We start from the raw sequence: 49974 nt of genomic DNA, 5'->3' as shown, positions 1-49974 counted from the left end.
TGCTATTTTTCATCACCGCAATGTACTTAATCGGCGGTTTTCCGCAAGTCCCAGCACTCTGGCGTTTGCTATTTTTCATCACCGCAATGTACTTAATCGACGGTTTTCCGCAAGTCCCAGCTAATTCGCCTGTCACTTACTCAGCGCCGACATCGAAGCCGAGCAGACCCTTGTCGCCGCCAATGTCGATGGATCAGCAGATCAAGTCATAGATATATCCGACTTAAGTAGCATGATTGAATATGTTTTCATATCTGGTGAGCCATTAGTGTGCACCGAACCGGCGGCCGTTGCGGTAACCGGGATCGCCTCACAATAGACGTGTATCGGTCAGTTATTGACCACCACGAGCTATACCCATCTTCTTTAACCGCGATGCCAATGTGGTCGGATTGATTCCCAATAGTTCCGCGGCTCCCCCTTTGCCATAGAGTTTTCCATCGGTCTTTTTTAACGCCGCCTCAATACTCTCACGCTCCCGTGCGCGCAGTTCCTGAAGCGAAACAAAGCTTTCATGTTCGATTGGCGCGCTGAAGGTTTGGGCTGGCGGGGGTTTGAACCTGCTTGGCGCCTTCCTATCGGAGTCATCCTGTCCGAGGTCAGCGCGGAACGCCCCGTCCCGAGAAACTATACAGGCCCGCTCCACGACATTTTGAAGTTCGCGAATGTTGCCCGGCCAATCATACCCTTGAAGATCATGAACGACCCTTTTTGAAAGCTTTACACTCGGCCGGTTCAGCCTGCCGCAGACTTTATCGATAAAATGCGCCGCAAGCAGGGGAATATCGTCTTGCCTGTCTCGCAAGGAGGGGACTTCAATTGGAAAGACCGACAACCGATAAAATAGGTCTTGTCGAAATCTACCTTCCTGCGTCTCTTTTTTTAGATCTCGGTTTGTTGCGGCGATGATACGAACATCGACAGTCCGTGTGACATCTTCGCCTACCCTCTCGAATTGTCCTTCCTGAAGAACGCGAAGAAGTTTGCTTTGCAACTCCAAAGGGATCTCAGCCAGTTCGTCAAGAAAGAGTGTGCCGCCATGGGCAAGTTGGAAACGGCCGATTCTGTCCTTAACAGCTCCGGTGAATGACCCCCGGACATGCCCAAAAAACTCGCTTTCAAACAGTTCACGTGGAACGGCTGCGCAATTCACTTTAACCATCGGACGGCCGCTCCTGCCGCTTCGCTGGTGAATCCCGCGCGCGACCATTTCCTTTCCGGTTCCCGATTCTCCAAGGATAAGCACACTGGCTTCGGTCGGAGCTACCATCTCGATTTGCGCCACCACATGTTTGAGAGCCTGACTGGTGCCGATCATCTCTCCAAACGAATGTTCGGCCTCGACCTCTTCTCGAAGATATTCATTTTCAAACTCCAGCTGTTCTCGAAGTCGGCTAATTTCCTGAAGTCTCAATTCAAGTTCCCTATTGGCGACATAGAGATTTGCTTCGACCTGAGTTCGAATTTTGACTTCATGTTCAAGTTTGGCATTTATGTCGACAAGTTTCGCCGTGCGGTCTGTGACTCGCTGCTCAAGGGATGTGTTTGCTTCCTCAAGCTCTTTCTGGGCATCGCGAAGCGGCGTGATGTCTCGAGTAGTCGTGAGGACAGATTCAACCGTTCCGTCAGCAGAGAATTCCGGCAGAAGCCGCGCATCAAAAAATCTTAGACCTTTGAGTGTCTGCAATTCTCCCTGAATGAGCAACGGTTGGCCGGAATCAAAGACTTTCTGGATATTGTATTCAATGGCCTGAGCGATTTCGGTCGGATAGCCAAGTTCTTCGTGGGTTTTTCCAATCGCAAATTCAGGAGGAAATCCAGCTAATTCAATTACAGCTTTGTTGACATACACATGCCTGTACTGTCTGTCAAAACGGATAATAATATCAGAGGAGTTTTCCGCAAGGGCGCGATAGCGCTCCTGGCTGTCACGAAGCGCGGCTTCGGCAGACTTTCTCGCTAGACCAGATTCGTCGATTAACTTATCGGTTTGGTGCTGTTTCTCACTTTCACTCACATCACTAATATACTGCTTGAAAGATCATGATTGACATGACAATTTTAGAATATTCCACGATTATTCATGATAAATATACATAATAATGAAATTTCATGATTCATCTCAAGGGCGCTATTCCTTCCGTAAATCATCTAAATGTTTTGCAATCAATGGCTTACGATCAAAAATTATATTCAGTACGACTTGGCATGCGAAATGATATACTCAGCCGAGACAGAAGACGATCCACAGACCTATTAAAATAGACTGTGATGATTGAGAAGGAAACACACACGGTCCCGCGAAACTGAAAGTTCGGGGACAACACAGAAAGGGCTCCCAGAAATGAAGCTCAGAAAAACGCTCTCGCTCACTGTCGCCGGACTCATGGCTATCGCAGGTATAGCTATCGCCGCCGATCACTTCGACTCACCGCTGGCCAATCGTGATGTACGGACAGACGTGACTGATGTCTATGCTTTCCGCAGTCCGACCAATGCCAATAATTTGGTTGTGGCGATGAATGTATCATCGCATGTTCCAGGCGCAGCGCCGGTTCCGCTTTTCTCACAAGCCGCCCGCTACAATATCCATGTCGACAACACTGGCGACTTGTTGGCCGATGCCGTAGTTACGGTTACTTTTACGGGAAATACAACCCAGACATTCAGCGTCGCGGGACTTGGCGCCACGCCAATCACCGGGCAGGTAACCCCTGCGGGTTCTGCTCCGATAATTACGACATCTGGACCCATAAAAATATTTGTTGGCCCCCGCGAAGATCCATTCTTTTTTGACCTCGATGGCTTCAAAGCCTTTGTTGCCGCACCGTATATTCCCGCCGCCGGATACCGCGCTTCGGGCGCAGGCTCGCCGGTCGACTTCTTTGCCGGACGAAATGTTGGTTCGATCGTTATTGAACTCCCCATTGTTGCTCTTACAGGCGCGGCAAACGCCAATACCGGCACAATACGGGCATGGACCAGTATCACCGAACCGCAAACCAACTAAATGATTAACACCGTATCGAAAACATGAATTCGATAATGAAGAAAGAAAGTATAGAAATATGAAATTGAAGATTATTTTACTGACAGCAACCATAGCCATGGCGGGTTTGCCCGGTTGCGATAACGACAACACCACCATGGATCCGGGTGTGACTTACGTTCAAACCGACAGAATGGCCATCCCGGCTATAAATACCGCTCTCATTCCGACGTCTGTTCAGAAAGACGCTTTCAACGTCGCAGCGCCGGTCAATGATGAGGCTAATTTTCGTCCGGTTGCCACCACAACGATAACTAATATCCGCGCCGCGGTTAATGCTGTTTCCGGTTTTCCTGCCGAGGACGCCCCCGGCCTGACGCCAACACAAGTGGCAACCGCTCTGATTCCGGATGTTGTCACAATTAATTTTGCAAACCCGGTTCAGTTTCCCAATGGTCGCCGCTTGACCGATGATGTCATCGATGCTGCAGTGGGTCTTGTTCTTAATCGCGGCAACGCCCTTGGCGGCGCCGGAGTTGGCGATGCCATCAATAGCAACGATGCCACCTTCCTCGGAACATTTCCGTTTCTCGCCCCGGAGAATTAAAATGAAAAGAGCACAACGAATTTTTATGAACCTGCTTGCCGTCGCCGCCCTGTTTACCTCTACCCACGCCGCAGAATCCAATACTGCGGCTGTGGGCAGACTCGATCTGGAGATATCTTTCTTTACTCACAAGCTTGTGACAGATCCGAAGAGCTTTATGATGGCCAAGGAACTCGGGGCGGCTTATAATTCTAAAGCCCGCCTTACTGGTTCACTTGCTGATTATCGTCTCGCCGAAGGGGCCTTTCGGCAATCCCTCAAGATTCAGCCGGAGCATAACAGCGATGCCGTTTTTGGTCTTGCAACCACTTTAAGCTCCCAGCATAAATTTAAGGAAGCCAAAGGTGTCCTCGTGACTGTTCTCAGCGAAGCCGCTGTTAATCCTACCATCACCGCGGTTTTGGGAGACGTTGCATACGAACTTGGCGATTACATGACAGCCGAAGAGAGCTACGCAAAGTTCGCGGTAGAAAAACCCGGCATGGCCGCCTGGAGCCGTCTGGCAAAGGTGCACCTACTTCATGGCCGATGGGACGAAGCCGACGCGCTCTGGAATAAATGCGTCAAACTTCCGGTCGGATCAAATCCCGAGCCATCGGCGTGGGCGTCGGTCATGTACGGTGATCTCTATCTTCGTAAAGGAGAGGTACCCCAAGCTCGCGCACATTTCCTGAAATCGCTTGAAATTCTCCCCGGATATCCAATCGCCCTTGAACACTTAGCTGAGACATACGAAATTGAAGGGGATGATAAGAGTGCGGCCCCTCTTTTGGACTCAGCTTTGTCGCAAATCATCCATCATGACCTTATTTTTCGCCGCGCCGATATCAGCGAGAGAATGGGGGACAAAGTCCATGCCGCTCGGCTTCGAGATAGCGCCCATGCCCTTCTCAGCAGTGAAATTGCTGCTGGCGATGTCGGCCACCGCCGAGTTCTAGCAGAATACTTGCTTAAGTTTTCGGACAGAAAGCACGAAGCTTGGATGCTTGCAAAAGCCGAAGCCGCAGACAGGGGCGACATTGAAACAGATATGTTGATGGCTCGTGCTCTTTTCGTCAATGGCAACATTGGTGAGGCTGTTAAGTATGCCGACCGCGCACTGCGTTTCGGAAGCTACGAACCCCATCTGTACAAATATGCCGTTCAGATTTACGAGAGCGCCAATCTGCCCAGCAAGGCCGATGAGTGCAGGGCGATGCTTGCCAAACTCAATCCAACTCAGTTTGGCGAATCGTTCGCCGCTAAATCCGCTTCCAAATAAGAGACTTAAAAGAAATCACGACAGCAATAGTCGTGTTTAGAGATAATACCCTGCCGCGAGAAGCACACACTCGCGGCAGGTTTTTTATTTATGCCGATGCTTCTGCTAATTTTGTCAAGGATGATTTAAGCCGTTCATGTCGATTGCAGAGAAGCACAAACTCTCTTTCGGATAATCCGCCTTTGGCCCGAATAATTTTGGCCAGAAGCTTTTTATCTGCAGGACTCCAGTTGCCAAGTTCTGGAATCGAAGAGATAAGCGGCGCAATTCGTTCGAACCCAACTTTTTCATCTGCGCTCCAGCGCGATATATTTCGTAAAGCAAGCAGTTGGGCGAGTATTTTTACGGACTCAGAAATCATTCGTTGTCGATTCCCCTCGTAATGTTCTGAAATGTGGCGAGTGACGGCTTTGCCGAGGTTTGACACAAGAAGTTCTTGGTACGATGACATCTGCTGGGGATCGATCGAAAAAAACATGTCGCTGATAGCGAGTCTCTTCAGCATTCGGATCGGTGAACGGTAGCCTTTTCCTTCTATAATCCTCTTATATTCTTTCTCTGCCAAAAGTCTAACATTTGGCTGAACTGATCGGAATCCAAGTTTGTAATAAAACCAGAAAGAACCTGATTCGAGCGCCTCATCGTTATTGTCGCCAATCTGATAGCTTCGCACGAAAAGCGTTTGTGCGCCAAAATGATGATGAAAGAGCCGAAAAAACTGCTCGATTATAAATGCCGATTCGCCACTCCGGAATGCCGGAAAGACATTGATAGCTATCTCTGCGCGATCAAAAAGCGTTGCGCACACGCCGTAACCGATGGGAATATTATTGCGAATGAGCATTGCCCCAAAGTTGCTTTCGAGGGGCAGGCGAATACCCGGATTGCTTCCATATATCACAATTCGCAAACCCCGCCCCGGATCGTTTATGTAGACTTCGTTGGGATTCGCGCCGGTCAATGAAAAGAGCTCCCGGATTCGAACACCAAGCGCCTCTTTGATGTCGTCAACATATTGCTGACCGACTTTGGCTGAAACCAATGTGAGATCTGTCGGCGCTTTATCAAGTTCTGCTCGTAAATCTGCAGACCGTCCCTTCAGTCCCTCTTTCTGATAGTGCGTCCCCGGCCCTGCAACGCGTTTCAATGTTCGCGAAGCGGGAGAATTGGTCAATGTCCATAGGATTCCCAAATCAAGCTGGTCAAACAAATAGCGTTGCATCTCACGGCTCAGCTTGGAATTTTCAAATAATAGAAGAAGCGCACCCAGCTCATTCTGGCTCGTCTTGCCTTGCGCTGATTGAAGCCACTTTCGCGTATCAAGCTCCTTGTCATTGTCGAATGTGTCGAGTTCCGGCCAAGCTACTAACTGAGGTAGCACAGTCACCAATGGGTCAGCCCCTTCCTTGTCATACCGTTTCCAGTCTATTGTCAACGCTTCTCCATATCGACGGCACAGAAAACGTGTCAACTCATAGCTGAACAGACCTTCGACTGTTGTGCCCTCAATCCCCGAATCGACAAGCTTTTTCGCCTTGCGGTCGCGGGTTGCCGCTTGATACAGCTCTACGCGCGCACCGAAATGCTTGAGTTGCTTCTCACTTTCTTTTAAAAGAGTTGAATTACCAGCGTAGACCCTGAGGAAGCAGAGCAAGTCATGGTAATGCTGAATTTCTTCAGGGTCGGTAATAGTTGAAGCCCTAAGCCGTTTCAGCAACTCTAACTTCTGTTTGTCCGTGCCCTTAGTAAAGAGAGTTTTTATGGCATCCAGTGCGGCAAGAGAAACGGACACCGATTTGCTTTCCTTTGTTCTTTTATCTGCCATAGATTTTGCTGGTCTTTTATTTATTGGAGGAAATATTGCCTAAAATAATTCGGCGCTGACAATTTACATCTCGCCAAGATACGCTTTGCGAACAGCTTCGTTCTGCTCTATCTCAGCGGCGGGGCCATGGAGGGTTATCTCTCCGGTCTCCATTACATAACCATAATTGGCGACTTTAAGGGCCAGGTGGGCGTTTTGCTCAACCAATAAAATCGTCATGCCGAGCTCTTTGTTTATTTCGACGATCTTCTCAAAAATTAATTTCACCAGCAGTGGCGCAATCCCAAGCGAGGGTTCATCCAGCAGAAGCATTTTGGGACGCGCCATTAGAGCGCGGCCAATGGCAAGCATTTGCTGTTCACCACCTGAAAGGGTGCCTCCAGCCTGCTTGAGACGTTCGCTCAATCGAGGGAAAATAGTAAAGACATAATCCAAATCTTTTTTGATTTCGACTTTATCACGGCGAAGGTATGCGCCCATATTGAGATTTTCTTTGACTGTTAAATTGGCAAAGATCATGCGTCCTTCGGGCGAATGCGAAATCCCCGCGGCGACTATTTCATGGGGCGGTCTGTTTCCAATTTCTTTCTCAGTAAAAGTAATCGACCCGCTCTTAGTTTTTACAAGCCCGGAAATTGCGCGTAGGGTGGTGGTCTTTCCTGCGCCGTTGGCTCCGATGAGGGTGACAATCTGGCCTTTGGAAACAGCAAGCGAGACCCCGCGCAACGCCGATATAGCGCCGTAGCAGACTTCGAGGTTGCTAAGTACAAGCATTCTAAAACGCCTCAGACTGTTTCGCCAAGGTAGGCCTCGATTACTTTTGGGTCTCGTTGTATCTGCGCCGGAGTGCCTTCAGCTATTTTCGCCCCATAATCCAACACGGTAATCCGCTCACAAATACCCATGACAACTTTCATATCATGCTCGATTAGAAGAATAGCGACTTTGAATTTCTCTTTGACTTCTTTTATGAGGGACATCAGCGCGACCTTCTCGGAGGGATTCATTCCCGCCGCGGGTTCATCGAGCAAAAGAAGGCGCGGTTTGGTCGCGAGCGCGCGTACAATCTCAAGCCGCCGCTGGTCCCCGTAAGGCAGCGAGACCGCGAGTTCTTCAGAGAGGTGGACAAGATTAAAAATATCCAAAGTCTCCATGATCGTCTGCCGCACCCGTTTTTCTTCCGAAGCAAAGAGGCCGACATGGAGCGCAGCCCGTCCAAAGCCATATTCCAAACTCTTGATAAGCGCCATCTGGACGCTTTGGTAGACTGTCAGTGAGGAACAGAGGCGGATATTTTGAAAGGTGCGTGCGATACCTTTACGGCAAATCCGATGCGGTTTTTCACCGACAATAGAAGAGCCGTCAAGGACAATTTCGCCGCTTGTCGGACGATAGACACCGGTTATCATGTTAAAAACAGTCGTTTTGCCGGCGCCGTTTGGGCCGATAAGGCCGACAAGACCATCGGACGGTATCGCCAACTCGAGGCTTGATACGGCCGTCAGTCCGCCGAAACGCATCGAACAGTTTGAAATGGTAAGTATGTCGGATTTCATTTCAGGACTTTGCTCGCTGAGCTTCAGCGCGAAGTTTGCGCTTTTCTATTAACGCTGTTAGCCACTTTATTTCGCCGAAAAGCCCCTGCGGGCGAAGTATCATCAGAAAAACCAGAGCAAGCGAATAAATAACCATGCGGTATTCCGCAATGGGTCTGAGCGCTTCAGGCAATACTGTGAGAATAATCGCAGAGATCATAACCCCGATATTATGTCCCATCCCGCCGACAATCACCATGACTACAATCTCGATCGATTTCACAAAACTAAACTGTGATGGATTTATATATGTCACAAAATGCGCGTACAGTCCGCCGGCAACCCCGGCAAAGAAAGCGCCAGTCACGAAGGCGATTACTTTGTAGCGCGTGGTATTTATGCCCATCGCTTCGGCGGCTATTTCATCGTCGCGCACCGCAAGAAAACCTTTGCCGTAGGTTGAGTGGATGAGATTTGAAATCACAAAGATGACTACAGCCACCACAGCGAAGACCCAAAAGAAACTTGTCAGTTTCGCAATCCCCGTAAAACCCCGCGCTCCACCGAGAAAATCAATGTTTTGAATGACTACCCGAATGATCTCGCCAAACCCGAGTGTGACAATCGCCAAATAGTCGCCCCGCAGTCGAAGACTCGGAATCCCCACAAGCAGGCCAAAAAACGCGGCCGTCAATCCTCCGCATGCAAGGGCGATCGGAAAAATAAACATCGCTGACGTGTCGCCTCCTGCCGCTGCTCCCATCTGCGAAGTCACTACCGCCGTTGTATAGGCGCCGATTGCCATGAATCCCGCATGTCCCAATGAAAATTGCCCGGTAAAGCCATTGACCAGATTCAGCGAAACGGCCAGGATGATATTGACACCCGCATATATAATTATCTGGAAATAATAACCATTAAAAGATGATTCAAATTGTGACAGAATCAGCGCCAGGAGAAGGGTAATCCCGAGGATGATCGCCGAGCTTTTCCCTTTTGACATCAGACTTTCTCCGACTCGTTCCGACCAAGGAGACCGGCTGGTTTGAAAAGAAGGATGAGGATGAGAATGCCGAATGCAATGGCATCACGGTAGGTTGAAGAAATGTACCCGGTGACCATCGTTTCGGTCAGACCGATAATAAGTCCGCCCAAAGCCGCGCCGACCAGATTGCCGATGCCGCCCAGTACCGCGGCAACAAAGGCTTTAAGCCCCGGGAATATTCCCATAAGCGGATTGATACTTGGGTAAACCGAAGCGTACAAAATGGCCGCCGCCGCGGCAAGCGATGACCCGAGGATAAAAGTAAAGGTGACAACCCGATTGATATTTATTCCCATCAGCCGCGCGGCTTGAAGGTTATACGACAACGCCCGCATCGCTGTTCCGATGCGGGTACGCAAGACAATGAAGCGAAGCAGAAGCATCAATCCAATGGCGGTGCCGATGACAACAATGGGGGTGCTGCCGATAACGATATTGTTTGAATCAATGAGCGTGGTCTTGGGAATAAGATCTGGAAAAGGTTTTGGGTCAGGGCCAAATACAAGCTGGCCGCCGTATTCCAGAAAAAATGAAACACCAATCGCTGTGATGAGAACGGTTATCGTGGGCCGGCCTCGAAGGGGTTTGTAGGCAAGCTTTTCAATGATGACACCGAGAAGCGAGCAGATTATCATTGCCGCAACCAATGTCAGCGGTCCCGCAAAGAGGAGATTTCCACCACAGATCTCGACAATATGCGGCCCGAGATAGTATCCGGTGAAAGCCCCAATCATGAAAATATCGCTGTGCGCAAAATTGATAAAGCGCAGGATGCCATAGACCATGGTGTACCCAAGGGCTATCAGAGCATAAATGCTGCCGAGCGAGATGCCATTGACTATCTGTTGCAGCAGTTCACTCATGAAGACCTATGAAGTAATATGGCCGAAAGTTAAATCTGGGATACATCAGAGTATAGATCCTGCTGGCGGTGTCAACTGGTTAGGACGCAAAAGAACCGGCGGCCTCGAAGCCGCCGGTTCCGTATAGTCTTTCTCCGGCCAAAAACATGACCGTATTATTTCAGTTTCAAGCGCCAATGATTTTGTAAAGGCTTACGGTTGTACCGATTCGTAGAAACGAAGCTGGCCATCGTTTATCGCGATAATCACCAGTGATTTCTTGGCGTTTCTATCGCTGTCGATAGTCGTGCGGCCAGCAACTCCGGGGTAATCGGTGGTTGTTGCCAAAGCATCGCGAATTTTGGTGCTTTCATCACTGCCCGCCCGCTTAATCGCATCGAAAAGTATATTTGCGGCATCGTATCCAAGCACCGCCATTGCATCGGGAGTTTCATTTTGATACCGGCCTCTGAATTTGGCGACAAACTCCTGAACAACTTTGCTGGTGTCATCCTGGGCATAATGATTGCCGAAATAGGTGTTGTTCATGGCCTCGCCGCCGATCTCAACCAGCTCATTGGAATCCCATCCATCGCCGCCGAGGAAGGGCATCGTCATGTTCAACCCGCGAGCTTGTTTGACTATCAAAGCCGCCTCCTGGTAGTAGCCGGGCACAAAAATAAGATCAGGCGTCGAGCTCTTGAGCGATGTCAATTGCGCATTGAAATCAGCGTCACCCTCACTGTATGCCTGGGTAGCAATAATTGTCCCGCCGAGTTCTTTAAATTTGTCGGCGAAGAATTGGGCAAGCCCGATGCTGTAATCATTTTTCACATCTTCGAGAATCGCCACTTTTCCTGCGTTCAGTGAATTATAGGCAAACTTGGCAAGGACCTCTCCCTGAAAGGAGTCGATATAGCAGACACGGAAAATATAATCCCCTTTTTTGGTGACTTCGGGATTGGTCGAACCGGGGGTAATCATCGGTATTTTATTCGCCTGTGCGATTGGTGCGGCGGCCAGAGTCCGCGATGAGGCAATCTCACCAATTAACGCCTTTACATGGTCGCGGGTGATAAGTTTGGTTGTAGCAAGCGCGGCTTCTTCGGGTTTCGACTGAGTGTCTTCAGTTAGGAGTCGAATCTTTTTGCCCAGCACACCGCCAGCCTGATTTACTTCATCGACAGCAATTTCAACCCCTTTTTGAGTGGACAGCCCAAATGTGGCCGTTGTTCCCGTTAAAGAGAGATAAGCGCCGATCAGGATTTCATCCTGCGCGGTCGTCTGGCCCTCGGTCTGAGCGTCGGATTTGTCATCCTTGTTGCATCCGGCAAGAGCCAGTCCTAAAATTACCAATGAGACAGTTAAAAAACGTACGTTCATGAATCCATTCCCGATCGTTAACGGTTAATCTGTAAAACGTGAAGATAGCTATCACTTTTGCCCTCTGTCAAGAAGGCATTTCTTCTCCTTTGACAAGTATCTCCCTCCTCTGGTATACTGAGCCCTTAAATATGAAGGCTCCCTTGTTTCTGGATATGATATGGCCAAAGAACGAATCCTTGTCATAGAAGACGAAGCTGACATTCGTGAGCTTATCAGGTTTAATCTTGAACGCGAAGGCTATGCAGTGTCTGTCGCACCCTCTGGCGAAGCGGGACTTGAGGCCGCCCGAGCCAACCCGCCTCAAATTATCCTGCTTGATCTTATGCTTCCTGGAATCGATGGTCTGGAAGTCTGCAAAATCCTTAAAAATGACCAAACAACAAAACAGGCCGCAATTGTGATGCTTTCAGCCAAAGGGGAGGAGGCCGATATCGTCTCCGGTCTGGAATTGGGGGCCGATGACTATATCACCAAACCATTCAGCCCCAGGGTCGTCCTCGCCCGCCTGAAAGCAGTGCTCAGACGAAAATCAACCGTTCTGGCTGGTATCGATGACATTCTTACATTTGACGATCTGACCATTGCACCGGGGCGGCGCGAGGTCATCGCAAATGCCGAACTTGTAAGCCTTACAAACACTGAATTCAGGCTTCTCCATGCGCTGGCTACCCGCCCCGGGTGGGTCTTCACCCGCTACCAGATTGTCAACGCCGTGCGGGGATCCGATGTTATTGTAACCGACCGCTCGGTCGATGTTCAAATTGTCGGGCTGAGAAAGAAGCTCGGTAAATCCGGAAAGCATATCGAAACTGTTCGCGGCGTCGGATACCGTTTTAGGGAATAGCCTATGTCTCGTCGCCGTTTTTTTTGGCAGCTTTATCCCTCGTACCTCGTAATCACCCTCGTATGTCTAATTATAATAGGGCTCTATGCTATTGGATCGCTCCGGACTTTTTATATCGAGCAAACGACTGAAGGGCTTGAAAGACAAGCGATGCTCGCCCGCCAGCAGTTGAATGACCATTTCGGCCTTGAAGATAGCGCCTATGTGGATAGCGTGTGCAAGGCGATTGGAGAAATATCACAGTCACGTCTGACGGTCATTCTTTCTGATGGAGTGGTCATCGGGGATTCCCATGAGAACCCCGCCGCAATGGATAATCACGCGACCCGCCCTGAGGTAATTCAAGCCCTCACGGGCAAAGTCGGCACAATCCGGCGGCATAGCGTGACAGTCGGCAAGCCTCTGCTGTATGTGGCCATTCCGGTAAAAAACAGTGACGGCAAGGTCATTGCAGTTGTGCGAAGCGCCATCCCGACCACAGCCATTGATAAGACATTGAGGGAAATGTATATCCAGCTTGGCTTTGGATGTATTTTGCTGGCGCTTATTGTCGGGGCGGCAAGTCTCTATGTCGCGCGTCGAATTAGCCGTCCGATTGAACTTATCAAACGCGGCGCAGAGAGGTTTTCAAGCGGCGAACTGAACCTTCGCCTTCCTGTTCCAGACTCCGAGGAAATCGGCGGGCTGGCCGAAGTTCTCAATACGATGTCATCGCAATTGAATGAACGAATGGGCGTGATGACACAGCAGAGAAATGAACAGGATGCCATCCTTTCAAGCATGGTCGAAGGGGTGCTCGCCATTGACAGCGATGACCGGCTTATCAATCTCAATCGAACCGCCGGACAACTTATTGGCGTTGACCCAGCCAATGCGCTCGGGCGAAGTATACAGGAAATAATCAGAAACAGCCAGTTGCTGAATTTAGTGTCTCGCGCACGAGGGGGGACTCTTCCAGTTGAAGACGAGATCGCTATCAGCGATGGATTTCGACCCGAGCGAATACTCCAGGCGCATGGCACAATACTTCGGAATGCTCAGGGCCGGGGTATCGGTGTGCTTATTGTGCTCAACGATGTCACGCGTATTAGGAAACTGGAAAATGTACGGCGCGAGTTTGTGGCCAATGTCTCGCATGAACTCCGTACTCCATTAACATCGATTAAAGGCTATGTTGAGACGATGATAGACGGAGAACTCGAAAATCATGCTGAGCAGCAGCGCTTTCTCGATATCATTCTGCGTCAGGTCGACAGACTAAATGCCATCATCGAAGACTTGCTGAGTTTATCTCGAATTGAGCAATTGACAGAAAAATCAGGTATCCAGCTTGAATCGAATAAAATACTCGAAATTATTAGTCAGGCGGTAGATCAGACCACAGAGTCTGCCGACACGAAAAATATTTCTGTTAAAGTCTCATGCGACCCGACTTTAAAAGGAAAGGTCAATCCCTCACTGCTGGAACAGGCCATTGTCAATCTGATGGATAACGCGATCAAATTCTGCAATGAAGGAAGCACGGTCAACATTGATTCAGTACAAAACGATAATACTATTTTGATTACCGTCTCAGATAACGGTCCCGGGATCTCCGCTGAGCACCTGCCTCGAATCTTCGAGCGCTTTTATCGGGTCGATAAGGGTCGTGGACGCGAGAGCGGCGGGACAGGTTTAGGACTCGCTATTGTGAAGCATATCGCACTCGCGCATGGCGGCACGGTCGAGGTGGAAAGCCAAATTGGCGTGGGCAGCAGCTTCATAATAAAACTGCCCAAAGTTGCCGACGATTTTAATTAACCGACTGTCATTCAATAAGATGCTAAAGATGAGAGTCAAGCACAGAATAGAAAAACAGTGCTATTCTTTCCGAGCTTTATTGCAATTCCCTAACGAGATTCTAACATTAGAACCATTACTTGTACACAGGAGTATGGGATTAATGAATAGTCATTTAGGCCGCTGTGCGGCAATAATATCAGGAGCAGAATAATGAAAAGAACTCTCGCCTTTGTTTCTATCTTTTTCATAGCCGCACTGTTCGGCTGTGCCAAATCAAAACAAACAGTCACAGTGAAGGGATCCGACACGCTGGTTCGTCTCGGCCAACGCTGGGCTGAAGAGTATATGAAGAAAAACCGGGACGCAGTAATTCAGGTCGCAGGCGGCGGCACCGGAACCGGATTTGCCGCGCTCCTCAACGGTACGACTGATATCTGTCAGGCATCACGCGACATAAAATCCCAGGAAACCGCACAGGCTACCGCTAAAAACATCAATCCCTATCGAGTGGCTGTAGCGCTCGACGGCATTGCTGTATTTGTCCATGAAAGCAATCCCATTTCCACTTTCAGTCTGCCTCAGTTGAAGTCTATATACACAGGGCAAATAACAAACTGGAAAGCTTTAGGCGGCCCGGACGCCACCATTATCGTCTATGGACGAGAAAATAACTCCGGCACATATTCATTTTTTAAAGAGCATGTATTAGACGAGGAAGATTTTGCCGAGCAGACACAGACGTTGCCTGGGACATCGGCCGTTGTCAATGCCGTTGCCCACGACGTCAATGGCATCGGTTATGGCGGCATCGCATGGGCGACAGGCGTCAAACATGCCATGGTAAGGTATTCTGATTCAAGTGAAGCAATCAGTCCCAACCCGGAAACAATTTCAGCGGGGGTTTATCCCATTTCACGCGAACTCTATTGGTTTTTCGACGGCACACCCACAGGTTTGATCAAGGACTTTGCGAACTTTGCCCTATCTCCGGAGGGGCAGAAAATTGCTCTTGAGACGGAGTACGTTCCGTTGAAAGAGGACGATGCGTTGAATAATGTGATTCAATAGCGACACGCGCATTGAATCGAACAGGTGAGGGACACAAAGCAATTCATGGAACCATTACGATTTAAACCCAAGTCGAAAATACGCGAATTCATCGGCGAAAAGATTATTTCACTCTCCGCTTTTTCAGCCCTTGGGGCGATCCTGCTCATCTTCGTTTTTATTTTCAAGGAATCAATCCCGATTTTTATCGATGAGATCACACAGGAAGAAGCCTCCATTGATAAACTGCTTTTCAAACAAGAATTTGTCAAAGGCCAGGAGGCAAAATGGTCGTGGCAACCAAATTCAGATCATCCCAAATATTCGCTTCTTCCACTTTTTCTCGGAACAATTAAGGCCGCCTTCATCGCCATGCTCTTTGCAGTTCCATTCGCTGTTGGAGCGGCGATATATTCATCGGAATTTGCATCGAAACGGATGCGGGAGATAATCAAACCGGTCGTGGAGATTCTCGCGGGCATCCCATCGGTTGTGCTTGGATTTTTTGCCCTGCTCATTATGGCCTCCGCCCTGCAAACACTTTTCGGATTCACGTATCGATTGAACGCCGTCAATGCCGGTATCGCCCTCGGTGTTGCCGTCATTCCCATAATTTTTACGGTAGCCGAGGATGCCATGACGGCGGTTCCTCGCTCGCTTCGTGAGGCCGCCCTGGCGCTGGGAGCAAATCCATGGCAGGTCTCATTTACTATGGTATTGCCTGCGGCTCTGCCCGGAATTGCGGCAGGGATAGTACTCGGATTTGGCCGCGCAGTGGGTGAGACGATGATTGTGCTTATGGCCTCAGGCAACGCCGCAATTATGTCGGCGAGTCTTACCGATTCAATACGCACGATGTCGGTAACCATTGCCTCAGAACTTGGCGAAGTGGTTTTCGGCAGTCCGCACTACAATGTGCTTTTTCTAATTGGAACGCTCTTATTTATCTTCACTTTCATAATAAATCTTAGCGGTGAGGTCGTTTTGGCGAAGCTAAAAGATCGCCTTCAGGGAAAGATGGCATGATCGCAGAGGATGCCAGCAAAACAGATATGCACAACGTTGTTTCGAGACCGACTATGACTGCAGATTCAGAAAAGAGATATGTAAGGAAAATCAAGGACAGCGGCGTCCTTCCACGCGGTCTCACCTTTACCGCGGTTGTTTTAATTGTTCTCATGCTCTTTACTATTCTCGGAGTCATATTTTTTGGCGGGGTTTCCACAGTTAGCATCGATTTTCTCACCAGTCCACCCGAGAACGGAATGGAGGAAGGCGGCATTTTCCCGGCCATATTTGGCACAGTCGCGCTGGTTATCCTCATGGTTCTTGCTGTGGTTCCGATCGGGGTGCTGACGGCTGTTTACCTTCAGGAGTTTACGAGTTCGACATCGGTATGGACGCGAATTATCCGCCTGTCAATTAATAACCTTGCAGGTGTACCCTCAATAGTTTTCGGTCTCTTCGGCCTCGGCTTCTTTATCAGTTTTGTTGGCGGAGGATTGGACTCCCTGTTTTATAACTCAAGTCAGCCAGTATGGGGTCAGCCAGCGATTATTTGGGCGGCCTTGACTCTATCGCTTTTGACCTTGCCGGTTGTGATTGTCGCAACCGAGGAGGCGCTTCGCACGATACCACGGGAACTGAAAGAAGCCAGTTACGCGCTCGGCGCAACCAGACTCCAGACTATTATTCGCGTGATAATTCCGCAAGCCATGCCCGGGATATTGACCGGGGCAATCCTGGCCGTGAGCCGCGGCGCGGGAGAAGTGGCCCCAATAATGTTCACTGGCGCGGCCTACTATCTTCCTTATCTGCCCACAAGCCTAAACGATCAGTTCATGGAGATGGGTTACCATATCTTTGTCATGGCCACCCAATCACCCAATGTCGAAAAAACCAAACCGATTCTGTTCGGCACTGTTCTTGTCTTGCTGGTTCTGACTTTCCTGCTTAACTTCACTGCTGTGTTTATCAGGTCACGAATGCGACGCCGCCGGGCCAGCAATTAAAAAAGTGTCTATTTCACGCCAGAGATATTATGCCCGCTAACGCAACGACCACTACAACAAGACCGATAAAGCTCTCCGCGCTGAAACTGAACTTTTTCTATGGCAGCCATCAGGCTTTGATCGATGTCTCGCTTGATATCCGCATTAACCGCGTCACCGCCCTGATCGGGCCGTCGGGCTGTGGCAAGTCGACTTTTCTCCGCACATTTAACAGAATGAACGAAACCATTCCCGGAACACGATTGACCGGCACGGTACTGCTCGATGGTATCGACATTTATCGAAGTTACAAGGATGTCTCCAGTGTTCGCACCCGGGTGGGGATGGTTTTTCAGAAATCAAATCCGTTTCCCAAATCCATTTTTGAGAATGTCGCCTATGGCCTAAGGGTGAACGGCATAGATGATAAATATGAAATAACGGAAGCTGTTGAGCAGACGCTGAAGAAAGCATTCCTCTGGGATGAGGTCAAAGACAAGCTTGCTCAAAGCGCCTATATGCTCTCCGGAGGGCAGCAGCAGAGACTCTGTATCGCCCGAGCGCTTGCTATCAGACCTGAGGTTATTCTCATGGATGAGCCGGCTTCGGCTCTGGATCCGATTTCAACGTCAAAAATTGAAGACTTGATTGCGGAACTGAGGAATAATTATACTATAGTTATTGTGACCCATAACATGCAGCAGGCCGCGCGTGTCTCCGATACGACCGCCTTCTTTTACGAAGGCAAAATGATCGAGAGCGGGCCGACGAAGCAGATATTTACGAAGCCGATAGAAAAAAGAACGGAGGATTACATCACCGGCCGATTTGGATGAAATTGCCGTTGACCTCATTATGACTATGTACTTTCAGCGAGAAATTGAGCTCCTCAAAAAGAAGATTCTCACACTCGGCGCGCTTGTCGAGGAGAACCTTCGACGCGCGGTCAAATCGATTCAAACACGGGACACCGTCCTTGCCCAACAGGCTATTGAGAACGATACCGCTATCGATGATATGGAAGTGGAAGTTGAAGAAGATTGTCTGAAAATCCTGGCTCTCCACCAGCCTGTGGCGATAGACCTTCGCTTTATCATTGCCGTCCTGAAAATTAACAGCGATTTGGAGCGCATCGGCGATTTGGCGGTGAATTTAGCCGAACGCTCGGTTTTTCTTTCCACTCGAGAACCGCTCAAGCTCCCCTTTGATCTGAGCCGGATGGCCGAGCTTGCCCAGTCGATGCTTCGTAACAGTCTCGATGCCCTCGTCAATCTTGACCGGCATTTAGCTCAAGAAGTCTGCAAAACTGATGATGAAATCGATGCAATGCACCGGCTTTCGTACGGACTCATAGAGGAAGCAATAAAAACAAACCCCAAACAAATGGATTTGTTGATTAGCTCTTTGGCCCTATCCAGAAACCTCGAACGGGTGGCTGACCATACGACAAATATCGCCGAAGATGTTCTCTATATGATACAAGGGGAAATTGTGCGGCATCGGCTCGGGTAAAGCAGCTCAGGCCCGCTTCTTGTTGTCACGCAGTTTGTTATCGACAGAGTCCAAGCGGCTGATTGCTTATGAATAAGAAATCGATAAGTGCAGTCAGATCGGAGATATCGACAGATCCACTTCCATCGTCCATAATATCGGCCTCGTCTGTGCACACTGGCGGCACAAGAGTGATAAAAAGATAATCGATAAGCAGACTTAAATCGCCAATGTCGACCTGATCAAATGCGTCTCCATCGACATTGCCGACCGAATTAGCGCAGCAGCGCCCGAGGCGGCGGTGGAAGTTGAGTCCGCCATCTTCTTCTCCGGTAATTATATCGTCGTCCCCATCCCGGTCCAAATCGACAAAGAGCGCAGTCAGCCGTGTGCCATCATCAGAACCGGCCACTGTGTCTGGCTGGAAGACGAGCGTCATTGAATCAGGGAATTGACCGACAGGCGATGAATTCTTAAACCACTGCAAACCGGAAATTCGCGCGCCGAGGACCAAATCCATTTTGCCGTCTTGGTCGTAATCATACGGCTGAGGAAGGGTCAGTTCGCGCAAAGTCCGTTTAATTAAACCTTTAGTGACAAGTGTGAATGTTGGATTTGACCGAGATCCGGTATTCTGGTAAAGCAGGACATTAGCAAATCCGTTAAAGTCCCATTCACCGATAACCAAATCGAGCAGATTATCATTATTCAAATCAACCGCCCGCACACTTGCGACCTGGTCAACTTTGATCCCAGAAAGCTGAGCGGTGACAAGGGACGCTGTGAAACTCTGCTTTGTGCCTACATTCCGCCAAAACTGGATTTTACCCTCGAGATTGCCAATCAGCAAGTCAAGGTCTTCGTCGCCATCGATATCGACAAGCTCAGGAGCGAGATTAAATCCGGCGTTGATTCCTTGAAATTGGTTGGATCTTAGCTCAAAAATCGGCGCAAATACGGAACCAGTATTCTCAAAGTAATTCAATTGACCCTGAAGCCCCCCGATGAGAAGGTCCATATCGCCATCGTTATCCAAATCCTCCATTGCCGGCATGGCGTCGCTTCCCAAATCAATCGTAGACAGGAAATTTGTACTCTCAAGCATCAATACCGGAAGGATCGGACTGCCCGAATTTCGAAAAAACAGAAGGTTGTCGATATCTGAGCCATTGGCCGCCCCAACCAGAATATCCAGATCATTGTCGTTATCGAAATCAGCAAACGCAGAGTGGTTATGACCGACAGTCGAGGTCGGAAGCAATGTCTCTGTCAGCAGGCGAAGCTCAGATAAACTTGGCGAGCCATGGTTGATGAACTCATACAAACTGCCGTTGTTGATATCTCCCCAAAAGAGATCCTCGTCGTCGTCTGAATCCAAATCAGCGAAGTTAATTGTGCTGAATCCATGCAGTGCCTCAGCCGGGGAGCGTGAGCCGCCCGCGCCCGGAAAGGCATACACACTGTCATAGTTGTCGGTGATAAATACGAAGCTTGGGAAAAATTTGTCCCCATCGTTGCGATAAAATTCGAGATTTCCGCCAATGTCCCCAAAGAAAAAATCAATATCGTCATCGCCGTCCAAATCGGCGAAGGCAGGTGTGTTATTTGAGCCGGTTACAAAATCCCCAAATGTCGAATCTTTGAGCATAAATATCAGCGAGTCTCCCACTGACTCATTGCGGTAAAAGATGGCTGTCCCGAAACGGGAGTCGCAGAACAGATCCAAGTCAGTGTCGCCGTCGATATCACAAAAGCGATGCCAACTGCCTATATCTATCCCGGCAAAGCGCTGGCTCACGACGATAAAATTTGGATCCGTCAGAGTCCCTTGATTTTTGAACCACGCAAGCTTCCCCTGAGCGTCGCCATAAAAAAGATCGAACAAGCCATCGTTATCAAAATCTATCAGTGTCGGTTTCGGATTATTTATCCCTCCCAGAAAGGGATAAAGCACGGGTTGCCCAGAAACAACCATGGGAAATGGATCGACCTCACGGCGGTATTCTGCGGCGCTCGCCGAAAGCGAAGCGAAAAAGAAAAGGGTAAGAGTTAGAAAAGTATATTTCATTTGTGTAGCGGTTTGCATTCGGTCTGTAGTGATAATCTACTATGCTTTATCGGAATGTCAATTCACCTTCTCCATACCCGCCGACGCGAAAAGTAGAAATCGACTTTTGGCAATCCTGTCTATGAGCTATCCCTATGTGTATAACGGTCTAAGCATGGGTTGGTGTTCCCTCGTCAGTATGAGAAGAATCTTGCTAATCGTTCTACAATAGAGTTGATTTATACCCGCAACATGAGGATGAGTCGGATATGAATGCAAGTATATACGGGAAGCGCGGCGTCTCTATCATTACCGTCACGTCACTTGTTGTCGTTTTGTTGTCAAGCTGTGGCTCAGGCGACGAAAAGACGGTGAATGGAAACAACAATCCACCTAAACCCCTTGTAGATGTCGAGGTCGCCTTTCCCGCCCTTACCTTTGAGCTTCCAGTAGATTTACAACATACGCCAGACACAACAAATAGGCTTTTCGTTGTTGAGCAGGCAGGCAAGATACGTGTTTTTGCCAATGACTCTTTGACTGACACTGCATCTCTTTTTCTGGATATCACCGACCGGGTCAAAAAAATCGGCTGGGAGGAAGGACTATTGGGGCTCGCCTTCGATCCTGATTTTCAGACCAATGGATATTTTTATGTCAATTATACTGCCGCAAATCCGGACCGAACTGTTATAAGTCGATTTCTGGTAAGCCCAAGCCAGAGTAACCAAGCCAACAATGGGACTGAAACCATCATCCTTACCTTTGAACAGCCCTTTGAAAATCACAACGGCGGAGGACTTGCCTTTGGCCCCGACGGATTTCTCTATATTGGCACCGGCGATGGCGGCTCTAAAGGCGATCCGAACAATAACGGCCAAAACCGAAAAGCATTGCTTGGAAAGTTCCTGCGCATTAATGTCAACGCAACATCTCCGGGGAAAAACTACAGCATACCTGTTGACAATCCATTCGTCGGCAATGACTCAGGCTGGCGCGAAGAGATTTTTGCGTATGGCATGCGCAATCCGTGGCGCTTCAGTTTCGATAGCAGTGGCAATCTCTGGGCTGGCGATGTCGGACAGGGGAAATATGAAGAAATTGATATTATCAAGAATGGCGGCAACTACGGCTGGAGAATTATGGAAGGGATGCATTGCTATAATCCATCGTCGGGATGCAACCAAAGCGGTCTCATGCTTCCGGTGATAGAATATCCCCAGCCAATTGGAGCATCGGTGACCGGCGGGTATGTCTATGGGGGCGCGCGTGTGCCCGGACTTCAGGGGAAATATATCTATGCTGATTTCATGACCGGTAGAATATGGTCAGCCGACACTGATGGAACTACCGCGTCAAATATACGCGAGTTGATAAAAACCGACTTGGGGATTTCTTCGTTTGGGACAGACATAAACAATGAATTGTACATGACCGCCTTCGATGGGAAAATTCATCGTTTTAAACAGATCGGCGTGGTAGAGTGAGGGGATAGTATCGTCTTGACAGAAACAGGTAGTGGGTCAGTTTGAAATTATCGATTGATTGACCGTTGACAATTCTCGTTTTATGTGTACAATTCTGGTATGCAAAAGCGGTTAAGCAAAAAGAAGAAGCTCGATCTGAACGAACTGGCTTCCTCTATCACAGAGCAAGCCACTTCAGACCAGCCCGAAGAAGTTGAACCAGTCGATCCCGATAAGAATCCGGCGGCTGTTGCTTTGGGAAGGCTCGGCGGTCTAAAGGGTGGCAAGGTCAGAGCTAAGAACATGACTAAAGAGCAAAGAAGCCAAGCCGCACGCAAAGCCGCACAAGCAAGATGGAAAAAAAGGTAGTGGGTCAGTTTGAAATTGGGGGGATCATTTGGCCTTTATCAAACGATGAGATTTTGGGTGACGCTTTAATGAGCCGACAAATGGCAGCCATTCTATCGTCACCAATATTGCAGAGAAAGTCCAATTTTCTATCTTTTGGCGGGCTTACGTAACGGCTTTCGAACTTTTGGAAATTACACTTCTTGTGGTCATTGATGTTTATTGCTGTCTCGACTGTGAAATTGCTTACGGAACCAAGAGGGAATATATACAGAGCATTCCTATATAGTACGTTTGCTTGCAACCTCGTTACTTTCGAGGTTGGCAGGTAATAGTAACATTGTGCATCCTCTTTGCGCCCCCTCATTACCAGTAGGAACTTGTCACGACTTGAACCATCTTCGAAGCCGTGAGACTCACAATGAAAAAGAGCCCCATGGACAAATAGGGCTCTGATATTTTGTTGGAGACTTTCAATCGAAAAATCAACCACTTATAGTCCAGTTGCGAAGTCCCGGTCTTCCTGCTCCATAATCATTACGTCAAAAGCTTGTTGGCAGTCCTCAGATTGCTCGCTAAAGAACAGTCTATAATCAATCGGGTCTGCTCCTTCTAAAAGATTTTCTTTTGATTCCGTCCACGTTTTATGCTTATGTGTTATATTTACCAAATCGGTGCCCAGATTATTGCCATATTCATCAATTATTTTGTCAATCGACTCCATCTCTGTCTGGGAAAGGTAATCCAATTCCGGCTCTACAATCGCAACAAAAACAGGGTATTGATGTCCCGACTGCCTTTCTACCCGTAACAGGGCATTTGTCACAATCCCACTCCGAATATTTTTAAGGATGTCGTAAGAGAGCGACGGGACAGGGCCATACTCCATTGCAACATAAGAGTCCCCAAGAATCGGTTTGCCATGTGCCCGGAGATGGTCACGATCGGCCAAGTATAATAGCTTGGCGGCCTTCAGCGCGTCCAATCGCGACGTTTTTTTCGCCAATATCAGCATGACGGCGTAGAACTTATCCTCATCGAACGTGAATCTAATCTTGCTATCCTTGTCGTTCATAGTAATTTCTCGCTCATCTCGAAAACGACAACCAGTTCAATGTGGGCTTTCGACCAACTACCTTTCAGTCCAAAGGGTGGCAAAGCAACCAACGAACATTCTCCTGTGGAAGATACCACCGAGTTGACCTTGACTATAACTTTATACAATTATCGGAAGAGTTCAGCATAAACTGAAGGTACAAAAGGACATAAATACAGCCTCCCACCACCACACGGAGTTACTTGTCTGGCATGAATATAGCCTATCTAAAACAATTGTCAACCCCTTTCTTGTCATTTGTCTTGACATACTTCAGAACTATTAGTTTTATTGCCCCATGCAAAAGCGGTCACGCAAAAAGAAAAAGCTCGACCGGTGAAGCTCGTTACAGTCCGCCCTGCTTGTATCGGTTGCCGTCGCCGTTCGATTGTCGGAAAGCCTTCTCGACGTGACATATCCACTTCGTTAGTTGAGCGACAGAATTTGACTATGCGTATGAGTATGCGCCGATTTACCCGTCTGACTAATGGCTTTTCAAAGAAGGTAGAAAACCTTGAACATGCGGTTGCCCTTCACTTCATGTATTATAACTTCTGTCGGTTACATCAGACTTTGCGTATGTCACCTGCAATGGCCGCTGGCGTGACTAATCACCTGTGGGAAATATCTGATATAGTGAAATTGTTAGAGGAAAAAGAATCAAACTGACCCACTACCCGCGCATCCGGCTTCTTTGCCGAGGATGTCATCGATACTTTTGAAGGTTTGCTCAAACACTCGCGCTCCTTAGTGTACATCGTCAGACGATTTTTTTTGGCTTTGTGATGTGTAAGTTAAGGCAAACAGCGGGTTATGGCAACGTGTTTTGTTTTATGTTTATTTTGTAGGGGCAACCCCCCGTGGTTGCCCGATTATATTTGATTGATTAGAGGGCAGGCACAGGGACCTGCCCCTACGGGATTATCACATTTTCTTTGCCGTCGCGCTCCGAGCCTACTCACTCGCCAGTTCAACAAATTGCGGAATATCAGCCAGTGAGCGGTTGACGGCATCGGTCCAAAACGAGTCAGATGTCAAATCAACCCCAAGGTGTTTCTGGGCAACCTCCTCAGTCGTCATACTGCCTGTATCTGCAAGAAGGGCTTGATATTTTTCGGCAAACGTCCGCCCGCCCTTCTTCGCCCGGTCATAGACTCCGCCGGCAAACAAAAAGCCGAACGTATACGGGAAATTGTAGAAAGGCACATCGCTGATATAAAAATGAAGTTTGGAACACCAGAAATACGGATGATAACCGCTCGGATCCAATAAATCGCCGTAGGCTTTCTTCTGCGCCGCAATCATAAGCTCACAGAGTCGGTCGCGGCCAACAATCCCCGCTGAACGCTCTTCATAGAATGACCGCTCAAAAAGATAGCGCGACTGCAGGTTGCAAAAGAAAACATAGGCCTGCTGAATTTTCTGATCCAGAAGCATGAGTTTTTCGTCTTTGTTTTCCGACGCTTCAAGCGCGGCATCGGTTACTAGCATTTCCGAGAAAATGGATGCTGTTTCCGCAAGTGTCATCGGATACTGTGTCGCAAAATACTGGTGGTTGTTCAGGACATAACTGTGATAGGCATGACCAAGCTCATGCGCCAAAGTCAGCAGGTTTTCGTAGTTGCCGGCATAGGTCATAAAGATGCGGCTCTCTTTACGCGGCCCGAGTCCTGTGCAGTACCCTCCGCCCGCTTTATTGGGGCGATCTTCGGCTTCAATCCACCGCCGCTCTATCGCCGTACGGCAATAGTCCGAGAAATGAGGCGAAAATCCGCCCACATTGTTAATGATAAACTTGCTGGCATCGTCATACGAATAGGACTTATTCGCCGCGCCACATGGAGCAAACTCATCCCACCAACTGAATTTGTCTATTTTCAGAAGCTTCTTCTTGGCCTCGATATATGGCTTGAGCCGTGCCGACTCGCGGCTTATCACGCGCCACATGGCATCGAGTGACTTCTCTTCCAATCGCGCCAGTGTGAGCGGCTCGTAGACGACAGATTTCCATTTGCGAGACTTATACATTGACAGCCGAAATCCGGCCAGTGAATTGAGAGTCATGGCCGCAAGGTCGGCCCGCGATTCCCAAGCCTCGGTTGTCTTGTCAAAAGCCTGTTTGCGGATATCTCGTTTCGGATCCGACATTTTCGAGGCTAATTGGCCGATCGACAAAGTGGAAACTGAATCGTCCTCGACAAACTCGGCTTTCAGTTCTCCGGCCATTTTGTCATAGAGTCTATTCCAGGCATGATAGCCATTCACAGACAGTTCAAGCACCAATGATTCTTGTTCAAGCGGTAGTTTTTGTTTGGCCAAATGTCTGACTTCATCGAGAAAAAATTTGACCGATTTCAGTTTTTCAGACGACACAAATTTCTCCCAGTCGGCGTCGTTTTGCGCAAGCGCAAACTGCTCGAACCCGCTTTTGAGCTTCAGGACATCTGAGACATAAGTATCTGATTCACTGTGCTGGGCCTGGGCTTCGTTGTCTGTAACATTTTCCGAGACGAGACAGTGGGAGAATGAGACAATAAGCTCTGTGTTCTCATACAAAGACTGCAATGAGAGAACAAACTCAGTCCAGGCCACGCTATTGGCAGGATCGAGTGTTTTCGGGAGCGAAGCAAGAGAAGTTGCGGCTCGCATCAGTTCATTTTTGACATCTCCCCTAAATTGCTTAAATTCGGTGGATGCGCTACCACCCTGAAAAATTGAATCGAGGTCCCATTTTGGGGCCGCCGGAGTCTGTGTTGCGGTTGTCATTATCTATGGCTCCTTTTGTATATTGCCCGATTATCAAGTCTGTTATGATAATAATAAGCTGGCCGACAATCAAGAGTCTAATGACACCGCGGGCATCGTGAATGTTTTAGGAGAAGCAGAGGTGTACATATGACTAATAAGACGCCAGATAAAGGGAATGGCGAGGCCTATGAACTACCGATAGACGGTACGCTCGACTTGCACCAATTCTCACCAAAAGAGACCAAAGAAGTGGTATTGGCTTACATCAATGTCTGCCTTGAGAAGAGAATATTTGCACTGAGGATAGTTCACGGCAAAGGAATCGGTGTCCAGCGCGAAATTGTGAAGAGCGTCTTAGAGTCCCATCCTGCGGTGATACGCTTTTGGCATGAATCCGGCACAGGCGGCGGCTGGGGCGCGACGGTGGTGGATTTACGAAAAGAGTAAACGAAAGAGTAAAGGAGAAATTTGAGGAGAGCCTCTCAGTTGTAGGCCAGTCCGCCCGGTCACAGCGGGCAGACCCTGGCAATCTCATGCTCAGTCTTCCTATTGTCATTCCAGTCCCCCACGCCTGCCCGCTGTGGCGGGGCGGAGAATCCATCTTCATCTTCGTGCAGGTCGTCCTCAATTGGCGGATTCGAAAATTTCTGGCCTGCACAAACATTGCCGTGGCTGGTGTACGTCCCCGTGCACCAGCACATTCTGGAAAGCTGTTCCGTCCCACGCCGGCCATTACTCCCAAAATGTCCCTCTAACCCCGATATTTTCCATCTACTTAGAAATATTATTTCCCCTCGACTTTAGCTTGTTTTTACGCACAAAAGACTCTATTTTCTGCTATTAATTATCTGGTAAATAAGCAAGAAGGAAGCCCCATACATGGCTATTGAACGGCAAAAAATAGAGACTATATTTCTCGAAGAGGAAATGAAATCCTCTTACCTTGACTACTCCATGTCGGTCATCACCAACCGAGCGCTCCCGGATATTCGCGATGGCCTAAAACCATCCAACAGGCGCATTCTGGTTGCCATGCACGACCTCAACCTCCAACCCGGACGGCCGCACCGTAAATGCGCCAAGATCGCCGGAGACACATCGGGTAACTATCACCCCCACGGCGAGCAGGTTGTCTACCCAACCCTTGTACGTATGGCGCAGGATTTTAACATGCGCTATCCGCTTATTGACGGGCAGGGCAACTTCGGATCTATCGACGGCGACGATGCCGCCGCAATGCGGTACACTGAAGCCCGTCTCACACCCATCGCAGTTGAAATGCTTGCTGATATCGACAAAGAGACTGTCGATTTTATGGCCAATTACGACGGCACGCTTCAGGAGCCAAGAGTACTTCCCGCCAAATTCCCTGACCTACTCTGCAATGGAACCACTGGTATCGCGGTCGGAATGGCGACATCAATTCCGCCTCATAATCTGAGCGAAATTACAAAAGCGATCATAAAAGTTATCGATGAGCCAGAAACATCCAATGCCGACCTCATTAAGCTTGTCCCCGGACCGGATTTTCCCACCGGCGGTATTATCAATGGCCGCGAAGGGATAAAGTCCGCTTATGAAACCGGCCGCGGACATATTCCGGTCAGAGCCAAAGTTGTCGTTGAGCATATGCGAAACGGCAAAGAGGCTATTATCGTCAACGAACTCCCCTACCAGGTCAACAAGGCCAATCTCATCGAGAAAATCGCCGACCTTGTGCGCGATAAAAGAATCGAAGGCATCTCCGATCTTCGCGATGAATCCGACCGCGATGGAATGCGTATGGTTATCGAACTCAAACGCGATGCCCAGGCCGATATTATCCTGAACCAGCTCTACACCCACACGACAATGCAGATTACCTTCTCGGTTATTATGCTCGGGCTCGATCACGGTGTGCCCAAAATGCTCACCTTGAGACAGCTTATCGATGCCTTTATAAATCACCGCCATGAAGTCATCGTCCGTCGGACAAAATTTGATCTCCGCAAGGCCGAAGAGCGCGCCCATATTCTCGAAGGCTATCGTATCGCGCTGGATAATATCGATGCCGTGATCGCCCTCATCCGCGCCTCAAAAGATACCCCGGCCGCGCGTGGCGGACTCATGAAGCAGTTCAAACTCTCCGAGATTCAGGCCAATGCCATTCTCGACATGCGCCTCCAGCGCCTGACCGGGCTCGAACGGCAAAAAATTGAAGATGAATATCTTGAAGTCATCCAGAAGATCAGCGAATACAAAGCGATTCTTGATTCCAAAGAACTTCGCATGAAAATTGTCAAAGACGAAACACGCGATATCGAAAAACGATTTGGCGATGCCCGCCGAACCGAAATTCAGGACGCCGCCGAGGAACTCTCCATCGAAGACCTTATCGCCGAAGAGGAGATGGTCATCACCATTTCGCATTTGGGTTATGTCAAACGCCTCTCGGTTACCATGTACCGCCAGCAACAGCGTGGCGGCAAAGGCGTGATCGGAATCGAAACCAAAGAAGAGGATTTCGCCGAGCACCTCTTTGTGGCCAGCACCCATGACTACATTCTGTTTTTCTCAAATAGAGGGCGTTGTTACTGGGTCAAAGTACATGAGATTCCCACCGGCGGAAAATTGGCTAAAGGGAAACCGATCATCAATCTCTGCCAGATGGACAAAGCAGAATATATGACCGCCTTCTGCAAAGTGCGCGAATTCTCCGCTGAGAAATTTATCGTCCTTGCGACCAAGAGCGGCACAATCAAAAAGACTGCCCTTGATGCCTTCTCCAATCCACGCAAAGCTGGTGTCAACGCCATCGACATCGCTGATAAGGCCGATGAGCTTATCGAAGCCTCAATCTCTGATGGAACCTACGAAATTGTGCTTGCCACTCGCAAAGGAATGGCCATTCGATTCTCTGAATCCAAAGTCCGCCCAATGGGACGCACCGCGTACGGCGTCAAAGGAATCGAACTCAAAGATGAAGACTACGTCATCGGTATGGTGGTAGTCAAACGCGACTCGACTCTGCTTGTGGTCACCGAGAACGGCTACGGCAAACGGACTTCGATCGAAGATTACCGCATCACCAATCGAGGCGGTAAGGGGATTATCAATGTCAAAACCTCCGACCGCAACGGCGAGGTAGTGGCGATAAAGGAAGTGCTTGATTCGGACGAATTAATACTTATCACCAAACAGGGGATAGCCAACCGCCAGCCGGTCTCATCGATAAATGTGATTGGCCGCAACACACAAGGTGTGCGCCTGATCACGCTTGGTAAAGGCGACTTGGTGACCGATGTGGCGAGAGTCGTGAAGGAAGAGTAGAGGGGAGCAATCAAGCAGACATCCCCACCGCGTCATTGCGAGTTCCGCTTTCCTAAGCGGGACGTGGCAATCTCAGTTGATCTTCCAGCAGGTCTTGCACACATCGAAGATGTGGGTGCTAAGGCTTCCGAAGTCCGCCTCAGGTGGATGACCTGACGGCCACACTGTGCGCGACCGGGACGTCCCGCACGAAGATGAAAACTGGATTATCATGGCTGGTGTACGTCCCGCCACGCCTGCTGTGGCGGGGTGGACTTGAAAGCCCCGTGCACCAGCTTACCCTCCGGCACGTCGTCGTGAGTCCGCCGCGGCGGATTAGACACGACGCGGCAATCTCAGTTTCACTTTCTTTAGTTATTTCGAAAATCCATCGCTTTGTCATTCCCGCGAAAGCGGGAAACCAGTATTATATTATTTCATCGAACAGATCCCTCCAATGAGGATTGTTCTCCTCTATGAGTCTTAATTTCCACTTTCTGTTCCATTTTTTAATCTGTTTTTCTCGATTTAATGCCGAGGTGACATCGTCTGTCTGCTCAAAGTAGACCAACGTATGGATGCCATGCCTCTTTGTGAAGCCATCTACAAAATTACTTCTGTGTTCAGTTACTCGCTTAAGCAAATTGTTGGTCATACCGACGTAGAGGGTGCCATTCCGACGGCTGGCAAGAATATAGATAAAGTACGTTAAAGCTGGCTGCCTTTGGTTTCAAGGAAAAGAAACCCTGGTTTCCCGCTTTTGCGGGAATGACATTGCGAATGAGACGATGCAACGAGTGACTTCCAAGACGCCCGCCAAAGGCTCACGGCAATCTCAGTCCCCCCCCATCATCACAACCGCCACTTAACCCCTATCATCGGGACGATCCCGGCATCGTAGACGACCCCCGAGGCCGAGCTTATCATCGAGTTGGCGCGGTTAGTGATATTTGAGACCGACATGAAAAGTGTCCCGCCTCCAAATTCATATTCGCCCGACAGATTCAAAAAGGCATGGGTAGCAAAGCGCGAAGAGTTCTCATATTGCGATAGCGCCGAAAAATAATCTGGATTATAATTCGCTAATTCATCCGAATAGGCATAGCGCACTGGGGTATACGAATAACCGGAGCGAATCTGAAGCTCGCTTCCTACGGTAAATTTGCGGCTCAATTTATAATTTAATTCGGTCATAAACCGGTGCGGGGCGTTTTGCTCATGCGATATCGTCGCATACAGGTCTGATTTCTCGGCATGGCTGTAGGCGTACGAGCCATAGAGCGAGACTTTGGGCGAGAGAAATTTGTCGCGCTCATAGGCAACCGAACCGCCATAGAAAGTCGCTTTGCCAACCGACTGCATTTTCAAGAACGAGCTGTTAGGCGAGCCATCGGTATTGAATCCATTCTCAAAATCCGGCGAGATGACTGGTAAGTCAGAGAAGGCTTTATGAAAGAAGCCTATTTTGAGCGAACTTGATGCAAAACCTATCGAAGCCTGTTGTGAATAGGACGGACTCAATTCAGAGAGAAAAGCACGCACAATCGGCTGATACGGCTCAAGAATATTCCCGGCCGGGTTCTCCGCAAATGTCCCGAAACTTGCCTCGACACTCTTGTTCTCTCCCACAGGCAGATGAACCGAAGCCCGAAATACCGGCGCGTTCTTTTCCCTCAAAGCCGAGAAATGCTCAAGGCGAATTCCAGTCTCAATATGAGCATTAAAGCTCTCTCCGAGATAGCGTTTGACAGAAACATAGAGGGCATTGTTGAATTCCGTGTCGACAAAATCACTAGTATTATACAGGTGATTCAGAGCGTGCTGGTAGATGTAGGGGTTGTCACTATTTGCAAACGGCGGTAGGAAATTCCAGTTCTGCTGGGAAAGGGACATTGTGCGCTTAGAAACATATTCGAACTGATTTCCGACCGTGAAGCAATACCTGTTATTGTCAGAAACGACTTCAAGGTTGCCAAGATAGCGGCGCTGGGAATCCTTGAGATCGAGTCTGACACCCGAAGTGACAGCTTGGTTATCGAGCGCGGCAAAGTAATTCTTTTCTGACTGGCGGATGGCAAACGATCCGCGGATGAGGTATGTACTGACCAGAGCGCGATATCGAAGCCCGGCATAGTAGTCCTGCGAATTTTGCGATGTATTTGTCGCCGGCGCGCCGATAATGGCATCGCCAGTGTTGTACCGTAAATAATCTTTGCTGAAAAACTGATCCAGCACAAGGTTGGAATTTGGCGATAATTTTAGCCCCGCGGTGAGGAATACATCTTTGAAATTTGTTGGCGGGATGGTTCTTCGTTCCGAATCGATGTCTAATTGTCTGATTAGCTCATCGAGCACCGAATGACGCGCCGCGCCCACCACAAAGGCCTTCTGTGTGCCGATCGATGCCGTGCCTGTTGCTTCGACCGTGCTGAGGTTAAGAGTCGTCTTGCGGTGTGACACGAACGGAGCCATGCTCTCTATTGCGACAGTCGACGGCTGGTTGTGGGAGATATTGCTCCCTGTAGTCGAAAGATTGACATTCTGAACAACCGTGCTCGGAATCAGACTGAACATACCGTAATGATCGGGGTCGGCTCCAATCGATGTCCCGTTGAGCAGATAGTGCGGATTGGTGCCATTGACTCGAATCTGCGATGAGTGCATGGATCCATTGCGAATAACATCTGGGGATTTTATAGCCGCCGTTAGATTGGTGGGCATAAGCGAATGCCGGGCGCGGATTGCGATTAAATCTGACCCAAAGGATTGTTCTGATACTTGTTTGTTCTTATCAGGATAGACATTTATCTGGCCAATTTCGACAACTTCGGTTTTAAGGGCATAATTCATTTTTATAAGTTCGCCCAGACTGCTGCTGTTTTTGTCAACTGAAACCGGGCACGACAACGCCGCAAAGCCAACGGCACTGCATCTGAGAGAAAGGGTTCTTGACATATTAGACGAAAAGAGAATCCTGTACCGGCCATCGACATCGGCATTGGTCCCGCCAACAATAGAATCGCCTCTAAACAGAACTACTGTCGCGCCGATAATTGGCTGGGCGTCTGAATCGGTAATGACACCGCTAATGATGTAGTTAGATTCGGGAGCCGAATTCTCAGCATACGTGGCCGACAATCCGACAAAAAAAAGCAGTTGAAAAAAAGTAAGCGCTAATTTCATTGTTTATCTCCGTATCTGTCATGCTCAAACGGCATGCCGAAGAACGAAAGGCCGCGGACATTCGAAATGTTGAACTGAGACAACCGTTTAGAGAGACAATCTTCGATTTGTGCTCACGCTCTCGAATAATGACTATGCAAAAGCAGAGGCATGAATACGAAAGGGAACGTCAGTCAGACACGAAGCGAATATAGGCGGTTGCCCATACGTGCAATGATTCGTATATTCTACACACCGGAACAGCCGATAGTAGTAGTTCAGGCCGATTAAAAGGCAGGATGCCCATTAAAAAAGTGGATTGATAGTGGATGGATACAGGTAATAAATCATGAAAGTTATATCACTCATTGCCAGTAGTACTGAAATTGTCTGCGCCCTTGGTTTCGAAAGCCACCTCGTCGGACGGTCGCACGAGTGCGATTATCCCGAGTCGGTGAGTAAACTTCCAATATGTACCGAGCCGAAATTTCAACTCGACGGCACAAGCTACCAGATCGACGAACGCGTCAAAGCTATTCTTCAAGAAGGACTTTCGGTCTACCGGGTCGATGCTGGCAAACTTCAGGAACTCAAACCGGATATTATCATCACCCAAGCCCATTGCGACGTCTGTGCGGTGAGTCTGGCCGATGTCGAGGCCGCAGTCTCGCAGATTGTCGGGACATTTCCAAAGGTCGTCTCGCTTGAACCAAACAGCCTTGAGGATATCTTTGCCGATATCCGTAAAGTAGCTCTTGCCCTTGATTGCAAAACCACCGGTGAGATGCTGGTTGGCGGGATGGAAGGGAAGATGAAGAATATAAGCGTCAAAACCCAAAGCATAACCCGTCGTCCGGCTGTCGCCTGCATCGAATGGATTGAGCCGCTGATGGCGGCTGGAAACTGGATGCCCACCCTTGTTGAGATGGCTGGCGGGGAAAATCTATTCGGCGAGGCTGGCAAACATTCGCCGGTTATGACCTGGGAGCAACTCTATCAGAGAAACCCAGAGATACTATTTATTTCGCCATGCGGATTTGATATTGCCCGGACACTCCAAGAGATGCCCAAGATGACATCGCTTATGGGCTGGTCAGATGTCAACGCGGTTAAAAACGGACGGGTATACATTGGAGACGGCAATCAGTATTTTAATCGCCCCGGCCCGAGGGTAGCCGAATCACTTGAGATTCTCGCTGAGTGCTTTTTCCCTGACGGGTTTTATTTTGGCTTTGAGGGCAAAGGCTGGATCAAGTTCACAGGATAGGGCGGCTCTTACAATTTTGTACATGCTTTTCATACAGAATTAGATTCGCTTCCTGATTTTACCCTAATTCCAACTTGTTTTAAAACATCCATCGCGTACTTTCCGACCCATGCTCTACATCGGGGAATTAGCCGCGCTTGCCACAGCCTTTTGCTGGTCGTTCACTGCAATCTTTTTTACCGAAGCCGGGCGGTTGATTGGCTCATTTCGGGTCAACAATATCTGCCTGGCCATCGCTGTTGCTCTTTATGCTTTGATACTTTTGATAACGGCCGGATTTCCTCTTCCGCAAAATATCAATGTCTCCCAGATGAGTTGGCTTGGCATTTCCGGAATAATCGGTTTTGTTATTGGCGACAGCGCGGGTCTAAAAGCAATGGTGATTCTTGGTCCGCGCACCAAAACCTTAATCTTTTCAACCAGCCCCGTCATAGCGACAATAATTGCCTGGCTATTTCTCGATGAAAGGCTTACGGCCATTGAACTATTCGGAATTGGGGTAACGCTGACTGGTGTTCTCTGGGTCATATTGGAGAAGAAAGAGAGGATAATTACCCACTTCGCATTGGCCGATAACCACCCCGATTCCGGCACAACATTAAAGGGGATTCTTCTGGCGCTGGTAGCGGCAGCATGTCAGGCGACGGGAATGGTTTTGTCCAAACAGGGGATGTTGTATTCAGGCGGGATAGTTGAACCTCTGCCGGCCTCAATGGTTCGTCTAATTTTCGCCACGGCGGTCATTTGGCTCTTCGCCGTTTTCAAAGGGGAAGCAGCAGCGACTCTGCAAAGTCTCAAAAACCCTAAAGCGATGTTACACACAGTCGGCGGAGTCATATTCGGTCCCTTTCTCGGAGTCTGGATGTCGCTGGTTGCGCTCAAACATATTTCTGCCGGAATTGCCGCTACCCTGAGCGCGATGACCCCGATTCTCATCATACCAGTGGTAATATTTTATTACAAAGAGAAGGTTAGTCCTCGGGAGATTATCGGAGCAGTTGTTGCGGTTTTGGGTGTCGCGCTGTTATTTACCGGCGATGCGCTATTTAGACTATTCTAAACTTCCCCAATTTCTCGCAACTTATTTTCCAGACAGAGAAGCGCGTCTTGTCGGTCAGGCACTAAGGCGCGATTCTGGCTACTATGATATTATCCGGTTTTTTGGGACGAATGCGATCAAGCCTGATTCCATTGAAATAAAATTTAGAAATGAACTGTTCACCTTCGGTGATTCGCGCATAAAACAGTTCTCTTATGAAGTCGAAAGAAAAATGATCGACGAGGGACGGCTCTACGATGGCCCAAAAGTAGCAAAACTTCATGCTGTAGAGAAAGTAAACGATAACTATACCTTCACAGTCCAGCCAGCTCGTTACGGTGACCAAGCTGGCAGTTGTCTGGCTCTCGATTTGACGCATCAACTTTTCGGCGCTGATATGACTTTGCGAGAATACTATAAGCGCAAATATCAATCGAACGATGTTCTATTAAATCCGTTGGCAATCTGTTTCGGCGTTTGCGGTCTCCTGCTCTTAAAAGAAAACGGGGTCGATTATCTTACCACTGTGGTACGGTCACAAACTCTGTCATCTCTTGGAGGGTCAATTGGACCTTCGGTGGCTGGATCGGTTGAGTTTTCCCCCAAGCATACTGATATTTTGCAGATGCTGGCATCATCACTGGGGCAGGAAGTTCGCGAGGAGATGAATGTGCAGGACAATGAATTTTCCGTTACTCCGCTTGCCTACGCCAGAGAGATATTTCGAGGGGAAAGACCTCAGATATTTGCATTGATACGCTGTAGCGTAACCAGAGATGAACTGCGTGGGCGTCTTGAGAGCATACATCCCTCTCAACGCGAATTCACACAATTTGATTTCATTGAACTTAAGAACAATCGGCTCTCTGAAGCACAATTTCACACACTCAACCATGAAGCACAGATGAATAGGTTGTTATTGGAAGAATATCTGGCTGGAGAATAAAAAAACCGTGAACGATAATTTTCATCATTCACGGCCATCAATTCGATATGCTTTATGCGCAAGTTGTTCTAAACATCAACCTCATCTGCGTCTGTTTGCGGGCGGGTAAGCATCTCTGAAGTTCGGTTGACTTTGAGCGGCTCCTTCATTTTTAGCTTGGCTTTGTGCTTTTTGAGTTGGGTTTTGACCTTATCGACCGCGGCAAGCATCGATTTATGCATGTCATCAGTATCAGCGGTCCCGGCAATAACATCTTTTGCGACCGTGACGTGGAGTTCGGCAAGATTCCGGTGTTTTTCAACATCAAAAACAAATTCGGCTGAAATAATTGTGTCAAAGAAACGTTTGAGACCTTCAAGCTCGTGTTCGGCTTTGGCGCGTATTTCAGGAGTCAAATCAAATCGCTTCGCGCTGATTTTTGTCTTCATTTCTGAAATGTCCTCTAACTGGTTTGTGCAAAGACGAATAAAATGTGTTCGCTGCACTCGTGTTAAATAAAAATTTCGGACAGGCAAAATGTTCAGTTATATGCCAATCCTCGTTCTACTATTTATACGTAAATGGTCATGCAGACCAAACAGCCAAACACTGCTGGTAAATCTTGCAATCGACCATTTGAGCCGTCACAATGATGCATAGTAAGTAATTGCGGCGGGGAAAGAAGGTCAACAACAACCGAAAATTAAATTTGTGGAGAAATAATGGGAAGCGGACAAATCGCCTTATCCCTACACGGTAGCCGGTGTCTGGCCGACTCGTTTTCTAAAGCGGGCAGGTTTTATTTTGAGCTCTTCGCGATATTTCGTAACTGTCCGTCTGGCGAGCTTTATCCCTTCGTCTCCCAAGCATTTGAAGATTTCCTGGTCAGAAAGGGGCTCTTCGGGATTCTCAGCGCGGATAATCTCCTCAATACGCTGTTTGACTGACCGCTTTGACATATCTTCGCCTTCTTCCATGGCGATGCCGGAATTGAAGAAATATTTTATTTCATAAACACCGAGCGGTGTTTGGACATATTTCCCACTCGATACCCGGCTTATAGTTGCAACATTCATTTCGACTTTTTGGGCGATGTCTTCCATAATGAGCGGTCTCAAAAATGCCGGGCCCTTTTCAAAAAACTCTTTCTGCTCCTCCACAATTGCTTCCATCACGCGGATCATGGTTGAGCGTCGCTGGTTGATGGCATTGAGCAGCCACCGCGCCTGCTCGAGCTTCTGTCGGACATAATTCTTTGTGTCTTCGTTGGTTACATTGCCGCGTTTGATAAGGTTTTTATACCCGGCGTTTATTCGTAACCGGGGGACATTCTTGTCATTATGAAAGACCATGAAATCATCGCCGAAGCGGTCGACAATAAGGTCGGGTACAATCGGCATTGCCGGGCTGTCGAAACGGCCATAGGCCGGGGTAGGTGACAGAGCTTTTATGACTTCCATCGCCTTCTGGACTTTTTCCACAGGCACCCCGATTAATTTGGCGACCTGCAGAATAGATTTACGCTCTAAATCATGGATATGTTCGCTAACAATTCGATATGCCAGGCTGCCGTCCTGTCCACGCTCCCTTAACTGGGTGAGCAATGATTCGCGTAAATCACGCGAGCCGACTCCGGTCGGATCGAACTTTTGGATCATTTTCAAGATAGGCTCAATGACCGACTCAGGAATTAACAACTCAGCCGCCATCTCGGCAAGATTGATTGTCAGATAACCGTCAGGGCTGATATTGCCAATGACATATTCGCCGATGAGATGTTCTTCTTCGGACAATTTCAAAAAGGAAAGCTGGTCGTGCAAGTGGACAAAGAGGGATTCGGCTTTGGTCGCCGAGCTTTCGAACCGGTCTTCCTCCTGTTCATGGGATTCTTTGACTTTATAGCCGTCATCATCCTGGAAAAGATAGTCATCCCAATCAACCGCCTCTTTTTTCTCCTCTTGGGGAGTTTCCGCTGCAATTTCATCGGCGGGCGATTCCTGAACCTCATCCAGTTCTTCGATCTCTTCCAGAAGGGGGTTTGTCGAAAGCTCCATCCGCAATGTTTGCTCAAGTTTAAGCAGCGGCATCTGCAGCATTTTCAGGGACTGAATAAGCTGAGGGGCAAGACTCTGTTTTAATCGAAGTTGAAGACCTAATTTCATAATCGTTTCCGTTGGTAGCTTGGGATTTCTTTGTATCCCTTATATCGGGTTTCGTTACCATCGGGTTTATGGTATAATTGTAGTTCGTTCATTTATTCAACATTACCTGATAAATCGTTAATGAAGCCGGAATTTTTCGCCCAGATATATCTTGCGGGCTTCAGGATCCTGCGCAAGATATTCCGATGTCCCGGCTTTGAGAATCTTTCCATCAAACATTATATACGCCCGGTTACAGATGGAGAGAGTCTCACGAACGTTGTGATCGGTTATAAGGACCCCAAGGCCATTACTTACCAATCTTTGAATTATTTTTTGAATGTCTTCGACCGCAATCGGGTCGATTCCGGCGAATGGTTCATCAAGCAGGATAAATTTGGGCTCCATAACCAAGGCGCGGGTTATTTCGACTCTTCGCCGTTCACCTCCTGAAAGCGTGTAGGCTTTGCTTTTTCGCAAATGGGCAATATCGAGTTCATTGAGCAATTCCTCGAGCCGCTGTTTTCGGGCTTTCCGTCCCAAATTCCGGAATTGGAGGATAGCCATAATGTTATCTTCGACTGAAAGTTTGCGAAAAACCGATGCTTCCTGCGCCAAATAGCCTATCCCAAGGCCAGCGCGACGGTACATCGGCCAGCGGCCGATATTGCTTTTTCCAAGAAATACCTGGCCCTCATCGGGACGAATGAATCCAATTATCATATAGAAAGTAGTTGTTTTGCCGGCTCCGTTTGGACCAAGCAGACCGACCACTTCGCCGGGATTGACTTGGATGGAAACCCCATTGACTACCGCCCGGCGCCGGAAATATTTTACCAGATTGTGGGATTCCAGGACGGTGGTCGAACGGCCGGGTTCAGAGGGCTTCAAATCTGTCATTTTGTCATGCATTTTCAACTTATCCGATAGTTACGTTGTCATTAAAAATATACTGATTTTTACCCTTTTTATCAATTATATTTATCGATATTTCGCACATTTTTTGCTATGTTTGTCGGGATTATTACTGGCAAACGGTTGAATGGCTGTTGTCAGGATAGGGACATGAATTTGAATGCAAAGTAAACGAATCTGCGATTTTAGAAAACTCAAAGGAATCCGATGAAATATCTGTTTTGTACGATACTCATACTGTCATTAATAGCTGGATGCGCGAAATCTCCTGAAGAACAGGTCAAAGACGAGTATGAGTCAGGGCTTAAGCAACTGGCGAACCATGAATATGACCAAGCCGATACGACCTTTAGCCGGCTTTTGGTGGATCATCCCACCTCGTACTTCGGGCTTTTGGGGCGCGGACAGGTTTTAGAGCAAAAACTTCTTTATTATGACGCGCTCGAAGCCTATATGACCATTCGAGAAGGGGAGCCTACCTTTGGCGCTGTGTATCCTCAACTTGCGCGACTTTACATGAAATTGGGTGATTTCGATCAAAGCTGGCGTGTACTGTCTGATTATATAGCCATGAAGCCTGAAGACGATCTAACCGAAGCCCGATTGGATTTGGCTCTTGCGCTCGCTTCTGCGAATCGGCTCAGAGCGGCGCATGGCGCCGTGAAGCTTGCGACCCAACATGGAACACCTTCGGGTGTTGCGGATTTAGTCGATGCTCGGCTTTACTTCCTGGAAAATCAAATCGATTCGGCGGATGCCGCGTCCTCACGGGCCCTTGGCTCAGGAGAGACCTCGGCTGACTACTACGAACAGGCCGCAAATTATCTTGAGGTACGCGATTTGACGGACTCATCGATTGCCATGAGCAATCTTGCTGTGGAAAAGGATAGACAAAACGACGAGAGATTACTGGCACACTTCCAGCGCTGTCTTCGCGCTCGATATTTTTATGACGCGCGGCAAGTTCTGGAGTATGTGGAAAAGGAAGACGACAGCACTATTGTTCTCGACGGCCTTTCCATGTTCTACCACTGGGCAACCCAGGATGCGCACCAGGCAAATGTCGCAAATGCCAATTTTGCCGATAGGGCCCCGATGAGTCTTACGGCCGTCTTTTACGATATGGAAAGCCGGTGGATGATGTCGGATGTGGTCAGCGCGACTGGCGGCGTTGACGCTTTGAATTTTCATATGTCGCGGCGGGCGAGTCCGCAAGTTTTTGTGGATTATCTCCGGGGAAGACTGGTTTTAACCTACTCGAAGATTTTTGAGCCGGACACTGATGTGCAATCAGTGAGGAACTCCCAAGGTTGGAGAACTGACCAGCTCGAATATAAAAGTCTCGAAGCCTATTTTCTGGGAATTAGCGGACAGAAGGAACTGTTCGATGAGACAATAGGCATCTTCAATCGGTATCATGGTAAGGAATCTGACTGGGTCGCGGCCATTGGCTCAATTTATTCGAGCCCCCGGCTCTTTTTTCCCGATACGGCAAAGGTGTACTTTCGGCGCGCCCTTGCTCTCAATGGCAACAATCGGGGAGCCTTCGAGGGGATTCTTGCAGTCTTTCTTAACTCAGGCAACTCGGATAGCGCGCTTGCGCTTTTTAATGAATTTCCAGCGTTTGCAGAACTCTATCCGTCTCTTGCTCTGAGCAAATCGCTACTTCTTATTATTACCGAACAGATCGAAGACGGCATGGCGCTATTCAGAGAGAATATCTCTAAAGTATCTGGAAAGACTGAGACATTTGTCAGCATTGCCGCCGAATGTGATCGTCTCGGCAAAGGCGAATCGGCATTGGAGGTAATGGAGCGTCTTGTGTCGCTCAATCCTGAAAATCCGGATGCACTCGCCGAAGCGGCGCGAATAGCGTTTGGCCATGAGGATTTTACCAAAACCAAAGAGTTTGCCGAAAAGGCTCTTTCTATCGAAAAAGACCACCAACTCGCGGGTGCGGTGAAGGCCAGAGTGTTATATGCCACAGGGGACAAGGCCGCCGCGGTCGTGCTCTTTGATGAACTACTGCTTCGTTCTGATGGAGACGCCCAGACGAATTTCTACTACTCCCAGGCGCTGGCCTCGGACAAAGCCGATTTAGTCAAAGCCGGGAATTTGGCACGACAGGCAAGTTTCTACAGCCGTGGGTCGTTTGAAAGCGTGATTAATCTGTGCGAGATCTACGCGCTCGATAATCGCTTCGATCTCGTACGCGGAGAAGCGAACAATGCCGTCAGCCGTTTTCCTGACCGCGCCGAGCCGTATTATTATCTGGGACTGGCACTGATTAAAGACACAGTGGAAGGGGCTGAAACCGTTTTACAGCGGTCATTGCTTCTTGGGCTGCAGGGAGAGCATAAAACACTTGCCGAAGAAATGATAAAAAACAGCAACAAGCCGTAAATGGCCGCGTGTAACGTCTAAAGGAACTCATAGCTTCTAAATCTCGGGCCGGCGCTTCATTTCTGTTTTTGCGCCGGCCTTTTTATTGAACGGGCATTTATAGCAATCAGCCACTATATTACCCATGTGACTTCATCGAAGACTCCAAACTCTCTTTCTGGCAAACGTGTCTCGGTATCGGGAGCCGATGGTTTTATCGGCTCTCATCTTGTCGAACGGTTGGTGGAAAACGGCGCTCATGTTCGGGCCATGGTTTTCTACAACTCGTTTGGCCGACGCGGCTGGCTGGACGATTGTCCTGATGCGACACTGAAAAAAATAGAAATCGTCGCCGGAGATATTCGGGATGCAAGACAGATGCGTGACTTTGTCTCTGGCACTGAATATCTTTTTCACCTCGCGTCCCTTATTGCCATACCCTACTCATATCAGGCTGTCGAGTCGTATGTCGAGACGAACATTCGGGGAACAATGAATCTGCTTGAGGCGTCACGGGAACACAAGATCACACGATTCGTTCACACCTCGACCTCTGAAGTCTACGGAAGCGCGCAGACGACTCCGATGAATGAGGAGCACCCACTCTCGGCCCAATCTCCCTATGCGGCAACAAAAATTGCCGCAGACCAGCTTGCCTTGTCGTATTATCGCTCGTACGATTTATCGCTTACCGTTTTGAGGCCATTCAATACATACGGCCCGCGTCAGTCATCACGGGCTGTTATCCCGACAATAATTTCGCAAATTGCCGCGGGCAAAACCGAGATATCGTTGGGCGCATTGCATCCTATGAGGGATTTTTTATTTATTGATGACACAATTGACGCTTTCATTCAATGTGCGACGGCGACAGATACCGGCGGTGAAGTTATACATATTGGCAGCGGCAAAGTGATTTCAATCGGACAACTGGCGGCTCTCATCTCCCGTCTAATGAACCGGACTGTCAAAGTCACGGAAGCAAGCGAAAGGTTACGGCCAAAACAAAGCGAGGTCGATAGATTGCTGTGCGACCATGCCAAGGCATCGCGTTTACTTAATTGGCATCCGTGCATTGGTCTTGAGTCCGGATTGCTTAAAACTATTGCATGGTTTTCAAATCCTGAAAATCTTAAATTGTACGCACCCGATCGATATGGCATATAAAACTTCTATTAAAAGTACGGCTAAATGGAAGCAGTGATACTGGCCGGTGGAAAAGGGACTCGGCTCTATCCCCATACATCGGACATTCCCAAACCGCTTTTGCCTATCGGTGACCAGCCGATTATTGAGATTGTCCTTTTACAATTAAAGCGGGCAGGTGTGAACAAAGTTCATATCGCCGTGAACCACCTCGCTCACCTTATAATGGACGTCATCGGTGACGGGACCCGTTTTGGACTTGCGGTGTCATACGTAATCGAAGAATCTCCGCTTTCGACCGTTGGCCCATTGGCGAACATTCAAGGGCTGCCTGAAGATTTTATTGTCATCAACGGCGATATCCTGACCGACCTCGATATTGCATTACTGTTTGCAGACCATCTTAGTTCCGGAGCAGAGGTGACAGTTGCGACACATCAACGAACGGAAAAAATTGACTATGGCGTGCTCGAGACCGACGCCAATGGCCGGGTTGTAAGGTTTTCTGAGAAGCCGGACTACACAGCCCAAGTCTCGATGGGTGTGTATATTTTTTCACACACAATCCTCGACCGCATCCCGGCAGGAAAACCATACGGATTCGATACCCTGATGACCGATATGCTCTTGGACGGGGGGAAAATTTGCGCATATTCATACACTGGTTATTGGCTGGATGTTGGCCGGCCGGATGACTACCAAAAGGCTCACCAGGATATTGGTCTGATTGCATCCTGGTTTAGCAAGCCGTAACCATGACTCCACACAACAAAAGAGTCCTTCCCCGAAAAATATTCGGTCTTTCAGAACCACTTTTTCATGATCTTTTCTTGGCTCAAAAAAAGTTGAACAAACTGCGCAACATTTACGTATCTGTCTCTGACTGCCGGAGAGAGTGTATCAAACATCGGTTTTCATTCGTCATATGTTCACGAATGGTGATTGATACGTTGAATGACTTTCTGTTTGTCAGAGGACGCCGTCATAAACATCGTGAATGGAGGAGCTTGAATGACACCAGTGCGTTATCTTAAACCGAAAGAGGTCTTTACCTCACTTCTTTTCATTTTCCTTTTTACGGTTTCGTCAGGAGCCCAAACTTCTTTAGTCGAAACTCAATCTGAACGCCCAAGGAAAGAACTTCGCGCAACCAAAGTAACGGGGACGTCGCCGAGTGTCGATGGCCGGCTCGATGACGGGATTTGGAAGACGGCCGTTTTCATATCCGACTTTTTGCAGAAAGATCCGGTCGAAGGCGGCCAGCCGGTCGAAAAAACCGAAGTGGCAATTGTGTTCGACGATGCCGCCATTTATATCGGAGCGCGGATGCACTCGGTTCATCCCGAAAATCTACGCATGTTTCTTGATCGGCGCGATAACCAAGGCCCAACCGAGCAGTTTATCGTCTCAATAGATTCATATCTCGACCGCCGGACGTGCTATGGTTTCGGTGTGAATACTTCCGGGGTGCGATTTGACCGCTATACTGAGAGCGATAACGAGTTTGACCGTGACTTTTCATACAACCCCGTTTGGGAAGCCAAAACCTCGCGTGATTCTTCAGCGTGGTACGCGGAAATACGAATTCCGTTCTCTCAACTTAGGTTCAATAATATAGATAAGCAGACATGGGGAATAAATTTCAACCGCTGGGTGCCGGAGAGAAACGAAGATGTATTCTGGGTCTTCACGCCACGCAATGAGAGTGGCTGGACTTCCCGTTTTGGCAATTTGGTCGGTATCGAAGGCGTCCAGCCATCCCGCCGACTTGAGTTGACTCCTTATGCCGCAAGCGAAGGGAGCAAGATCGACGGTGACTTTGGCAGTGATCCTTTCAATGATGGTTCCAAAATAACAGGTCGTGTCGGCGGAGATCTCAAAATGGGACTTGGTCCGAATTTGACTCTCGATGCAACCTTTAATCCTGATTTCGGGCAAGTCGAAGCCGATCCAGCCGATGTGAATCTGAGCGCCTTCGAAACTTTTTTCGATGAACGTCGTCCTTTTTTCTCCGAAGGAAATTCTGTTTTCAATGGCGGCGGATTCTTCTATTCGCGAAGGATTGGAGCATCTCCGCGAGCTTCACTGCGAGGCTTTGAAATGCCTGACTATGCCGACCAGCCCCGGAACTCGACAATTCTTGGCGCGGCAAAGGTCTCAGGAGTGCTTAAATCTGGTACCTCAATCGGTTTCCTGACCGCCGTCACAGACAATGAGTTCGCTAAGTTGTATGATAGTTCAAGTAAGATTACATCGCGCACCAAAATCGAACCTCGTACATTCTATGGAGTTTTCGGGCTTATTCAACCGTTCGGAAAAGAGCAGTCTACATTCAGCGCAAAATTGACCGGTGTGTCGCGCGACCTTTCCGGCGATGGCCGTCTTGATACGTTACTGCGAAAACAAGCGATTGCCGGGGCTGTGAGTACTCATTTACGCTTTAATGGCGGCAAGTATAATATCTTTACCGAAGCCGGTTTTAGCGATGTGAGAGGAAGTACTTCGGCTATCACATCGGCTCAGTTATCTCCTCAGCGGTACTTCCAACGGCCCGATGCCGATTATGTTGAAATTGATCCAAACAGAAATGCGCTCAGTGGATACAAAGGCGTTTTCAATTTCTGGAAGCCCTCTGGCAAACACTGGCTCTATGATGTATTTATCGCGGCAGAGTCGCCGGGACTTGAACTCAATGATGCCGGTCAGCTCGGCGGAGCCGATGATATTGATCTTTTCTGGCGTCTCATCTACCGTGAGACTGTCGTGGGGAACATCTTCAGATATTACGATATTCGGCTCGCGTCCGATGCCAATTGGAATTTCGGAGGCGACAGGCAATGGAGCGAAATTCGAATCGTAAGTGATGTCACATGGAAAAATTTCTGGACAAGCTGGGCCCGCATCGCCCGTCAATTGCCGGGACAAGACGATACCCGCACGCGTGGCGGCCCTTCGATGCAAAATGAAGCCGGTTGGTCATTCAATGCTGGCTTTCAAAATAATTTCGCGTCATCGACATCATTTTGGCTCGATGCCCGCTACGGTATCGATGAGCTCGATGGATGGCTCTACACCACAACAGGACATATTTCGGGACGACTTGGCACCAAGTGGAGGCTCGCCTTTGAACCATCATATACCCGCGAGGATCAACCGCGCCAATTCGTCGAGGCTCTGTCCGGGGGAGGAGCTGGGACGTTTGGAACGACATATGTTTTTTCGCGTCTTGACCGAAGCAGATTGAGACTTCGCGTTCGGATGAATTATTTCTTCAGTCCAGATCTGAGCCTTGAAGCCTATGCCGAGCCGTACGCCGATGGCGCAAAATTCTATGACCTTGGAGAGCTTCTGCAATCCCGCGGACATAATTTGCTTCATTACAACGATGGGGCAAATTTTGGATTTAAATATCGTTCGTTCCGAAGCAACATGGTCCTTCGATGGGAATTCAGCCCGGGAAGTACACTCTTTCTCGTTTGGCAGCGTAATCTCGAAGAAGAAACACAGGAAGTCACCCGTCATGTCCGCCCGGGCTCGGCCTTCGATGCTTTTGGCGCTGACGGTGAGGATTTTGTGGCGCTGAAACTGGCATACTGGATACCTATTTCGTGATGCGAACATAGCGATTTTTCAATTCGAAGACTCAGCAGTATTTTTCGGCTGAGCGAACAAATAAAGTGTTCGCTCAGTCTTTCTTTTGATTACCCGAACATCTCCGGCCCCTTTGCGTATAAATAACGATGAGATATTTACCCACAGAATATGAGCCGAGTGCGCTCTCGAACGCACGAGCAAGAATATTTCTCTCTACGCTCCTTGGAAAGTTCGAGAAATGGATGGATGTATGATAGCGATGAATATGACCCAGAAACTTATCGCGAGCCACCTTCTTTCAGGAAATATGAAAATTGGCGAAGAAATAGGTTTGAAGATAGATCAAACGCTCACTCAGGACGCGACCGGTACGATAGTTATGCTTGAACTTGAAGCTCTTGGCATCGACGAAGTCCGCACCGAAGTCTCTGTTCAATATGTGGATCACAATCTGTTGCAGAGCGATTTTCGGAATGCCGACGACCACATTTTTCTTCGCTCTGCCTGTCGGAAGTTTGGCATTTGGTACAGCAGGCCAGGAAATGGGGTCAGCCATCCGGTTCACATGGAACGTTTCGGCATCCCCGGCAAAACACTGCTTGGAGCGGACAGTCACACCTGCGCCGCAGGTTCTTTGGGCATGCTGGCGATTGGAGCGGGGGGACTCGAAGTTGCGCTGGCTATAGCGGGAGAGCCTTTCTATTTAACTATGCCGCAAACTGTCGGGGTTAAACTGACTGGTAAATTGCCGCAATGGGTTAGCGCGAAAGATGTTATCCTCGAATTGCTTAGACGCAAAGGGGTTGATTGGGGTCTAAACAAGATAATCGAATACTACGGCGATGGGCTTTATTTCCTGTCTGCGATGGATCGCCATGTTATCGCAAATATGGGCGCGGAACTTGGCGCAACGACAAGTGTATTTCCATCCGACAATGCTGTGCATCACTTCCTCAAAAATCAGGAGCGCGGCGGTGAATTCGTAGAAATGTCAGCAGATTCTGGGGCTGAATACGACGAATATGAAGAGATCGACTTAGACAAGCTTGAACCACTTATCGCTCTGCCGAGCAATCCCGATAATGTGGTGCCGGTGCGGGAAGTCGCGGGGCGCGAGATTTATCAGTCCATGATTGGCTCATCGGCTAACCCGGGACTGAGGGATTTTGCCGTCGCGGCACTCATAGTCGAAGGACACCAAGTTCACGAGCGAGTATCTTTCGACATAAATCCGACCTCGCGTCAGATTCTCGAAAGCCTGACAGAAACAGGTTTGCTCAAAAAGCTTATTCGTGCCGGAGCGCGAATTCATCAGGCTGGATGCAATGGCTGTATCGGTATGGGACAGGCGCCCTCCCCCGGACGTATTAGTCTCCGCACAGTTCCGCGAAATTTCCCGGGGCGGTCAGGTACCGATAATGATCTTGTGTATCTTTGTTCGCCTGAGACCGCTGCGGCTTCGGCTTTGACCGGTGTCATTACCGATCCTCGAACGCTGGATATGGCGTACCCTCAACTGACAGACATTGAGGAGGTTATCATCAATGACGACATGCTCTTACGACCGCTCTCAAAAGAGGAGCGCAAGACCGAACAGCTTGAAAAAGGGTCAAATATAAAACCACTGCCACCGTTTGAGCCGCTTCACGATATTGTCCAAGGGCCAGTGCTGCTAAAGCTCAACGACGATGTCTCCACCGATGAAATTATGCCGGCGGGAACCGCAATTCTTCCGTTTAGAAGCAATATACCTGAAATCAGCAAATTTCTCTTTTCACGAGTGGATGATACGTTTTATAAACGCGCCAGGGCCGCTCAAAAAGAGGATTCATTCTCGTTCATTGTGGCTGGTCGTAACTATGGCCAAGGCTCAAGCCGTGAGCATGCCGCTATCGTTCCCCGCTATCTGGGTGTGATTGCAGTGCTTGCTATCAGCTTTGCGCGAATTCATAAGCAGAATCTTGTGAACTTTGGCGTTTTGCCCCTCCAATTTCTTGATCCTATCGACTGGCGGCGGATAGATCGGGATGATTGTCTTGTGTTGCCGCATATACGAGAGGCGATTCATAAGGCAGACCATGTTGTGGTACTTAATAGAACCAAAAATGAGAGCTATATTGCTTCGCACTCACTGACCAACAGGCAGAGAGAGATGATTCTTCAGGGCGGACTGCTGAATATCGTCCGGAATTACAGCAATGTGCCCTCAGATCGTTCACATCACAGGTAATGTCACTTGGTTCGCTTCGTATCTCCAGACCGAAAGAGCAAAAGACCGTAATCCATGTTATGTCGGTAAATATATTCCTTGCATAGATTATTCCTTTGGTCTAACTAGTAGCAACTTGTGATCGGCGAGTCTTCGCTACAAAGTTGCATGTGTGTGATTTATCTTGGACTGTATATAACTTATCGTTTGAGAGAAGGAGTCAGATTAAAGGCCAATAACAACTCGGATGACAACGGAATGAAGCAAAATGCTATTGGTTGTCTCTGTGAAATAGAGTATTTATGACTGCAAATGTGGGAGTGAGAATCAGAGTCAACAGGAAGACTCGACGGAGAAAGCGGGAGGAGGGAAATGCCTTTTATACGTGCTTTGTTAGTAGAGGAAAATAGAATCCTTCGTGAAAGCCTTGCGATGCTATTTGTCAACCAGCCCGAGATGTCCTTTAATACGATGGGCGTGGGCGAGAGTCTGATATCAGAGATAAAAGATGTCAACCCTTCGGTCGTCTTGATGGATATTAGCTTACACCGTGAGCGATCCATCCAGCACATTTCGTCTATTAAGCAAAATTGTCCTGATGTAAAGATAATCGGGATGAATTTGTCCCCTCTCGAAACGGAACTGGTGAGATTTATTCAATCCGGCGTCAATGGATTTGTCCTCAAGGATGCCAGTTTCACTGAATTAGTCGAGGCAATCCGCGTTATCATCAATGGTTCAACATTTCTTCCCCCGGGTCTTGCCGGATCGTTTATAGATCAGGTTGCGACATACAATCCCCAGTCGACATCGGCAGGCACGATGACAGCCACCAAAATCAGCAAACGGGAGAAGGAAATCATCGGACTTATTGTCGCTGGTATGAGCAATAAGGAGATGGCCGACCGGCTGAATATTTCGGCGTTTACAGTGAAAAGCCACCTGCACCGTCTGATGGAAAAATTGGGTATACATTCGCGGCTTGAGCTTGCGGCCTACGCAAATAAACACAAGATCATAGATTAGGCGCGGATTCCCACAATCGCTTCTCGAATGTAAGTGAACTGCGATTCCCGCGCTGGCCCTCAGTGGCGGGGCGGGCAGTCACCGGCGGACGGTGTGATTTTTTATTCCTGTAGCCCACCCAACGGGTGGGTTTTTATATGCCCGTGTGAAGACGAATTGAGATTGCCGCGTCGTTCGGCTGCGCCTCACTCCTCGCCAATGTCATTCCAGCACAAGCTGGAATCCAGATTAATCTTCGTGCGGGACGCCCCCGACGGGGGTCGTTACCCCAGTCGCGTACCAAGTGACCGTCAGGTCACACCGCCCTAAGAAGGTCGGCAAGACCCGACGGAAAAGTGAAAAGTGACAGGGTGAATTCTGTACCACACTCTGCCGCGGCGAACTGACAGCACGTTTGTGTCCTTCGTGGGGGATGTCCTAGTCGCGCACCAGTGACCGTCAGGTCACACCTATTCCTTCGCATAGGCTCAGGAATAGCCAAGTTACTATGTTATCAAATAAATTGAGCCTGCCCGTTTCAAGGTGTAGTT

The 49974-nt window shown here is 48.7% G+C and carries 39 protein-coding genes and 1 pseudogene; 25 read left to right on the top strand and 15 right to left on the bottom strand.

Annotated elements, in window-relative coordinates:
- Positions 1 to 212, top strand: a 212-nt coding sequence (locus tag SGI97_10275; GenBank protein MDZ4724273.1) for a hypothetical protein, incomplete at its 5' end; no start/stop codon positions are given.
- A gap of 122 nt (positions 213 to 334) precedes the next feature.
- Here SGI97_10275 and SGI97_10270 read toward each other — a convergent pair.
- Positions 335 to 2017 carry a sigma 54-interacting transcriptional regulator gene (locus SGI97_10270; protein ID MDZ4724272.1) on the bottom strand — a complete coding sequence of 561 codons (1683 nt, stop codon included), beginning with the start codon at positions 2015 to 2017 and terminating at the stop codon, positions 335 to 337.
- A 327-nt stretch (positions 2018 to 2344) separates the two neighbouring features.
- On the opposite strand from SGI97_10270, the gene SGI97_10265 reads away from it, so the two are divergent.
- Genes SGI97_10265 through SGI97_10255 form a run of 3 tightly spaced genes read left to right on the top strand, consistent with a single transcriptional unit; the run spans position 2345 to position 4857 of the window.
- Positions 2345 to 3010, top strand: coding sequence for a DUF4331 family protein (locus SGI97_10265; GenBank protein MDZ4724271.1), 666 nt, complete (start codon positions 2345 to 2347; stop codon positions 3008 to 3010).
- 58 nt (positions 3011 to 3068) lie between these two features.
- Positions 3069 to 3596 (top strand): DUF4331 family protein, encoded by a 528-nt coding sequence (locus SGI97_10260; protein MDZ4724270.1) that lies wholly within the window; start codon positions 3069 to 3071, stop codon positions 3594 to 3596.
- Position 3597: 1 nt separating this feature from the next.
- Positions 3598 to 4857, top strand: coding sequence for a tetratricopeptide repeat protein (locus tag SGI97_10255; protein ID MDZ4724269.1), 1260 nt, complete (start codon positions 3598 to 3600; stop codon positions 4855 to 4857).
- An 88-nt stretch (positions 4858 to 4945) separates the two neighbouring features.
- Here the strand turns inward: SGI97_10255 and SGI97_10250 are convergent, their stop codons facing one another.
- The 6 genes from SGI97_10250 to SGI97_10225 all read right to left on the bottom strand — a co-directional run bounded on the left by SGI97_10250 (position 4946) and on the right by SGI97_10225 (position 11487).
- Complete coding sequence (locus tag SGI97_10250) at positions 4946 to 6682, bottom strand: hypothetical protein (GenBank protein MDZ4724268.1); 1737 nt, start codon at positions 6680 to 6682, stop codon at positions 4946 to 4948.
- Between the two features lie 63 nt (positions 6683 to 6745).
- Positions 6746 to 7456 (bottom strand): ABC transporter ATP-binding protein, encoded by a 711-nt coding sequence (locus tag SGI97_10245; GenBank protein ID MDZ4724267.1) that lies wholly within the window; start codon positions 7454 to 7456, stop codon positions 6746 to 6748.
- Positions 7457 to 7467: 11 nt separating this feature from the next.
- A complete protein-coding gene (locus SGI97_10240) occupies positions 7468 to 8238 on the bottom strand; it encodes an ABC transporter ATP-binding protein (protein ID MDZ4724266.1) in 771 nt (256 codons plus the stop codon).
- A gap of 1 nt (position 8239) precedes the next feature.
- Positions 8240 to 9220, bottom strand: a complete 981-nt coding sequence (locus SGI97_10235) for a branched-chain amino acid ABC transporter permease (protein ID MDZ4724265.1) — start codon at positions 9218 to 9220, stop codon at positions 8240 to 8242.
- Positions 9220 to 10125 (bottom strand): branched-chain amino acid ABC transporter permease, encoded by a 906-nt coding sequence (locus tag SGI97_10230; protein ID MDZ4724264.1) that lies wholly within the window; start codon positions 10123 to 10125, stop codon positions 9220 to 9222. Before SGI97_10230 ends, SGI97_10235 begins: the two co-directional genes overlap by 1 nt.
- A gap of 192 nt (positions 10126 to 10317) precedes the next feature.
- Positions 10318 to 11487 (bottom strand): ABC transporter substrate-binding protein, encoded by a 1170-nt coding sequence (locus tag SGI97_10225; protein MDZ4724263.1) that lies wholly within the window; start codon positions 11485 to 11487, stop codon positions 10318 to 10320.
- Between the two features lie 160 nt (positions 11488 to 11647).
- Between SGI97_10225 and SGI97_10220 the strand changes: the two genes are divergently transcribed.
- From SGI97_10220 to phoU, 7 genes are all read left to right on the top strand, one after another.
- The gene (locus tag SGI97_10220) at positions 11648 to 12334 is read left to right on the top strand and encodes a response regulator transcription factor (protein MDZ4724262.1); all 687 of its coding nucleotides are present in this window, start codon (positions 11648 to 11650) and stop codon (positions 12332 to 12334) included.
- A gap of 3 nt (positions 12335 to 12337) precedes the next feature.
- A complete protein-coding gene (locus tag SGI97_10215) occupies positions 12338 to 14134 on the top strand; it encodes an ATP-binding protein (GenBank protein ID MDZ4724261.1) in 1797 nt (598 codons plus the stop codon).
- A 192-nt stretch (positions 14135 to 14326) separates the two neighbouring features.
- Positions 14327 to 15184 carry a phosphate ABC transporter substrate-binding protein gene (locus tag SGI97_10210; protein MDZ4724260.1) on the top strand — a complete coding sequence of 286 codons (858 nt, stop codon included), beginning with the start codon at positions 14327 to 14329 and terminating at the stop codon, positions 15182 to 15184.
- A 45-nt stretch (positions 15185 to 15229) separates the two neighbouring features.
- The gene (gene pstC, locus SGI97_10205; GenBank protein MDZ4724259.1) at positions 15230 to 16189 is read left to right on the top strand and encodes a phosphate ABC transporter permease subunit PstC; all 960 of its coding nucleotides are present in this window, start codon (positions 15230 to 15232) and stop codon (positions 16187 to 16189) included.
- Complete coding sequence (gene pstA / locus SGI97_10200) at positions 16186 to 17175, top strand: phosphate ABC transporter permease PstA (GenBank protein MDZ4724258.1); 990 nt, start codon at positions 16186 to 16188, stop codon at positions 17173 to 17175. The genes pstC and pstA overlap by 4 nt, the downstream gene beginning before the upstream one ends.
- Before the next feature lie 29 nt (positions 17176 to 17204).
- Complete coding sequence (gene pstB, locus SGI97_10195) at positions 17205 to 17990, top strand: phosphate ABC transporter ATP-binding protein PstB (protein MDZ4724257.1); 786 nt, start codon at positions 17205 to 17207, stop codon at positions 17988 to 17990.
- 19 nt (positions 17991 to 18009) lie between these two features.
- The gene (phoU, locus tag SGI97_10190) at positions 18010 to 18666 is read left to right on the top strand and encodes a phosphate signaling complex protein PhoU (protein ID MDZ4724256.1); all 657 of its coding nucleotides are present in this window, start codon (positions 18010 to 18012) and stop codon (positions 18664 to 18666) included.
- Between the two features lie 37 nt (positions 18667 to 18703).
- Here the strand turns inward: phoU and SGI97_10185 are convergent, their stop codons facing one another.
- Positions 18704 to 20731: a VCBS repeat-containing protein gene (locus SGI97_10185; GenBank protein MDZ4724255.1), complete on the bottom strand. Its 2028-nt coding sequence runs from the start codon at positions 20729 to 20731 to the stop codon at positions 18704 to 18706.
- 230 nt (positions 20732 to 20961) lie between these two features.
- Between SGI97_10185 and SGI97_10180 the strand changes: the two genes are divergently transcribed.
- Positions 20962 to 22179 (top strand): PQQ-dependent sugar dehydrogenase, encoded by a 1218-nt coding sequence (locus tag SGI97_10180; GenBank protein ID MDZ4724254.1) that lies wholly within the window; start codon positions 20962 to 20964, stop codon positions 22177 to 22179.
- A 99-nt stretch (positions 22180 to 22278) separates the two neighbouring features.
- Positions 22279 to 22527 (top strand): hypothetical protein, encoded by a 249-nt coding sequence (locus SGI97_10175; protein MDZ4724253.1) that lies wholly within the window; start codon positions 22279 to 22281, stop codon positions 22525 to 22527.
- Between the two features lie 472 nt (positions 22528 to 22999).
- Here the strand turns inward: SGI97_10175 and SGI97_10170 are convergent, their stop codons facing one another.
- Entirely contained in the window at positions 23000 to 23581 is a 582-nt protein-coding gene (locus SGI97_10170) for a Panacea domain-containing protein (protein MDZ4724252.1), read from the bottom strand.
- Positions 23582 to 24016: 435 nt separating this feature from the next.
- Here SGI97_10170 and SGI97_10165 point away from each other — a divergent pair.
- Positions 24017 to 24271: pseudogene (locus tag SGI97_10165) on the top strand (IS1 family transposase).
- 285 nt (positions 24272 to 24556) lie between these two features.
- On the opposite strand, the gene SGI97_10160 reads toward SGI97_10165, so the two are convergent.
- Positions 24557 to 26368: a M3 family oligoendopeptidase gene (locus SGI97_10160; GenBank protein ID MDZ4724251.1), complete on the bottom strand. Its 1812-nt coding sequence runs from the start codon at positions 26366 to 26368 to the stop codon at positions 24557 to 24559.
- Positions 26369 to 26497: 129 nt separating this feature from the next.
- Between SGI97_10160 and SGI97_10155 the strand changes: the two genes are divergently transcribed.
- Complete coding sequence (locus SGI97_10155) at positions 26498 to 26797, top strand: Smr/MutS family protein (protein MDZ4724250.1); 300 nt, start codon at positions 26498 to 26500, stop codon at positions 26795 to 26797.
- Between the two features lie 432 nt (positions 26798 to 27229).
- A complete protein-coding gene (gene gyrA / locus SGI97_10150; protein MDZ4724249.1) occupies positions 27230 to 29659 on the top strand; it encodes a DNA gyrase subunit A in 2430 nt (809 codons plus the stop codon).
- Positions 29660 to 30065: 406 nt separating this feature from the next.
- Here the strand turns inward: gyrA and SGI97_10145 are convergent, their stop codons facing one another.
- Both SGI97_10145 and SGI97_10140 read right to left on the bottom strand, forming a co-directional pair.
- Complete coding sequence (locus SGI97_10145) at positions 30066 to 30332, bottom strand: GIY-YIG nuclease family protein (protein MDZ4724248.1); 267 nt, start codon at positions 30330 to 30332, stop codon at positions 30066 to 30068.
- 158 nt (positions 30333 to 30490) lie between these two features.
- Complete coding sequence (locus SGI97_10140; protein ID MDZ4724247.1) at positions 30491 to 32821, bottom strand: carboxypeptidase regulatory-like domain-containing protein; 2331 nt, start codon at positions 32819 to 32821, stop codon at positions 30491 to 30493.
- Positions 32822 to 33149: 328 nt separating this feature from the next.
- Here SGI97_10140 and SGI97_10135 point away from each other — a divergent pair, with 328 nt between their 5' ends.
- The 3 genes from SGI97_10135 (at position 33150) to SGI97_10125 (ending at position 36052) form a co-directional block, all read left to right on the top strand.
- Positions 33150 to 34067, top strand: a complete 918-nt coding sequence (locus tag SGI97_10135) for a cobalamin-binding protein (GenBank protein ID MDZ4724246.1) — start codon at positions 33150 to 33152, stop codon at positions 34065 to 34067.
- A gap of 109 nt (positions 34068 to 34176) precedes the next feature.
- Positions 34177 to 35127, top strand: a complete 951-nt coding sequence (locus SGI97_10130; GenBank protein ID MDZ4724245.1) for a DMT family transporter — start codon at positions 34177 to 34179, stop codon at positions 35125 to 35127.
- A complete protein-coding gene (locus tag SGI97_10125) occupies positions 35105 to 36052 on the top strand; it encodes a hypothetical protein (GenBank protein MDZ4724244.1) in 948 nt (315 codons plus the stop codon). The genes SGI97_10130 and SGI97_10125 overlap by 23 nt, the downstream gene beginning before the upstream one ends.
- Positions 36053 to 36120: 68 nt before the next feature.
- Here the strand turns inward: SGI97_10125 and raiA are convergent, their stop codons facing one another.
- The 3 genes from raiA to lptB all read right to left on the bottom strand — a co-directional run bounded on the left by raiA (position 36121) and on the right by lptB (position 39072).
- Entirely contained in the window at positions 36121 to 36480 is a 360-nt protein-coding gene (raiA, locus tag SGI97_10120) for a ribosome-associated translation inhibitor RaiA (protein ID MDZ4724243.1), read from the bottom strand.
- A gap of 300 nt (positions 36481 to 36780) precedes the next feature.
- Positions 36781 to 38193 carry an RNA polymerase factor sigma-54 gene (gene rpoN, locus SGI97_10115; GenBank protein ID MDZ4724242.1) on the bottom strand — a complete coding sequence of 471 codons (1413 nt, stop codon included), beginning with the start codon at positions 38191 to 38193 and terminating at the stop codon, positions 36781 to 36783.
- A 117-nt stretch (positions 38194 to 38310) separates the two neighbouring features.
- Positions 38311 to 39072 (bottom strand): LPS export ABC transporter ATP-binding protein, encoded by a 762-nt coding sequence (gene lptB, locus SGI97_10110; GenBank protein ID MDZ4724241.1) that lies wholly within the window; start codon positions 39070 to 39072, stop codon positions 38311 to 38313.
- A 222-nt stretch (positions 39073 to 39294) separates the two neighbouring features.
- On the opposite strand from lptB, the gene SGI97_10105 reads away from it, so the two are divergent.
- The 6 genes from SGI97_10105 (at position 39295) to SGI97_10080 (ending at position 49444) form a co-directional block, all read left to right on the top strand.
- Positions 39295 to 41490, top strand: a complete 2196-nt coding sequence (locus SGI97_10105) for a hypothetical protein (protein MDZ4724240.1) — start codon at positions 39295 to 39297, stop codon at positions 41488 to 41490.
- A 126-nt stretch (positions 41491 to 41616) separates the two neighbouring features.
- Complete coding sequence (locus tag SGI97_10100; GenBank protein ID MDZ4724239.1) at positions 41617 to 42636, top strand: SDR family NAD(P)-dependent oxidoreductase; 1020 nt, start codon at positions 41617 to 41619, stop codon at positions 42634 to 42636.
- 24 nt (positions 42637 to 42660) lie between these two features.
- Positions 42661 to 43368, top strand: a complete 708-nt coding sequence (locus SGI97_10095; GenBank protein MDZ4724238.1) for a nucleotidyltransferase family protein — start codon at positions 42661 to 42663, stop codon at positions 43366 to 43368.
- A gap of 258 nt (positions 43369 to 43626) precedes the next feature.
- Positions 43627 to 46227: a DUF5916 domain-containing protein gene (locus SGI97_10090; GenBank protein MDZ4724237.1), complete on the top strand. Its 2601-nt coding sequence runs from the start codon at positions 43627 to 43629 to the stop codon at positions 46225 to 46227.
- A 235-nt stretch (positions 46228 to 46462) separates the two neighbouring features.
- Positions 46463 to 48439, top strand: coding sequence for an aconitate hydratase (locus SGI97_10085; GenBank protein ID MDZ4724236.1), 1977 nt, complete (start codon positions 46463 to 46465; stop codon positions 48437 to 48439).
- 351 nt (positions 48440 to 48790) lie between these two features.
- Positions 48791 to 49444, top strand: a complete 654-nt coding sequence (locus SGI97_10080) for a response regulator transcription factor (protein ID MDZ4724235.1) — start codon at positions 48791 to 48793, stop codon at positions 49442 to 49444.
- Positions 49445 to 49974: the final 530 nt, after the last annotated feature.

The organism is Candidatus Zixiibacteriota bacterium, assembly GCA_034439475.1.
Taxonomy (GTDB): Bacteria; Zixibacteria; MSB-5A5; order GN15; family FEB-12; genus JAWXAN01.
This window is presented reverse-complemented; position numbering and strand designations above follow the sequence as displayed.

Coding starts and splice junctions, on each gene's coding strand:
- SGI97_10265 (MDZ4724271.1), top strand. CDS start 2,345: ATGAAGCTCAGAAAAACGCTCTCGCTCACTGTCGCCGGACTCATGGCT.
- SGI97_10260 (MDZ4724270.1), top strand. CDS start 3,069: ATGAAATTGAAGATTATTTTACTGACAGCAACCATAGCCATGGCGGGT.
- SGI97_10255 (MDZ4724269.1), top strand. CDS start 3,598: ATGAAAAGAGCACAACGAATTTTTATGAACCTGCTTGCCGTCGCCGCC.
- SGI97_10250 (MDZ4724268.1), bottom strand. CDS start 6,682: ATGGCAGATAAAAGAACAAAGGAAAGCAAATCGGTGTCCGTTTCTCTT.
- SGI97_10245 (MDZ4724267.1), bottom strand. CDS start 7,456: ATGCTTGTACTTAGCAACCTCGAAGTCTGCTACGGCGCTATATCGGCG.
- SGI97_10240 (MDZ4724266.1), bottom strand. CDS start 8,238: ATGAAATCCGACATACTTACCATTTCAAACTGTTCGATGCGTTTCGGC.
- SGI97_10235 (MDZ4724265.1), bottom strand. CDS start 9,220: ATGTCAAAAGGGAAAAGCTCGGCGATCATCCTCGGGATTACCCTTCTC.
- SGI97_10230 (MDZ4724264.1), bottom strand. CDS start 10,125: ATGAGTGAACTGCTGCAACAGATAGTCAATGGCATCTCGCTCGGCAGC.
- SGI97_10225 (MDZ4724263.1), bottom strand. CDS start 11,487: ATGAACGTACGTTTTTTAACTGTCTCATTGGTAATTTTAGGACTGGCT.
- SGI97_10220 (MDZ4724262.1), top strand. CDS start 11,648: ATGGCCAAAGAACGAATCCTTGTCATAGAAGACGAAGCTGACATTCGT.
- SGI97_10215 (MDZ4724261.1), top strand. CDS start 12,338: ATGTCTCGTCGCCGTTTTTTTTGGCAGCTTTATCCCTCGTACCTCGTA.
- SGI97_10210 (MDZ4724260.1), top strand. CDS start 14,327: ATGAAAAGAACTCTCGCCTTTGTTTCTATCTTTTTCATAGCCGCACTG.
- pstC (MDZ4724259.1), top strand. CDS start 15,230: ATGGAACCATTACGATTTAAACCCAAGTCGAAAATACGCGAATTCATC.
- pstA (MDZ4724258.1), top strand. CDS start 16,186: ATGATCGCAGAGGATGCCAGCAAAACAGATATGCACAACGTTGTTTCG.
- pstB (MDZ4724257.1), top strand. CDS start 17,205: ATGCCCGCTAACGCAACGACCACTACAACAAGACCGATAAAGCTCTCC.
- phoU (MDZ4724256.1), top strand. CDS start 18,010: ATGACTATGTACTTTCAGCGAGAAATTGAGCTCCTCAAAAAGAAGATT.
- SGI97_10185 (MDZ4724255.1), bottom strand. CDS start 20,731: ATGCAAACCGCTACACAAATGAAATATACTTTTCTAACTCTTACCCTT.
- SGI97_10180 (MDZ4724254.1), top strand. CDS start 20,962: ATGAATGCAAGTATATACGGGAAGCGCGGCGTCTCTATCATTACCGTC.
- SGI97_10175 (MDZ4724253.1), top strand. CDS start 22,279: ATGCAAAAGCGGTTAAGCAAAAAGAAGAAGCTCGATCTGAACGAACTG.
- SGI97_10170 (MDZ4724252.1), bottom strand. CDS start 23,581: ATGAACGACAAGGATAGCAAGATTAGATTCACGTTCGATGAGGATAAG.
- SGI97_10160 (MDZ4724251.1), bottom strand. CDS start 26,368: ATGACAACCGCAACACAGACTCCGGCGGCCCCAAAATGGGACCTCGAT.
- SGI97_10155 (MDZ4724250.1), top strand. CDS start 26,498: ATGACTAATAAGACGCCAGATAAAGGGAATGGCGAGGCCTATGAACTA.
- gyrA (MDZ4724249.1), top strand. CDS start 27,230: ATGGCTATTGAACGGCAAAAAATAGAGACTATATTTCTCGAAGAGGAA.
- SGI97_10140 (MDZ4724247.1), bottom strand. CDS start 32,821: ATGAAATTAGCGCTTACTTTTTTTCAACTGCTTTTTTTTGTCGGATTG.
- SGI97_10135 (MDZ4724246.1), top strand. CDS start 33,150: ATGAAAGTTATATCACTCATTGCCAGTAGTACTGAAATTGTCTGCGCC.
- SGI97_10130 (MDZ4724245.1), top strand. CDS start 34,177: ATGCTCTACATCGGGGAATTAGCCGCGCTTGCCACAGCCTTTTGCTGG.
- SGI97_10125 (MDZ4724244.1), top strand. CDS start 35,105: ATGCGCTATTTAGACTATTCTAAACTTCCCCAATTTCTCGCAACTTAT.
- raiA (MDZ4724243.1), bottom strand. CDS start 36,480: ATGAAGACAAAAATCAGCGCGAAGCGATTTGATTTGACTCCTGAAATA.
- rpoN (MDZ4724242.1), bottom strand. CDS start 38,193: ATGAAATTAGGTCTTCAACTTCGATTAAAACAGAGTCTTGCCCCTCAG.
- lptB (MDZ4724241.1), bottom strand. CDS start 39,072: ATGACAGATTTGAAGCCCTCTGAACCCGGCCGTTCGACCACCGTCCTG.
- SGI97_10105 (MDZ4724240.1), top strand. CDS start 39,295: ATGAAATATCTGTTTTGTACGATACTCATACTGTCATTAATAGCTGGA.
- SGI97_10095 (MDZ4724238.1), top strand. CDS start 42,661: ATGGAAGCAGTGATACTGGCCGGTGGAAAAGGGACTCGGCTCTATCCC.
- SGI97_10090 (MDZ4724237.1), top strand. CDS start 43,627: ATGACACCAGTGCGTTATCTTAAACCGAAAGAGGTCTTTACCTCACTT.
- SGI97_10080 (MDZ4724235.1), top strand. CDS start 48,791: ATGCCTTTTATACGTGCTTTGTTAGTAGAGGAAAATAGAATCCTTCGT.